The sequence below is a fragment of the Parabacteroides sp. genome (genome assembly GCF_977054455.1).
Genome location: NZ_CDRTCT010000020.1, coordinates 57672 through 105766, shown reverse-complemented (window position 1 = coordinate 105766; position 48095 = coordinate 57672). Strand labels below are relative to the sequence as shown.

The window sequence follows — 48095 nt, the reverse complement described above, 5'->3', positions numbered from 1 at the left end:
CAATAGTGCATTTTTCACGCTTTCGGGTGTAACATAGCTATCCCGCATTAATTGATTGTGGAAGTGGGAACGGATATTTGCTTTGATGTCGTCCAGCATGGAATTAAGCCTTTGTATCTCCATTGATTTACCTATGGCTCTGCCGGATTTCCAGTTAGTTTCTAACACTTCTAACTTGGTATTGAATTGGGTCTGTTTGCCGTTGATTGTGATACGGGCATGAATGGGTACTAAACCATTCTTTTTCATCTTGTCTTTTTTCAGGTAAAACAATACGCTGAAAGTACTTTTTTCATTCTTCATAATCTCACTTTTTTTAGATTGCAAAACTAATTTTAATCACTGTAAATGAGATAAATAGAGTATAGACAAATCACGTCAAAAGTAAGCCATTTTCCGACAATCGTACCCCCTAATCGTTTTTTGGGGAAGGGGGTACGATTTGGATACTCAACCGTGTCTTTTCGTGCCCCTTTTTTGTCTTTCAAGCAAGACTGAAACAATAAAAAAAGTCCTACAATACGTTGATATTGTAGGACTTGTCTCTTTTTTGTCGCCGTTTGGCTTTGTTCTTATGTGATCCGCCTGGGGTTCGAACCCAGGACCCCATCCTTAAAAGGGATGTGCTCTACCTGCTGAGCTAGCGAATCATCCTGTGCGTTACTATTGTAATGCGGGCGCAAAGATATGTGATTAATTTTTATCATGCAAGTATTGAGTGTATTTTTATTTGCGTCCTTTTAAGAAAAAATATTCGCCGAACAAGATCGTAGCTGAAAATCAACATTTTTCAAAAAAACAACTTTTCACAGCAAAGGGTTGTTTTCATCAATTACATAACCAAATTTATTTCACATGAACCAATATAATAATCGTGTAAAGGTGACGAACGCATTTATAGTATTTACGGTAATGCTGATACTCTATTTTATCGTGGGGCTTTTTACCGTAATCAACCAGCAGTTCCAGATACCACTACAGACGGCCATGCTTCCTCATGATGGTAATATTACGAATGCATTAGTAACAATGCTGAATTTCTCCTGGTTTCTTGCTTATCCCCTATCTGAAGGATTTGCGACGCGATGGCTGGAAAAATACGGATATCGGAAAACATCCTTTCTCGCCCTGCTCATACTCGTCACCGGGCTGGCCATCTATGAAGCGGCTGTACTTTTCCATATATATACACCAGTACGGATTTCCATCCTTGAAAACCAGATTTCTCTCGGATTCTTTATTTTCCTGATCGGATCCTTCGTGATCGGAATGGCAGCGACAGTACTGCAAGTCGTACTCAATCTATATCTGGCCGTATGCCAGATCGGGAAAACGACGGCCCTGCAACGGCAAATGATCGGAGGGACAAGTAATTCAATCGGTATGGCAGTTGCACCACTTGTCATCAGCTATCTGATTTTTTACGGAACACCTTTACACGAAATCCGGACAGAACAGTTTGTCGTTCCGCTTGTCATATTGATTTTACTCATGTTAGTTGTCACATTTTTTGTGAGCAGAACGCAAATGCCCTCCATAGATACCATCCGGCAAGCGCCGGGAGAAACACTCGAAAAAAGTGTGTGGTCTTTCAGACATCTTAAATTGGGCGTGTGGGGTATCTTCTTTTACGTCGGTATTGAGGTTGCAGTCGGGGCCAATGTCAATATGTATGCGTCCGAACTGGGCGGAACGTTTGCCTCCAATGCCACGCACATGGCAGCTATATATTGGGGCTTGCTCCTACTGGGACGCTTTTTAGGCTCTTTTATCAAAAAGGTACCTTCTGAAAAACAGTTAGTGATTGCCTCCATAGGAGCAATTGCGCTGCTGGTATTTGCCATGATCGCAGCTAATCCGTGGATATTGACGGGAATCGGTTTCTTCCACTCCATCATGTGGCCAGCTATTTTTACACTGGCAATCGACAAACTTGGTAAATATACGACCAAAGCATCCGGTGTTTTGACAATGGGAGTCGTCGGTGGAGGTATCATCCCTTTCCTGCAGGGTATTTTCGCCGATCTGATGGATGGAAACTGGCGCTGGACATGGTTGTTGGTCATTGCCGGGGAAGTTTATATATTGTATTACGGAATAAATGGATATAAATTAAAAACGAAGGGACAGGAAGGATAAAAATACACGCTATTTTCATCCGACATATACAAACTATGAAGATATTTCCGTAAGTTTGTCCACGAAGAAAAATGATCATATAAATATATATATAATTTGAAACATGGCAGACGACAAGAAAATTATTTTCTCGATGGTAGGCGTAAGTAAAGTCTTTCCGCCTCAAAAACAAGTATTGAAAAATATTTACCTGTCCTTTTTCTATGGAGCGAAGATCGGGATCATCGGTTTGAACGGTTCCGGTAAATCTACATTGCTGAAAATTATTGCCGGTGTCGAAAAAGAATACCAGGGAGAAGTGGTTTTCTCACCCGGATATTCCGTCGGATATCTGGAGCAGGACCCGAAACTGGAACCGGGCAAGACGGTAAAGGAAATCGTGCAGGAAGGTGTTCAGGATATCGTGGACACCCTCAAGGAATATGAAGAAGTAAACGAAAAATTCGGCGATCCCGAAGTGCTCGAAGATCCGGACAAGATGGACGCGCTGATCAACCGGCAGGCCGAATTGCAAGATAAGATAGATGCAACCGACGCATGGAACCTCGACAGCCGTTTGGAAAGGGCGATGGATGCTCTGCGCTGTCCGCCAGAAGACCAGGTGGTCGATACACTGTCGGGAGGCGAACGCCGCCGTGTGGCTCTCTGCCGTTTGTTGTTGCAACAGCCGGACATCCTGTTGCTGGACGAACCGACCAACCACTTGGATGCCGAGTCGATCGACTGGCTGGAGCAACATTTGCAGCAATATGCGGGCACGGTTATCTGCATCACGCACGACCGTTACTTCCTCGACCATGTGGCCGGATGGATTCTGGAGCTGGACCGCGGAGAAGGCATTCCCTGGAAAGGCAACTACTCTTCCTGGCTGGACCAGAAGACCAAACGCATGGCACAGGAGGAAAAGCAGGCGAGCAAACGCCGCAAGACATTGGAACGCGAGCTGGAATGGATCAATATGGCCCCGAAAGCCCGTCAGGCAAAAGGCAAGGCCCGCCTGAATTCGTACGAAGCCCTTTTGAACGAAGACCAGAAAGAACGGGAAGCCAAACTGGAAATCTTTATCCCGAACGGTCCGCGCCTGGGCAACAAGGTGATCGAGGCACAGCATGTGGCAAAGGCGTTCGGCGACAAACTGCTGTTTGACGACCTGAACTTCATGCTGCCACCGAACGGAATCGTCGGCGTGATCGGTCCGAACGGTGCAGGTAAGACCACGCTGTTCAAGATGATCATGGGAATGGAAAGCATCGACAAAGGTTCTTTCGAAGTGGGCGAAACGGTAAAGGTCGGTTATGCAGACCAGACACATAAAGATATCGATCCGAAGAAGACCGTCTATCAGGTCGTTTCGGGCGGACAGGAGTTCATCCGCGTAGGCGGCAAGGAAATCAATTCCCGCGCCTACCTCTCCAAATTCAATTTTGCGGGAGCCGACCAGGAAAAACTTTGCGGCGTGCTCTCCGGTGGCGAACGGAACCGCCTGCATCTGGCCCTCACACTGAAGGCGGAAGCGAATGTGTTGTTGCTCGACGAACCGACCAACGATATCGACGTCAACACGCTCCGGGCGCTCGAAGAAGGATTGGAAAGCTTCGCCGGTTGTGCGGTTGTCGTTTCCCACGACCGTTGGTTCCTCGACCGTATCTGTACGCATATCCTTTCGTTCGAAGGGGATTCCAATGTCGTGTTCTACGAAGGTTCCTACTCGGAGTATGAGGAGTACAAGCGCAAACAGTTGGGCGATGTGGAACCGAAACGCGTCCGTTATCGTAAACTTATTGTTGATTAATCATATAAATAAATTTGTAAGACCATGAAAAAAAGAATGTTATCGATGGCAGTAGTAGCTGCCGCCTTTTTGTGTTTCGGAAGCGACGCAAATGCACAGAAAACAACCAAGCTGTTCAACGGGAAAGACCTTTCCGGCTGGAACTTCGTTGTCGACAAGAATTCCGTCCCCGCCGAACAAGTATATTCCGTCAAAGACGGCGTCATCAACATCGCGGGACAGCCGTTCGGATACATGTACACGAAAGAAAAATACGGAGATTATAAACTGCACGTGGAATACCGCTGGCCGAACGGTAAGGAAAAGGCAAACAGCGGTATCTTCCTACTGATCGAAGACCCGAAAAACCCGTTCCCGAACGGTATCGAATGCAACCTGATGCTTGACAATGCCGGCGATTTCGTCCTGCTTGGCGGTTCGGACCTGGCCGAATACCAGGGTAAATCCGGACAGCCGCGTCCTGCCTTTCCGGTCGTACGCAAAAGCAACCCGGACAGCGAGAAACCTGCCGGTGAATGGAACGAAGCCAACATTTTCGTCAAAGACGGCGTCATCACGGTTTACATCAACGGCGTTTACCAGAACACCGGAACGAACAAGGTTAAGGAAGGTTACATCGGCTTGCAGAGCGAAGGCAAGGAAGTACAGTTCCGCAACGTAACAATCACTCCGTGGTAAACGGGCTCCGCTTTATTTCCTCCGCATGAAACTTTTGTTCCATAGGCATGAAACTTTTGTTCCCTGCCTATGGAATTTTTGTTTCATGCCTATGAAACTGTACCTTCATTCCACAAAACATATCGTTTCTTTGCTATCTTTGCAACATTCTCACGGATATTCCGGTTCTTTTTTAAATTACATCACTATGGACAATCGTTTCTTAGGCCTTATAGAGAGAAGCATGAAGGAGCATTGGGACCTCCCCGCTTTCTCCGATTACAACGGACATACCTTTCATTTCAAAGACGTCGCACGTCGGATAGAGAAGTTCCACATCCTGCTGGAACATGCCGGCATCAGGAAAGGCGACAAAGTGGCCATCGTCGGGCGCAACTCCTCCAACTGGGCAATCTGCTTCTTCGGAATATTGGCTTACGGGGCTGTTGCCGTGCCGATCCTGCACGAATTCAAACCCGACAATATCCACCACATCGTCAACCATTCGGGAGCGAAAGCCGTATTGGCAGGTTCCAGCAACTGGGAGAACCTGAACGAAAAGATGATGCCGGATGTCAAGCTGTTCATGATGCTGGACAACTTCTCCATCATCGACTGCAAGAATAAGGAGGTACGCACCGTGCGCAACCGCATCAACGAATATTTCGGCAAGAAATACCCCCGCTCCTTCACCGCCAACGACGTAAAATATCATATCGAAGACCCGGAAGAACTGGCTGTCCTGAACTATACGTCCGGCACGACCAGCTTCTCGAAAGGAGTCATGATCCCCTACCGCAGTTTGTGGAGCAACACACAGTTCGCCTACGACCGTCTGCCGTTCATCCATCCGGGAGACAACATCGTCTGTATGTTGCCGATGGCACACATGTACGGATTGGCGTTCGAAGTACTGAACTCCGTCAATAAAGGCTGCCACGTTCATTTCCTGACACGCACGCCGAGTCCGAAAATCATTGCGGAGGCATTTGCAACGGTTCGCCCGGCGCTGATCCTTGCCGTGCCGCTCATCATCGAGAAGATCATCAAGAACAAGGTTTTCCCCGAACTGGAAAAGCCGTTGATCAAGCTGCTGCTCAAAGTGCCGTACGTCGACCAGAAGGTACGCGAAAAGATCGCCCAAAAGTTGAATGCCTCTTTTGGAGGAAATTTCGGCGAGATCGTAATCGGCGGTGCGGCCATCAATAAAGAGGTGGAGACGTTCCTCAAATCCATCGACTTCCGCTATACGGTAGGCTACGGGATGACAGAATGCGGCCCGCTGGTTTCCTACGAGCAGTGGGACACGTTCAAGCAAGGTTCGGTAGGCCGTGTCGTCGACCGCATGGAAATCCGGATCGACTCGAACGATCCGGAAAACGAAGTAGGCGAAATCCTGGTTCGCGGCATGAACGTGATGTTAGGCTACTACAAGAATCCGGAAGCGACGAAAGCGGTGATGCTGCCCGACGGCTGGCTGCGGACAGGCGATTTGGGAACGCTCGACAAAGACGGTTTCCTCTACATCCGCGGACGAAGCAAAAGCATGATCCTGAGCTCCAACGGGCAGAACATCTATCCCGAAGAGATCGAAGACCACCTGAACAATATGTTGTACGTGGCAGAGTCGTTGGTCATTTCACAGGGAGGAAAATTGGTCGCCCTGATCTATCCGGACTGGGAACAGGTAGACAAGGCCGGCATCCAGCACTCCGAAATCGAAGGGCTGATGCAGCAAAACATCGACCAGCTGAACACCGAAATGCCTGCCTACAGCAAAGTGTCCTGCTTCAAGCTTTATCAGGAAGAATTCGAAAAGACACCGAAACGGAGCATTAAACGGTATTTATATCAACCCGCAGAGGAAAATTAAGTAAATAAAATCGTACCTTTGTTTTCTGTTAATTAACAAACAGCTCATATGAACAAAGGGAAAATTACTGTTGCCGGCATTGGCCCGGGAAGCCGCGAAGACATAACGCCCGCGGCGTTATCTGCCATCAGGCAGTCGGATGTGATCATCGGATATAATTATTATTTCCAGTTTATACAAGATATAATCCGCCCGGACGCCCAATGCATCGATACAGGGATGAAACGTGAGAAAGCACGTGCCGAAGAAGCCTACAAATACGCTTCGGAAGGTAAAACGGTGACAGTGATCAGCTCTGGCGATGCCGGAATCTACGGGATGGCCCCGTTGATATATGAAATGCGGACGATGAAAGAGGCGCCGCAAGTGGAGATCGAGGTAGTGCCCGGTATCAGTGCGTTCCAGAAAGCGGCTTCGCTCCTGGGAGCACCTATCGGGCATGATCTCTGTATCCTCTCCCTCTCCGACCTGATGACTCCCTGGCTGCGGATCGAGAAACGCATACGGGCTGCTGCCGTCGGCGACTTCGTGACAGCCGTCTACAATCCGAAAAGCGAAGGGCGCTACTGGCAGTTGCATCGCCTTAAGGAACTGTTCCTCGAAGAGCGTGCACCCGAAACGCCTGTCGGCTATGTCCGCCAAGCCGGACGCGAAGAGCAGGTCGTCAACCTGACCACGCTGGCAGAGTTCGACCCGGAGCAGGTCGACATGTTCACCGTCATCCTGATCGGTAACTCGCAGTCGTACGAAGCCGGCGGCAAATTCATCACACCACGCGGCTATTACGGGGAGATCAAGATGAAAACGGATGCCGGGATCGGCCAGGACATCATGATCCGCAGCTTCCGTACCATCGAGAAAGAGCTCAAGAACAAAGAAATACCGCTCGACAAGAAATGGGCTTTGCTCCATGCCATCCACACGACAGCCGATTTCGATATGGAAAACATCCTGCGGATCGACGATCATGCGGTGGCTTCCCTCTACGGGAAATTCAGCCGGGGTGAGGTGCGCACCATCATCACAGACGTCACAATGGCCGCTTCCGGCATCCGCAAAGGAGCCTTGCAGCGCATGGGGATCGAGGTGAAATGCTATTTGCAGGACGAGCGCACCGTACAACTTGCAACAGAAAAAGGGATCACCCGCACACAGGCCGGCATCCGGCTTGCCGTACAGGAACATCCCGGCGCTTTATATGTATTCGGCAATGCGCCGACCGCATTAATGGAACTTTGTGACCTGATAAGGAAAGGGAAAGCCACTCCCGCCGGCATCATTGCCGCTCCTGTCGGTTTCGTACACGTACAGGAATCCAAACACATGGTAAAGCCATTTGTTTGGATTCCCAAACTCATCATCGAAGGACGGAAAGGCGGTAGCAACCTCGCCGCGACTTTGGTAAACGCGATTTTATGCTACGACGATGCAGAACAATTAAAACCAGGTAGAGACGTATGAAGGCTAAAGAAATAGTAGAAAATTACGGCAAAATCCACATCTATATGGTCGGTATGGATGACAATCCACAGCCTAAACATATAGATGTCATTATCAAAAACATCAAACACGACAACATCTTCTCCGGAGGGAAGCGTCATTACGAGATTGTAAAACCGTTCCTGCCCGCCGATGCGGTATGGATCGAGATCAAGGCTCCGATAGATGCCGTCCTCGCGGAATACAGCCGGTTGATCCAGGAAGACAAAGTGATCGTCTCCTTCGTTTCGGGAGACCCGTTCTTTTTCGGTTTCGCTTCCACCATCCGGAAAAACCTTTTAGGAGTAGGCATGAAAGTGTTTCCCTACTTCAACTCATTGCAGATGTTCGCACACCACGAACAAATCGCGTATGAGCACATGCATGCCGTGTCCGTTACCGGACGGCCGTGGCACGAACTCGACCGGGCATTGCTGGAATGCCGGCCGCTGATCGGCGTACTGACCGACCGTGTCCATACGCCCAACGCTATTGCCAAGAGGATGATGGAATATCATCTGGACAAGGATTACACCATGCGGGTAGCTGAACATTTAGGCAATCCGGAGAAGGAGAAAATCTATAAACTCTATTCGATCAAGGAAATCAGCGAGATGAGTTTCACCAATCCGAATTGCGTCCTGCTAATGAAGGCCCCGAACAGCAACCTGCAACGACCGGCCTTAGGCATACCCGACACGAGGTTCGTCTTGCTGAACGACCGGGCAAAGATGATTACCAAAGCACCGATACGGGTGATAGACTTAAGCCTGTTGGAACTGCATAACAGCCGTTCTTTCTGGGATATCGGCGCCTGTACCGGCTCGGTTTCGATCGAAGCGCGACGCCAGTACCCCCACCTGGATATCCGGGCTTTCGAAGTGCGGGAAGAATGCGAGAACATCATCCGGGCAAATGCACGGCTGCACAGCGCCCCCGGCATAGACCTGCATATCGGTAACTTCCTGGATCTGCCAATCGAAAAGAACACGACTGTCGATGCCGTTTTTATAGGCGGTCATGGCGGCAAGCTGAAAGAGATCATCCGCAAGGTCGCTTCCCATCTCGACAGTCTGAAAGGCAAGATCGTCTTCAACTCCGTTTCGGAAGAAAGCAGCAAGCTGTTCCGCGAGGCGGTCGACGAGAACGGCCTGAAACTGCATTCGGAAATGAACATTACGGTCGATTCCAATAATCCTATTACAATTCTTTGCGCAACAAGTAAATATCATGTCTAAAAATATACTGAACATTCTTGTGGTTTCGGCAAGCAGCTTGCCGTTAGCACGCAAAATCCGGAATGAATATCCGGGTAAAACCGTTATCTATTGTAAAGAAGCGGACAACGATGTCGAACCATTCACCTCTTTCGAAGAATTAGCCGGTGACCTTTTCGACAGATCGGAAGCGATGGTATTTATAGGTGCGATGGGCATTTGCGTACGAAGCATCGCACCGTACATCAAGAGCAAGTACACAGACCCGGCTGTCGTCTGCCTCGACAGTACCGGTAAGTATGCCGTGTCGGTGCTGTCCGGCCATATCGGCGGGGCGAACGAGCTGACACACGAATTGGCCCGTATATTAGGCGCCGAGGCGGTTGTCACGACACAGAGCGACAACCAGGGACTCTGGGCACTGGACACTTTGGCGCAGCAATACGGCTGGGAACAGGATGTCTACAACCTGCAAGAGGGCATACGCAGTTTCCTGTACACGGACTTCGAAGAAACGGACGACGAGACTTTCGACGCTTCGAGAAAGAAGGCGATGAACGAATGCATCGCCCGCTTCGTCAACCGCAGGCCGACCGCCCTCCTGCTCTATGTCCGCACGGAAGAGACGGATTATATGGAAAAGACCTGCCCTCCACACGTGGATATCTTCTACAAGTATAAAGATATCGACTTGGAAAAATACGACCTGCTGATCACGGTCAGCCCCTATTACTATCCCAAATCTCCCATTCCCTGCCTGTCATTCTTCCCGAAGGTGCTTCACTTAGGTGTCGGATGCAAAAAGGGGTTGAAGGACATGAGATCCGTCCTCATAGATATGTATATCTGCTCCAACTTCTTCGGGCTCAACCTGAAGAGCATAGCCGACGTCTCCTCCATCGCTTTGAAGAAAGACGAACCGATATTAAAGGAGCTGGCGAACACCTACCTGTGCAGCCCGTTCAAGACCTATGCGGCAGAGGAACTGGACAAGATTCCCGTGCCCAATCCCTCTTCCAAGGTAAAGCAAGTCACCGGATCGGGAAGCGTCTCGGAGGCGGCAGCCATCCTAAGTGCGGAAGGCGGCCCGTTATTGGTCGAGAAGCAAAAGGGGCAGACGAAAGACTTCACCTATGCGATAGCCATCAGCCAATCGGCAATTCAGAACAAAGAAGACGACGAGCAAAAGAGGGAACCGGGACAGGGACACATCGAGATCGTCGGAGCCGGTCCGGGTGATCCGGAACTAATCTCCATCCGAGGCCGTCGGATGCTGGAAAATGCGGATCTGATCCTCTATGCCGGAAGCCTCGTCCCCAAAGAGCTCACCCTGTGCGCCAAGAAAGGGGCGACGGTTCGCAGCTCTGCCGACATGAACCTGGAAGAGCAGTTCGCCCTTATGAAAGAGTTCTATGACAAAGGAAAGTTCGTCGTACGCTTGCACACAGGCGATCCCTGCATCTACGGGGCGATACAGGAACAGATGGCATTCTTCGACCGCTACGGCATGAGCTACCATATCACGCCGGGAATCTCCTCGTTCCAGGCTGCCGCGGCGGCTCTCCGTTCCCAGTTCACCATTCCCGAAAAGGTGCAGACCATCATCCTGACACGTGGTGAAGGACGTACGCCCATGCCGGAGAAAGAGCAGTTGCATAAACTGGCCGCCAGCCAAAGCACGATGTGCATCTTCCTGAGCGCGGGCATTGCCGGGCAGGTACAGAAAGAACTTTTAGAACATTACCCGCCGACGACCCCGGTAGCCGCCTGCTACAAGCTGACCTGGAAAGACGAACGCATCTACCGGGGCGAATTGAAAGACCTGGAACGGATCGTAAAAGAAAACAACCTGACGCTGACGACCTTGTTAGTCGTGGGCGATGCCATAGACAACCGCGCAGGAGCCTCGCGTCTCTACGCCGAGGAGTTCAAACATCTGTACCGCCGTTAGTAAGGGGTCGCCGCCTACCTATGAGGCATGATACCGCGTAGGTAGGAAGTAGGCAAGCACTCATCAGAGAGGGTGACACCCCGCGATATTACCGGTAAAAGACAAGAGAACAACAGAAGCATTATGATATTGATCTTAGGAGGAACAACCGAAGGACGCAAGGCCGTACAAGCCGTCGAGAGTGCAGGCAAGCCCTACTACTACTCGACGGTCGGCAGCGAACAAGCGATAGAAGCCGTCCACGCCATCCGGCTCACCGGAGGCATGGAGGAAGAAGAGATGGCACGGTTTTGCCGCGAGAAAGAAATCTCGTTGCTGGTCGATGCCGCCCACCCTTTTGCCATCCGGTTGCACCGTACGCTTGCAAAGGTTTCCTCCCGGCTCCGGATTCCGGTCGTACGGTTGGAAAGGCAATATCCCGAACGTGACAAGCGGTTGATATGGTGCGCGGATTATGCCGCCGCCATCGACCGCCTGCGTGCGGACGGGATCCACAACCTGCTGGCCCTGACAGGCGTCAAGACCATTGCGAAGCTGCGTCCTTATTGGGAACAGACGCCCTGCTGGTTCCGCATCCTTAACCGGAAAGAGTCGCTTTCGCTGGCCGAGTCCGAAGGATTTCCGAAGGAACGGCTCGTTTTCTTCCATGAAGGAGAAGACGAAAAGGGGCTACTGGTCCGGCTTCACCCGGATGCCGTACTGACAAAGGAAAGCGGGGAAAGCGGATATTTCAGGGAGAAGGTCGAAGCGGCTACGGCCTGCGGCATCCCCGTTTATGTCATACAGCGCCCTCTCCTGCCCGACAGTTTCACCTTCGTGCAAGGCGTGGAAGGGCTCCGCAAAGCTATCGAACGCCTGGTTCCCGGTTTCTTCCCGCTCCGGAGCGGTTTCACGACCGGTGCATGTGCTACGGCTGCCGCCAAAGCCGCCTTGGTCGCCCTCCTGAGCCGAAGGGAACAAACCGCAAGTTGCATCACGCTCCCTTCCGGGGAAAAGATCACGCTCCCTGTCGCCGCTACCGAATGGGCGGACAACGCCGCCTTGTGCACGGTTGTAAAGGATTCCGGCGACGATCCGGACGTGACAAACGGCTGTTCCGTCATCGCCCGCATCGAGGTGCAGGCAGGACAATCCCCCACTCCCGGCATCCTGTTCCGGGGCGGCGAAGGAGTCGGCACAGTGACGCTTCCCGGCCTCGGCCTCGAAATAGGCGGACCTGCCATCAACACTACTCCCCGCCGCCTGATTTGCGGGGAGCTGACAGCGGTACTGGAAGAAAACGGCCTGTCCGGCAAGATAAAGGAGGTGGTCGTCACGATCTCCGTTCCGGGAGGGAAAGAGTTGGCCGCCCAGACATTCAACCCGAAGTTGGGGATCGTCGGCGGGATCTCGATCATCGGGACATCCGGGATCGTACGCCCTTTCTCGCACGACGCCTTTATCGCCTCGATCCGAAAAGAAGCCGAAGTCGCGAAAGCAATAGGATGCTCCCGCCTCGTCATCAACTCAGGAGCGAAAAGCGAACGTTTCCTGAAAGGCTACCTGTCGGAACGGATCTCGGAAGAACTTCCCCCGCAGATGTTCGTGCACTACGGGAACTTTATCGGGGAGACGCTAAAAATAGCCGCCGACCTTCAATTCGACGAAGTCCTCATGGGAATCATGATCGGCAAAGCCGTCAAACTGGCGGAAGGAGCACTGGACACGCACAGCAAGAAAACCGTCATGAACAAAGCCTTCCTGAAAGAATTGGCCGGAAAGGCCGGCTGCAAACCGGAGTCGGTACTAAAAATAGAAACCCTGACGCTGGCCAGGGAACTATGGGAGCTGTTCAGCGCAACCGAACAGCAACGTTTCTTCCCGCTCCTATTGCAGAAATGCCGGGAACATTGTGCGCCTCTGTTCCCCGACGGGAAACTGTCCGTCCTGCTGATTTCGGAAAGCGGGGAAATAGCCTTTCAATCTTGATTATTCAAACGTAACCTCTTTGTTCTGCACATAGGAGACATCGATCTTTCCTCCCGCATCGCCGTTGCTCTCCTGCAAAGGGAGTTTCTTGACGCGGCTCAGGAACAAAGTTCCTTTGGCGGCAGAGGCCGGGTTCGTAAAGTTCAGCGTGATGGAGGTCGCGCCTTCCTGCGTATTGTTGATATCATAGACGCCGCCGTTGTAGGTCAGGTGCGCCTGGACATACTCGTCCTTCCCGATCGGTTTTCCTACCCAAGTGATAACGGTTGCGCCATTGCCTTTGACGGATGTCAGGGATTCGGGAAGCGCGATCGGATCGACATCGTCGATAGAGGCCTTGTTCGTATAGACCTGGTCCTTCCAGCGGGTAAAGGTGAACGTGACCGGATCCAGCCCGGATTCCGACAGCATATACATATAAGTTCCCATCCCTAAAAAGTCCGGTACTTTGCCGTTAAAGAGAATGCCTTTGGCCGGCAGGCGCAGATTGGCCCCTTCGCTGTTATACTTATTGAAATTCGCGCCTATATGGGTATGGTTCTGCGTAACATTATATTCGACACCCAAATTCTGGTAGAAAGGGATCGACGGGTCGATCCCGTCCGAATCATCGTTATCGCAAGCGGTAAACACGCCAGCGAACAACAGGCAAGCATAAAGGAAATACTTTCTCATATCATTTAATTTTATCCGAGGACTCTATTTATTCTTCTTTGATAGAAATAACAAATGAAGCGGGAAAAGTTTTTCCTTTTAGGCTTTTTTGTCAGACAGAAAGCTGCTGCAAGAGGGATTCTATGGTATCGGCCACCTGCGTATGCCCGTCGGGATAGTGGATCAGGAATGCGGAACCGGCAGACAGATCGCCCGCCTCGATCCACAGTGGCGATTCCACATGCCGGCCGGCACGTATGCCGTTCCGCTGGAGCGCCTTGCGGACCATCGCATATTTCTGCCCGTGCCCGGTCAGGCGTATTTCTTTCGAATACCGGTTATCGATGCGGAACAGGCCGGTCTCCGTGTCGAACACGATTCCCTTGCGGGCGAAGAAACCGCTCAAGTGGCCGCTCAGGGCGAGATCTTCGGGCGTACCGGTCGTAATCCCGTTCGACGGGTCCATCAGCCAAATCTTGTCGGCGATCTGGAGCGCCAGTTCGAGATCGTGCGTGGAGAGGAAAATCGTCTTGTTCGTGCTTCGTGTCAGATGATGGAGCAGTTGCATGATCTCCACCTTGCTCGGAAAATCGAGGAAAGCGGTCGGTTCGTCCAGGAAGATCACAGGCGTTTCCTGGGCCAGCGCCTTGGCGATCATGACCTTCTGCCGTTCCCCGTCCGACAGGGTGTGCACCATGCGGGAGGCCAGGTTCCCGATTCGTACCAAGGCGATCGATTCTTCCACGACCTGCTTGTCCTCTTTGCCCAACCGTCCCCAGAAACCGGTGTAGGGACTGCGTCCCATCTCGACCAATTCCCGCACGGACATATTCCGGATGTCACACTTCTCCGTCAGGACAACACCGATCGTCGTGCTCAGTTCCTTGTCCGAATAGCTGTCCACATCACGTCCCAGAACGGCGATCTCGCCTCCCAGCTTCGGCTGGAAAGCCGACAGCGTGCGCAGGAGCGTCGACTTCCCGACTCCGTTCGCCCCTAAGAGACAGGTTAATTCTCCGCTATAAATCCGGGCCTGTATATGGCTCGCCACCAACTTGGTATCGTTTTTTGTCCGATAGCCGATAGAGAGATCGTTTATATGAATCGTATCTTGTTTCATCATTCGTTCAGTTCGTTCTTACGTTTGCGGAATAGCACGGAGGCCACTACCGGAGCACCGACCAAGGCAGTCACCGAGTTGACCGGCAAAGCCCCTTCGAAGCCGGGCATCCGGGCAATCAGGTTACAGGCGAGCGCCAGCGCGGCACCGGCAAACAAGACGGCAGGCATCAGGACCCGGTGGTCGGACGTTTGGAAAATGGCCCGGCACAGATGCGGGACAGCCAAGCCAAGAAAGATGACCGGTCCGCAATAGGCCGTCACGATCGCCGTCAGCACTCCCGCCGAGGTGATAACCAAAAGACGCGCCCGCTTGATGTTCAGTCCCAGGTTACGGGCATAACCGTCGCCGAGCAGCATTAGGTTCAACGTCTTGATCAGCAGGAACGACAAAGGGATCAGAATCGCCATGATCGCGACAAACAGCATCATCTGGTTGCCGGAAACACGGGAGAAACTGCCCAATCCCCAGATCACGTAGGCGCGAATGTCCTCCTCCACGCTGAAAAACTTCAGCACGCCGATCACCGCATTCGCCACGTAGCCGATCATCACGCCGATGATCAGCAGCGTCACGTTCCCCTTCACCTTCTGCGACACATATACGATCAACGCCATCACCGAGAGCGAACCGATCACGGCCGCAATCGAAAGCGCGATTTCTCCCATAAACCCCAATTTGCTAAGCGCAACCCCTCCGAGGCTACCGCTCAACAGCACCACGAAGGCCACGCCCATGCTCGCACCGGAGCTGATCCCCAGCACGGAAGGTCCCGCCAGCGGATTCCGGAAAACAGTCTGCATCTGCAAGCCGCTTATCGCCAGGCCCGCTCCCGCCACCAAAGCTGTCAACGCCTGCGGGAGACGTGATTTCCAGACGATATTCTGCCACGTCACCGGCTCGTCTCCCAGTCCGCAAACAATGTTCCAGACAGACTTCAACGGGATAGACACCGATCCTAACACCAGGTTCAGGAACATCAGGACCAGGATAGACGCTACGATGAGCGACATCAGAAAAGTAGTGGAATGTCTCATTCGTGCAACTTATTTAAGTCGTGCATAATAAACAGGCGTATGATCGGGCAACAGGTCCGGGTGGAATATATGCAGCAGGTCGGCCAGCACGACTTCCGGCTCGGTCGGCATGCTTTCGTAGAAGGGCGTATCTTTCATGTTGCAATAGATGATCCCTTTCTCCTTGAAGGCACGGAAATCGGCATAACGCGGGTCCTGCTCCTTCAACGCCCCATAGCTGAACGTGCCCAGATAGCTGTTCACGATGCGCCAGTAATCGGCTTCGTCACCCTGGTTATAGACCGTTTCGAAGTCGAGCGTCACACCTCCCGAACGTTTGTCGTCTTTCAGGAAATAGTCGGCCCCGGCATCCTTGAAAAGTTGGGCGAGGAAGCTTTCCCCTCCCACGGCATACCAGTTTCCGCCCCGCATCTCGCCGCTCAGCACGACCGGGCGTCTCTTCACTTTTCCTTCCGCCGTCAGTTCCTTCAACTCATTGTAGCGTGCCGCGATGGCGTCGAATGTCTCGTTCGCCTTTTGCTCCTGTCCCAACAGCAGGCCGACGAACTTCACCCATTCCGCCTGTCCCAACGGCGTCATCTCCTTATAGCCTAAATGCGGGATCAACGGGATCCCGACATCCTTCAAGGTCTCGTATCCGCCCCGTTTGAAAGGCGAGACAAGGATCAGGTCGGGGTTCATGCTCATGATCACCTCGTTGTCGAAATTCCCTTCTATACCGATCTTGGCAGTCTTCCCGCTCTTCAGGCGTTCGTTCATCTCCCGGTTGAACAGATGCCGGGTGCTGGTTACTCCCACGACCTTGTCCAGTTCGCCCATCTTGATAAAGTTGGACAACTGCAAGGATGTCATACAGATAACACTTCTGATGGGTGTCTCGATCACGGTGTACGATCCGGGGATGCCGGCAGGTTTCGTTCCTCTCCTGACAAGCGCATAATGGAAAGTCGTACTTTCCTCATTCTGCGGGTCCTGGATATCCAGCAAGACATATCCGTCCCGATAGGACAATTCGAAACCACGGGCATACTCCGGCACGATACGGACACCGGAAAACGCGCTTTCTTCCGTCGTCTCCACCTTGTCGGTCTGTTGATTGTTTTTGGTCGTACACGAGGATACGACACACAACGACATAAGCAGGCAACACCCTGCCAGGTATTTTTTCATATTCAATATTATTTTATTTCACCGGACAAGCCTTGTCCACCCCACGAGGACGAAACTCTTCCAAACCGAAACGGCAGGTCTTCTGACTTACTTCCATCCCGGACACCTTCCCGATCCCCCGATCAGTGGCATAGAGTATTGCCGGCATGTTTCCGAAGTTTCACAGCAGCGTGGTCTGTCCGGGATTTCCACCCGGTTCCCTTTTCATCCCTGTCCTGTAAGGAGGACAGGAAAACCTGTTTCAAGGGACAAATATAATAATATTACTTTTCATTCAAGAGAAAAATGACAGACAAATCCTTTTTTCTTACGAGCTGCCATTTGGAAAGTTGCGCGATTTTCCTCACTTTTGCGCACTAAATAAATCAAACGCACATGTCGTACCCTATCTGCTTCGTATCACTCGGTCCGGGAGACCCCGAACTGATCACCCTGAAAGGCTTGAAAAAACTTCGACAGGCCGATATCATCTATTGTCCCGCCACCATGAGCAAGAGCGGGCAACCCCTCTCCCGTGCGGCCCGTATCATCGAAGAACTGGAAATCGGGAAATCCGCGATCCGGCTCTTCACGCTCCCGATGAGCAAAGACCGTACCGAAGCCTGGAAAGTCTACGATGCCCTGTATGAGAAGGCCGTATCCGCCTGCGACGAAGGGAAAAAGGTGGTCATTGTGGCGGAAGGCGATGCCGGGTTCTATTCTTCCATACAATATATATACGACAAATTCAAGGAGAACCGCATCGAAGTGGAACGAACCGCCGGAATCCCCGCTTTCATTGCGGCAGGCGCCTTGGCCGGTTTGCATATCGTCAAACAGGAAGAACAGATCATCGTCATACCCGGAATGCTGACGGCGGAAGAATTGTCGGAAAAGATCAAGGCCGGCTACGTGATCGTCATCATGAAGTTGTCCCAATGCGTGGAGGCCGTCCATACCTGCATCCGGTTACATCCGGAAGCGAACTTCCACTATTTCGAGAATGTCGGGACCGGGAAAGAGTTCTATACCTCCGACCCGAAACAAATTCAGGGAAAAATATTCCCATACTTTTCCCTGATGATCATCCAATAACAGCTAAACCACCCGACCTTTTATTTTGTTATTATATAAAAATATATTTACTTTTGTTTTCCACTTAAACTTACATAAGACATGAAATCGGACATAGAAATTGCAAGAGAGGTCTCTCTGCGCAAGATAAAAGAAATCGCGACCGGATTAGGCATCCCGCGCGAAGAAGTTCAGAATTACGGCAGATACATCGCCAAAATACCTCTCCATCTGATCGACGAAGAGAAGATCAAACAACACAATCTGATCCTGGTTACGGCTATCACTCCTACGAAAGCGGGCATCGGCAAGACGACCGTTTCGATCGGACTGGCTTTGGGATTGAACAAGATCGGTAAAAAGGCGGTCGTCGCCTTGCGCGAACCATCACTGGGCCCGTGCTTCGGCATGAAGGGCGGAGCGGCCGGAGGCGGATACTCGCAGGTGTTGCCGATGGAGAACATCAACCTGCATTTTACAGGAGACTTCCATGCGGTTACTTCCGCCCACAATATGATCACGGCGTTGCTGGACAACTACATCTACCAGACGCGTAACACCTGCGAGGGCCTGAAAGAGATCAAATGGAAACGCGTGCTGGACGTGAACGACCGCAGCCTGCGCAACATCGTTTCCGGTCTGGGCGGATCGGCCAACGGCGTACCGACGGAGACAGGCTTCGACATCACGCCCGCATCGGAAATCATGGCGATCCTTTGCCTGGCTACGGATATCGAGGATTTGAAACGACGTGTCGGCAACATCCTGTTGGGATACACGAACGATGACAAGCCTTTCACCGTAAACGACCTGGGAGTGGCCGGAGCGATCACGGTATTGCTGAAAGACGCCCTCCTGCCCAACCTGGTGCAGACAACCGAGAACACGGCTGCCTTCGTGCACGGAGGCCCGTTCGCCAACATCGCACACGGCTGCAACTCCGTCCTGGCGACCAAGATGGCGCTGACGTATGGCGATTATGTCATTACGGAGGCCGGATTCGGCGCCGACTTAGGAGCTGAAAAGTTTTTCGACATCAAATGCCGCAAAGCCGGACTGGCACCGAAACTGACGGTTATCGTGGCGACGGCCCAGAGCTTGAAGCTGCATGGAGGCGTACCGGAAAACAGGATTAAGGAGTCTGACATCGAAGGTCTTAAAAACGGTTTCGAGAACCTGGACAAGCATGTCGAGAACATGAAACGTTTCGGCCAGGAAGTGATCGTGACCTTCAACAGGTATGCATCCGATACGGACGAAGAAATCGCCCTGGTGGCAGAACATTGCCGCGAGATAGGCGTAGGCTTCTGCATGAACAACGTATTCGCCGCCGGTGGCGAAGGAGGCGCCGAGCTGGCGAAACTGGTGGTCGACACGATCGAAAAGAAACCTTCCGCCCCGCTTACATACATCTACGAGGACGGCGAACCGATCCGCAGCAAGATCAAAAAGGTGTCCGAACAGATCTACGGGGCGGCCTCCGTTGTCTATACGACATTGGCGGACAAGAAAATCAAACAGATCGAAAGCCTCGGCATCTCCCACTACCCGATCTGCATCGCCAAGACGCAGTATTCGTTCTCTTCCGATCCGAAAGCTTACGGGGTGGCCAAGAATTTCGAGTTGAAAGTGCGCGACATCATCATCAACAACGGTGCGGAGATGATCGTTGTCATCATGGGTGAGATCATGCGTATGCCGGGACTGCCGAAAGACCCTCAGGCAAAACGCATCGACATCGAGAACGGCGTGATCGAAGGACTGAGCTAATCCATCGCAAGGACGCAGATGATTTTAGGGACGCGCGGATTACGCGTGTCCCCGTCTATCGAAGAACTTCTTAAAGAACATGATCTGGTAGTCGATCGAGTTCTTCCAATACTCCCCGTTATGCGATCCGGGACGGACCAGGAAATCATGGTCGATCTTATATTTCAGCAACTTCTTATGGAAGTCGTTATTCACTTCGAAAAAGAAATCGCTGTAACCGCAATCGAAGATGATAGCCAGTTCGCCGTTCCTGATGCGGTCGATCTGCATGATTGCCGTATGGCGGTTCCAGACCTCCTGGTTGTCGCTCTCGCTTCCGAGCTGCTTGCTCATCTCCCAGTTGTTGGGGAACGGCCGGATATCGACTCCGCCACTCGTACTGCCGGCTGCACCGAACACATCCTTATGACGGAAAGACAGCCACATGGCTCCGTGTCCGCCCATGCTCAACCCTGTGATGGCACGACCGGAACGGTCTTTCACCGTCGGATATTCGGAATCGATATATTTGACCAATTCGGAGGAGACGAATGTCTCATAACGGCAGGACGGATCCTTCGGGCTGTCCCAATACCAGCTGTTCTTGCCGTCGGGACAGACAAAGATCAGATCCTCGCGGTCGGCAATATCTTTCAACTCCGGCTTCATGGAAATCCAGGTTTTTGCATTCCCTCCATATCCGTGCAACAGGTAGACAACCGGTTTCGGCGCACGATTATTATCCGGAGAAACGACAACGACCCGGACCTTCTTCTTCATCGCCTCGCTATAAACATCCAACGTATCGACAACAGCTCCTCTCGCCGAAATGGCGATCCAAAGAAAAACCGCCGCAAACATCATCCATCTTATTTTCATATTTCTTTCACTTTTTATTAAATGACAGCAAATATATACAAAAAAACAATATGGATCAATCCTTTTGATATCCGTCGGTCAAGGTATGCATGAAAGCGACAATAGCCGCTTCTTCCTCCGGTGTGAGTCCGAGATTCCCCAATTCGTCGCGGTTGACGGTCTCCGCATATTCGGGGGCCGGATATTCTTCCACATCGCGCACATTATAGAAATGGACTATCTCCTCAAGTGTCTTGAAATAGCCGTTATGACCGTAAGGGGCCGTCAGGGCGATATTGCGCAACGTGGGTACCCGGAACTTGCCGAACTCGGTGCTGTCATGCAGGAAAGCCCCTAACCCCAGGTCCATCGTATCCCGTCCGACCGTGTTGTAGGGAGCGGGAACGCGGAAGAACGGGTTGTCCGGATTGGAAGGGATTCCGAGATTGTCGTAGGTATGGTCGGTAAACAGCACACGGCCGGCTCGTTCGTCGTTTTCCAGAATATGGCATTCGGCACAAAGGCCTTTCTCCTTAAACACTTCCAGTCCTTCCATCTCCTGTCCGGTAAGCCGGCATTTTCCTTCCAGGTAGGCATCGTATTTGGACGTGAAGGGGTTCACCTCGGCAGAGCGTTCATAAGTCGCCAATGCATCCAGTATATGGGCATAAAGGGAATCATCGGAGGCTGTCTCTCCATAAATACGCACAAAATCGGGATAATAGGCCGCACGCCTGACTTTCTGCGTAACCGCCCGGCTGTCCTTGTTTCCCATTTCCAACGGATTGACGAAGGGTTGTCCGGCTTGTTCTTCCAACGAGTTCACCCGGCCGTCCCAGAACAAGCCGCCGACATAGGTTTCTTCTTTTTCGTCATAATGCAAAGCCGGGACATACGCCACATACGAACAGCTCATGGAATTCCGGTTGCTGAACAAACCTTTCACGGCTCCTTCCGAAGTGATCCGTCCATATTTATCGGCAAAACCTTTCGCCGGTTCATGGCAGGTTCCACATGACTGTCCTGCCGGTTCCGATAGCGATTCGTCAAAAAAGAGTTGTTTCCCTACCAGTTCCTTATCGCTTAATTCCGTACAGGGACCCGGTTCGCATGCGGAGAGCAACCCTAATGTCCCTACCAATCCGGCAACTATTACTTTTATATACCCACAACTATTCATAACCATATTGCAATTTGTGGGACCAATGTACAAATAAATCTTACATTATACAAAAATCTTCTTTGCCGTGCAGGACAGGCCATATCCGCCAGAGGGTGGATATGCCTTTTTAATATGTCAAATCATACAATAACTCCCCTAAAAAGGGGAATATCCGTATTCTCCTATTATCCAAAACTTTATATTTTTACGAGTTTCTTAAAAAATATTACCCGCAAGTAAAATTTGAAATATATGGGGTATAAAACCAAATTTCATGCACTACTATTTCGATTCGGACCAACGGGTATTTTAGAAAACTATACAATAAGTCAGGAACTATCGGATACATAAAAAGCGACTGTCTGACAAGTCGCTTTCATCAATTACCAGAACTTATTATTCTCCTGGCTATACTCAAACCCTACGTTCTTCAGTTTCTGGACAAGCGTCTCTTTCTTGATATGCATATCGTCGCATAATTCGTCAAGAGAAGAATAATCGTCTCGCAGTTTCATATTGATAACGCTAAAGAGCATCATCGGATCTTCCGGAAGTGTCATAATTCATCATTTTTTAAAACCGGATGCAAAGGTAATGACTTATTCCATAATCTTCCCTTTCCGGTTCATAAAAACAAGCATCTCCGTCCGGTCATGCCTACCGTCAGTTCATCACTCGCGAAAACGTAAACAAGGATATCCTTTCCAAGTTTGAGAATGTCGTGAACGGCTATTTTCAAACCGACAAACCGCAAACGATCGGTCTGCCATCCGTACGTTACTGTACCGACCAGCTACATCTTTCCGCCAACTATTTAGGTGATCTGATAAAAAAGGAAACAGGCAAGTCCGCACAGGAGCATATCCAACTCCGGTTGATCGATATTGCCAAAGAAAAGATACTGGACACAAGCAAGACCGTCAGCGAAATCGCTTACGAACTGGGGTTCAAATATCCCCAGCATTTCACCCGCGTATTTAAGAAAAACGTAGGCTACACGCCTAATGAATACAGAGGAGTAAATTAAAACAAAAACCGGACGCGGAAAGGAGGTATGTCAAAACACCTCCTTTCTCTGCGTCCGGCTTATTTTAGCACTTAATGCTTAACTGACGTAATACGTCACGAATCTTTTCGAATGTGGTGATACGCGTCGGAACCAAAGGCAGGCGTAATTTGTTTTCGATGAAACCCATTGCGTTCAACATGCTCTTCGCTCCTGCCGGATTGCCATCGACAAAGAGCAAACTGAACAACTCGGTAAAGCTATGGTGGATCGTGCGGGCGCTGTCGTAGTCGCCTGCCAATGCCAGACGTACCATACGGCTGAACTCACGCGGGAAAGCATTGCCGATAACAGAAATCACACCGACGGCTCCCAATGTAATCAGCGGGAAAGTAATCCCGTCGTCGCCGGAGATGACACTGAAGTTGGCAGGTTTGTTCTTGATGATATCATCCATCTGGGTGATATTGCCGGATGCCTCTTTGACAGCAATGACATTCTTGAACTCACGGGCGATGCGAAGCGTCGTCTCGGCCGTCATGTTCACACCGGTACGTCCCGGTACGTTATATAAGACGATCGGCAACGCCGTCGCTTCGGCAATTGCTTTATAATGCTGGTAGATTCCTTCCTGGGAGGGTTTATTATAGTAAGGCACAACGGAGAGGATGGCATCTATACCATCGAAGTTATCGTTTTTCAACTTCTCGACAACCGAACGGGTACAATTTCCGCCTACTCCCAACACAATAGGGATACGTCCGTTTACCTTCGTTACTACTAAATCGATTATATTCTTCTTTTCTTCTTCTGTGAGTGTAGGAGTTTCAGCAGTGGTACCCAACACAACCAAATAATCGGTCCCGTTCTGCAACTGATAGTCTACAAGCCGGCCTAACGCCTCATAGTCTACACTTTCGTCTTCTTTAAAGGGAGTGATCAGCGCCACACCCATTCCTTTTAAGTTTATGTCTGCCATGGGAAAAATATTCCTTTTTTGTTATTTAGCACTGCAAAAATAAGGAATTTATATCATTTTGAGCGTATCGCCTGCAAATAAAATAATATATGTCCAAACAAATGCTTGATATCTTCACGCTCTGTTACAGAAATGGACAAATCATACAAATCGATATCGGGATGCTTCACTCCCACCTTGAATCCGCAAGGATGTTGTAGCATAAGGTATTGCACCGGGTAGCAGTCGGGCCGCGTAAGGTCGATCAGGATATCCGCCTCGATCGTCCTGAAACGGTTCAGGACGGCATCGGAAGGAACCAGCCAAGTGTTCACATCCTTCTTGGCATGAACCGGGATGTACGGGGCATCCGTTTCCGGCAGCGGATCGCCGGTTACATAGACACAAGCCTGCACCTTCTTGTTCTTCTTACGCAGGAGGTCCAGGCAAGGTTCAACAAGCTCGCGGTCGTTTGCCTGATAAAGGACCAGGATATGGCTTGCGTCTTCCAGCGCACAGAACTCATGCTTGCGGCCGGCAGCTCCGGAAGCCAAAGACTGCACTTTCTTTTTAATAAAATAATTCGTCAGTCTCATTCCGCTATCATATTTAAGAATTCGTCTTCGTTTATAATCTTCACCCCCAACTTGGCCGCCTTTTCGAGTTTGGCCGGTCCCATATTATCTCCCGCCAGGATATAATCGGTCTTGCCGGACACCGAGCCGCTGTTCTTTCCGCCGTGCTGCTCGATCATCGCTTTATATTCGTCACGGGAATGTTTGGCGAACGTCCCGCTGATGACAATGCTCAGCCCTTTCAGCTTCTCGGAACGGTTTGCCAGGACCTCTTCGGCAACGGACATCTGAAGGCCATATTCTTTCAGGCGGTTCACCAACGTCCGGTTGCGTTCGTCGGCAAAGTAATCGATTACGCTCCGGGCGATACGATCCCCGATTTCATCCACGGCGGTCAAATCTTCGAGAGTGGCCTGCTCCAACTGATCCATAGAATGAAAAGCGGAAACCAGGCGTTTTGCCACCGTTTCACCCACGAAGCGGATCCCCAACCCATACAGGACCCGTTCGAAAGGAACCTGTTTGGATTCTTCAAGGCTCGCCATCAGGTTGCGTGCGCTCTTCTCCGCCCAACGTTCCAAACGTAGCAGATCGGAGATTTCCAAGGCATAAAGATCAGCCGTGTCCTTGACATAACCGGCTTCATACAAATCTTCAACTGTTTCCGGTCCCATATTGATGTTCATGGCCCGGCGCGTAACGAAATGCTCGATCTTCCCCTTGATCTGGGGAGGACAGCCGGCTTCGTTCGGGCAGTAGTGGGCCGCTTCTCCTTCGGGACGTACCAGCGGTGTGCCGCATTCGGGACAGGAACGGATAAAACGCACTTTATCGCCTACCAGCAAACCGCGGGCTTCGACATCGACTCCGACAATCTTCGGAATGATCTCGCCGCCTTTCTCTACAAACACCCTATCGCCCAAGTGCAGATCGAGGCCTTCGATAATATCCGCATTATGCAAGGAGGCACGCTTCACGGTCGTCCCTGCCAGCAATACCGGTTCCAGATTGGCTACCGGAGTGACGGTGCCTGTCCGTCCGACCTGGAAAGAGACGGAATTCAGACGTGTCACCGCCCTTTCGGCCTGAAACTTATAGGCAATCGCCCAACGCGGGCTCTTGGCCGTGAATCCCAAATTCCGTTGTTGGCGCAATGAATTTACCTTCAACACGATCCCGTCCGTTGCGACCGGCAAGTTCTTCCGTTCGACATCCCAATAGGCGATATAGTCGTATATGTCTTGTAAGCTGTTGCACACACGGATCACATCCGGTATCTTGAAACCCCACGAACGGGCTGCCCCGAGGTTATCGAAATGCGTTTCAGCCGGCAACTCCGCTCCCAACAGATAATAGAAGTAAGCATCTAATTTACGCGCCGCCACGATAGCAGGATTCAGTTGCTTCAACGTACCGGAAGCGGCATTACGCGGGTTGGCGAAAAGAGGTTCCTCCTGTTCTTCACGCTCTTTGTTCAGACGGTCGAACTCCGCCCAGGGAAGCAGGATCTCCCCTCGTATTTCGAATTCCGCCGGATACCCTTCTCCCATCAACTTCAAAGGGACAGAGCGGATGGTCTTCACATTGGCCGTCACATCGTCGCCACGCGTCCCGTCGCCACGTGTCACGGCACGGACCAATCGCCCGTTCTCGTAAGTCAGGGAGATAGACGTCCCGTCATACTTCAACTCGGCAACAATCTCGAAAGGTTCGTTCAGGTCACGGGCGATCCGCTCGTAGAAATCCTTCACTTCATCCTCCGAATAGGTATTGCCCAACGAAAGCATCGGATATTTATGCACCACTTGTTCAAACTCTTTGGAAAGGTCGCTTCCCACCCGCTGGGTCGGCGAATGGGGATCGGCATATTCGGGATGCGCCTCTTCAAGAGTCTGCAACTCTTTCATCATCTCATCAAACTCACGGTCCGATATCGTCGGGGCCGAAAGCACATAATAGTTGTAATTATGTTGCTCCAACGCCTCACGAAGTGCTTTTATTTTATCTTTTGCCATCATTTCAGTTGAAACTTAAAAATTGAAAGCTGAAAAGAAAGATTCATAACTCCCGCCTTTCAACATTCAACTAATATATTAGTTCTACATTATCGATCCACATTGTATTGCCCGGCGAACCAATATAAGCACCGCCGTGGCTGGAAGTGAATTGCAAGATCAGATGGGTCGGCAATTCGCCTTTATCGGCCCAACCTACTTCCTGGATAGGGACACTTTTGCCCTGGCTGTTCAAGGCATAGCGTTCTTCCACCTGAATCCGCATATAGGGCTTATACTCCGGATGCTTCGATATATCGCCATACAGGATCGGATAGGTCGCATCGTTCACCCAGCTGTTGCTGGATTCCGTGTACCGTTGCACCATTGTCCCGACACGCTTGGCATATATGTTTCCGTCTTCATCCTCCCAACGTTTCTGAAGGAAAAGGATAGCAGCGATCGAATCTTGTCCGGCAACCGTCGATTTGCGGCTGAAGCCGGTACTCCGGATACGGTTCTTTTCGGGAGCCAGCTTCACCTTATAGTCATAGCGCAACGCTTTCGGCTTCTTGGTAAACGCCACTCCGCTGTTCAACATGGCCTGCGGGTTCTTGGTTCCTTTGATCGGTTCGTGCACCGTCCCGAGAAAAACGGAACCGGCGGCTACCACCTCGATATCCACCAGGCCGAAAACCTTCACGCTTTCCATCCGCGTCTCCAGGCGCGCACACCAACCGTCGTCACGCCTCTCCGGAAAGACAGATGTATTGGTCTTCACTACGCCTGCCACCTTTGCCATCACATTGGAATTCGCCCACGGCGAACCGCCCCGGTTCTTATAGGCCGTATTGCCGACGATCGTATCTGTCGGACCCAGTTCATAGAGGAGCTTCGTATTTCCTCCGATGATGCCGGATTCATGTATCTCGCGAACCACCCACTGGTCCATATCGCCAAAACTGAACGGCACCACGTGCTCTTGGGAATTGACAATTGACAATTGATAATTGACAATTCCCAAGAGCAGGAATATTTTTGCTTTTCGTTTCATTTCAAATACTATTTTTTTCAATTACCGCTTCCGGAGCCGCAGGAAGCCAGCGGCACAAGAAACGCATGCAGCCCGAACCGCCGGCTCCCGGCAATCCCGGAAGCGCATGAATCCGTCTCTGCCGGCTCACGGCAATCCCGGATTCACATGCAGCTGGCTTCGCTGGCTTCCGGCAGCCTTAGCTTCACGTGAATCTTCCTTTGCCGGGAGCCAGCGAAGCCAGCTGCAACGATTCCGCCTATAAAGAATATCCCCAGGCGTCGAGAGCCATTCCCCAATTATCTTCCACAAGCTGTACGGTGCGGTCGTCATACTTGTATTGGTTCTTTTTGTAGCCCTTCTTCTTTCCGAGATATTTCTCGATTTCTGCTTTAGACTCTTCAAAGCCGGGGAGGTTTAATTTCCGATATATATCCTCCGTCATGTCGAAAGCATTCTGCTCGAAATCCTCAAACTTCACTTCAATCAGGTTCCCTTCGGGTATCAGGTGCTTTTGCTCTTCATATTTAAAGAACAAACGACGATACACTTCGATAAAATTACTTTCGATCTGCTCGTTGGAGATGTCCTGCAAGCGGAGCGGTTGAATCGTATTGGTGAAGAAGCTTCGCGTACTCTCGAACACGGTGTAGGGATTCCGTTTCAGATAGATAAATTTAGCATTCGGAAACATTTCTACCAATGTCTTCACACGTCCCGTATGAGGCGGGTTCTTGCTCAGGAACTGGGTCCCTTTCGTATTCCAGAGGGAAATCTTAATGAGTTTGAGGAATGTTTCCTTAAACACTTCCCGCTCATGTTCGCTGATATTGTCGAAAAGCAGATAGCGGTCGCAATATTCGAGCATATGCTTCGGGAAGAACCAGAAATTATAATAGGTATAAGGCATCATATTTGCCAGGGCAAATTCCTCTTCCTGGGGAAGATCCACCTTCAATTCCATATTATCGGTCGGACGCTTGTCGGGCATCAGGAACGCCATGTTCTTCTTGAAGAAAGGCTGTCCCCAGAGCATCAGGTTCGGGAATACGGTCTGATAGGTCGTATTGTAGCCGAAATGCTTGTCGCACGAGAAGACATTGTGCATGAAAGTCGTCCCGCTCCGCCAATGTCCGAGGATGAACACCGGGTCCATCTCCAACGGCTTGTCCGCAATCTTGCGGTAACGCGCATCTTCGAACGGTTGCAACAGGCTGAGCAGGCGGCAAACGGATTTCGTCAGGAAATATTTATTACGAAACCCTTTGTCGATCGTTTTATTGGCCGTTACCGCCTTGAACGTTTTCCAGTCGGCACCCACTAATGTATTGATCGGTAGTTTGTCAAATTCCAGTAATCCCATACCTTATTTATTATCTGTTATACATTTCACGGGAACACCTTGCCGTTCGAGTTCTTTACAAACGGCACGGATGGCCTCATAGTGCTCGGCTCCGATGCCCAATTCCGGCAGGTTCAGCACGGCCAATGCATCTTCCGTCACCATATCGCGGGCATCCACCCGGTCGATAATCATGCCGACCGCCGATGTGTTGTTCGTGATCGGGTCGATCAGGATAAAGGCGCCTGTCTGTTTGTTTTTCTGATACGGATCGAAAAACAGTTCCTTTCCGGTCGTGAAGACCACGCGGGCGATCTCGTTCAGCTTCATCGGCAACGTTTCCTTTGTCAGTTGTCCATTGTCAATGGATAGCTGTTCCATCGTATTGACATTGACCTTGTAGCGGATGCTATCCACGCGGGCACGTGTCAGATTGGTGGTATGCTTGATGTAGAACTGCTTGTTTACGTCCATCGGCTCTTCGTCCATCCAGACCAACATGGCTTCGAAGTTACGATCCGCCACCGGCAGGTTATCCGGATGCACCAGCATTTCACCCCGTGAGACGTCGATCTCGTCCTCAAGCGTGATCGTGATGCACTGGGGAGGGAAAGCGCATTCCAGCTCTCCGTCGTAGGTCACGATGCTCTTTACTTTGGAAGTCTTTCCGGAAGGCAAAGCCATTACCGTATCGCCCTTGCGGACAATACCGCTGGCCACTTTTCCGCAAAAGCCACGGAAATCCAGGTTCGGACGCAAGACATATTGTACCGGATAGCGAAAGTCCTCGAAGTTACGGTCCTGGTCGATGGGCACCGTTTCGAGGAAGTCCAGCAACGACAGGCCTTCATACCAGGGGGTACGGTCGCTCTTTTCCACCACATTGTCGCCATCCAGGGCGGAAAGCGGGATATAGGTGATGTCCGGGACATTCAGCGGAGCGACAAACTTCTTATAATCGGAAACGATCTTATCGAAAACAGTCTTGTCGAAATCAACCAGGTCCATCTTGTTAACCGCCAGCACCACATGCTTGATCCCTAACAACGAAACCAGATACGTATGGCGGCGAGTCTGCGTAATCACTCCCGTACGGGCATCCACCAGGATGATCGCGAGGTTGGCGGTCGAACCGCCGGTGATCATATTACGCGTATACTGTTCGTGTCCCGGAGTGTCGGCTATGATAAACTTACGGTTATTCGTACTGAAGTAGCGGTAGGCCACATCGATCGTGATCCCTTGTTCGCGTTCGGCTTTCAGGCCGTCCAGCAACAAGGCGTAGTCGATATGGTCACCGGCATTCCCCATACGCTTGCTATCGCGTTCGAGGGCATCCAGTTGGTCTTCGTAAATCTTCTTACTATCAAACAACAAACGGCCGATCAGCGTCGATTTACCATCATCCACCGACCCGGCAGTCAGAAAGCGGAGTAAGTCTTTCTGCTCGTCTTTATCTAAGAACTCCTTTATATTTAATGTTGCCATAATGTTAATTGAAAATTGAAAGTTGAAAATTGAAAATTATGCTTGCACCCGATAATTTTCAATTTTCAATTCTCAATTATGAATTTAAAAGTATCCCTCTCTCTTTTTCTGTTCCATACTTGCATCCTGGTCGAAGTCGATCACACGGGTCGTACGTTCGCTCTTGGTTGTCGTCATCATCTCTTCGACGATCTTTTCAATCGTGTCGGCATTGCTTTCCACCGCACCTGTGAGCGGCCAACAACCTAACGTACGGAAACGTACCATACGCATCTTGACCTGGTCGCGATATTGATCCGGCAAACGGTCGTCGTCCGCCATGATCAGGTTTCCGTCGATCTCGACACACGGGCGTTCTTTGGCGAAATACAGAGGTACGATCGGAATGTTTTCCAAGCGGATATATTGCCAGATATCCAGTTCCGTCCAGTTGGAGAGCGGGAACACACGGATGCTCTCTCCTTTATGCACGCGCGCATTGTAGATATCCCACAATTCCGGACGTTGGTTCTTCGGGTCCCACTGGTGGAACTTGTCGCGGAAAGAATAGATACGTTCTTTCGCGCGACTCTTCTCTTCATCACGGCGGGCTCCCCCGAAGGCGGCATCGAACTTATATTTGTCGAGCGAACGCAACAACGCCTGTGTCTTCATCAGGTCCGTATGCACCTTGCTACCATGCGTGAAAGGGCCTACGCCCGCATGAAAAGCTTCCATATTGGACTCCACGATCAGGTTCCATCCGAATTTCTTCGCATAGTCATCACGGAACTGAATCATTTCCTTAAACTTCCACTTCGAATCGATGTGCATCAAAGGGAAAGGGACTTTCCCCGGAGAAAAAGCCTTCTCAGCCAGGCGAACCATGACGGACGAGTCTTTTCCGATGGAATAAAGCATAACAGGATTCTCAAACTCGGCAGCCACCTCCCGGATGATATGGATAGACTCTGCTTCCAACTCCTGCAAATGGCTTAATTTATAATCTGACATTGTATATAATTTAATGTTATTATTCTTATCTTTCGATTACATTTCCGTTCCATGAGCATGAAACTATGTTTTCCCGCTCATGAAACTATGTTTTCCCTCCCTTGAAACTATAGTTCCTTGCCGCCGGAAACCCTCGGCAATATAAGTCCAAGCAAACGGCTTACGGATTCCTCCGGGCTCAACACGGAAGTGTCCAACGTCAAGTCCGGATGTACAGGAGCCTCAAACGGGGCGGAGACACCCGTGAAATCCTTGATCTCTCCCCGGCGTGCTTTCGCATACAGTCCTTTGACGTCGCGCCGCTCGCACTCTTCGATCGGTGTGCTGACATATATTTCCAGGAAATTCTCTTTCCCGATAATGGAAGCCGCCATTTCCCTCAAATCGTTATTCGGGCTGATAAAAGCCGCTATAGTGATAACCCCTGTATCGATAAAGAGTTTACTTACTTCGGCAATGCGGCGGATATTCTCCACCCGGTCTTCGGCCGAAAAGCCCAGGTTGTTGTTGATCCCGCTACGGATATTATCGCCGTCCAGGATGCGGCACAACAGACCGCGTTTGTGCAACTCGCGCTCAAGCGCTATCGCCACCGTGCTCTTCCCGGACCCGCTCAGGCCGGTAAACCACACCATCACACTGCGTTGTCTCAACAAACGCTCTTTATCCTCCCTCGTCATCATCCTATCGAAAATAGGATAGATATGAGTATTTTGCTTTTCTTCCATTTTCAACTATTTAGAATTTCCAGATCATCGGTATCACGAATACCGAGATCAAAAAAGTGATCAAGTTAAGAGGTAAACCGATTTTCACGAAGTCCGTGAACTTATAACTGCCGATACCTTGCACGATCAGATTGGTCTGATAGCCGATCGGCGTACTGAAGCTGGCAGATGCCGCCATACAGATCACCACAAAGAATGGAGTCGGATCCACACCCAACTGGGTAGCGACCGACAAGGCGATCGGGAAACTGAGCGCCGCAGCCGCATTGTTCGTGATCAGCTCCGTGAAGATATTGGTGATGATAAAAAGGATTGCCAAGAGGGCATACGGGCCGATATTATGCGCCATACCGATGATATGGCGGGCTATCAAAGCCGCAAAGCCTGAATTTTCCATCGCCTTGCTGATCGCGAAGGCACAGGCGATCGTGATCAGAATATCCCAGGATATATATTTGGTATATTTCTTCGGAGGGAAAATCTTGGTCCACGCCATAATGATAGTCGTGATACAGACAAAGAAGAACATGTCCAGACGTATCTCCGGGAAAGCCTCTTTCACGGCAGGCAATTCCCCTACCGTGGCGCCTACGATCATAAAGATCAGCAAGCCCAACGCCAGCCAGCGTTTCTTGCGCGAAACCGGTTCCGTTCCGTCCGTACCGTTGGCAAGCAAAAGGAAGACACTGGATTCGCCCCATGTCGGCACGAACGTATCGTCCGCCCAAAGGACCAGCGTGTCCCCTTCGTGCAACGTCACCTTATCGAGATCGCGGGTAAACCGTTGTCCTCCGCTTTTTACTTCTTTCACGATCGCACCGTAATGGCGGGTAAAGTTGAACTCGCCCAGCGTCTTGTTGATACCCGGAAAACGGGAGCCCAGCACCGCTTCCACCCGGTGCAGGTTGCCGGGATTGCCTTCCTCCTCTTCTTCCTCATAACGATCCGCACGCGAATCGGGTAGCAGTTTGTTGGAGAAGGCGAACAGGTAAATGATACCGGCCAGCGCGATAAAGATGCCGACCTTTCCGAGTTCGAACATCGTGAAACCTTCATATCCGGCTTCCAGGATCATCCCGTGCACAACCAGGTTGGTCGACGTGCCGATCAGGGTACAGATACCGCCCAGGATCGTCACATATGAAAGAGGGATCAGGAATTTCGTTGCCGGCAGCTTGACCGATTCCGCCCAACGCTTGATGATAGGGGCGAAAATAACGACAACAGGCGTGTTGTTCAGAAAAGCGGAGATAAAAGCGATAGGCGGCAGCATTCGGAACTGCGCCTTGAAAACGGTTGTTTTTCCTTCCGGCAACAGCTTCTTTATAAGTTGCCCCAATGCTCCGCTCTGGCGAATGCCCTCGCTTACCAGAAAGAGCATTCCGACGGTTATCATCCCTTTATTGCTAAAGCCTTCGAGCATTTCCTTCGGCGTCAGTATTCCTACACAGAGGAATAGCACTACAACCGTGAGCAATACCATTCCGGGCCTCAGCCCATCCCATATCAACGCCCCTATCATGCCGACCAACGCCAGCAATACAAATATTATTTCAAAGTTCATGCCTACTTAGTCTGTAAGTATAAGTTTTTCAGATAAGGTGCAAATGTAATAAGAATATTAAATCTAATCTCATTACGATAACCTATTTTAGGGATTATCTTGCTTACAGACCAAAAGTTTCAGCAAACGGAACAAACATACGTCAGAGCGGTCTGACAATGAACCACGGATTATGAAGGTCTTCCTTATTATACTTTAAAGGTGTTTTCCCGTCGATATGATAAACATCGCATCCGGCGGCCCGCGCTATCGCATGCCCGGCGGCGGTATCCCACTCCATCGTCGGAGCAAAACGGGGATAGACATCGGCCGTTCCTTCCGCTACCAGACAGATCTTCAAGCTGCTGCCGCTACTGATCAGGGTAACCGGCTGTCCCTGCTTACGAAGATTCTCGATAAAAGCTGTCGTCTCTTCCGTCTGGTGCGAACGCGAAGCGACCACGACAATGCCCTGGTGTCCCATCGACATAGGCAGGCGGGCTGCTTTCTCCCGTATCTCGTCCATCGAAGGCTGATATCCGCTGTCTATCCCGGCCAGCTTGAAAGCTCCCACAGAGTCAGCCGCGAAATACAACTCTTTCCGTACCGGGACATAGATCACGCCTAACACCGGAACTCCTTCTTTCACCAGGGCGATATTAACCGTAAATTCGCCGTTCTTCTTGATAAATTCTTTCGTCCCGTCCAGCGGGTCCACGATCCAGAGCATATCCCAGGCAGAGCGTTCGGCAAAAGGAATTTCCTTCCCTTCCTCGCTCAGCACGGGAAACGGTGTCACGGATAGCGCCATCGAAATAATCTGATGGGCTTTCTTGTCTGCTTTCGTCAAAGGGGAATGATCGGCTTTCCGTTCGATACCGAAATCTGAGTCCGGATCGGTATAAATATCCATGATAGCTTTGCCTGCATCGAGGGCGGCGCGTGTAGCTATATACAGGTAATTTGCATAATTGTTCATCATCACTTGCATCTTTTAGTGTGTTAATATACAAATGTAAATATTTTCCTTCAATAATCCGATGAATTTTCCGAATATATCACCGTTTTACCCAATTTTGCAAGTCTATATTATCCAAACGAGAAAGATGTTTGATATTTTCTGTAACAAGCGTATAGCCCATTGCTACTGCCGATGCACCGATATAAAGATCGGTATCTTCTATCAATGCCCCTAATTTGCGTAACCGGTATTTCTGACGACAAAATTCGTCAATGCAAATACTAAAAGGAAGGATATCGATATCATCCAAAAAAGATGTTACTACCCTCCTATTCTTTTGCGGGTTGCTACTACATTCCGCTCCATAATATAATTCAACAACTGTCAACTCCGTAATATGACAATTACGCCAACCAACTTCAGCTATTGCACGAACCACTTCTTCACGATTATGCAACAAATGTATGCAAATATTACTATCAAGAATATATTGTGAAGCCATATATCAGAATTTCAAAGGTTCACGAATCGAGGTGTTTTCCCGGATTTTACTCATCAGATCATCCACCGATTCATCATCGCTCCATGTTCCAGCGTGTTTTTTCAACATTTGTTCCGTATATTTCTTTTCATCAATCACATCCATTTCAGATTTCAACAAACTATCAGTCAACAATTTGATCACATGCAATTTCATTTTATCACTCATTGACAACAATAAACGCACGAAATCACCTGAAAGGTTAGAAGAAAATTTGATTGTTGTATCCATATATTTATTTTTTGAGCTTTTCACAAAGATACAGAGAATTATCCAGATCGACAAATATAGGACAACATATGTTGCGAATATGGCGAACCATTAAAGCATAGATGTTTTGAAATCGAACCGATGTTTTTCGATTATGGATTGCCCTGCGGCATAGCCTTCGTCATAGAGGGCGGACAGCTTTTTCCGGTTGTTGGTGGTCCGGCCGACTTCCATTTTCTTTTGCGGACGGATGACGATCGCGTCTCCTTTCGCTTCCAGTTCGTCGATATAGTCCAGCACTTCATTATACTTGCGGTAGCGCAGTTTCAGTTGTTCCCGGATAGCGGGATATCGGCGGTAGATGAAACCGGGCAGCCAGAAATCCTTCTCTTCCTTCCGGTAGCCTTTGTTGCGGGTCAGGACAATCACGTTCTTGCGGAAACCGTCGTCGATGGCGTGCCGGATCGGGATGGCATCGCAGACACCGCCGTCGACCATCGGGACGCCGTCGACATACGCCACCGGACAAAGCACCGGAAGCGTACAGGAAGCACAACAGATATCGACCAGACGGTCCGCGTCCTTCTTCTCCTCGAAATACTCGGCTTTACCCGTCAGGCAATTGCTGGTAACCATGACGAAGCGGTTCGGAGATTTGAAATAAGTCTCGTAATCGAGCGGATAATATTTCTCCGGATAAATATAAAAAAGATATTTCATGTCGATATAGCCCCGTCCCCGCAGGAAATGTCTGAAACCGATATAATCATATTTCTCCAGCAGGTCGATATTGCTGAACCGGGAACGCCCGCGCTGCCGGGAGGCATACGATATGCCGTTGCTCGCCCCTGCTGACACACCGATCGTATAAGGGAACCAAATCTCATGATCCATAAAGCAGTCCAGCACTCCGACGGTGAAGATGGCACGCATCCCTCCTCCTTCAAGCACCAGACCTGTACGACTGTCTATTTCCATATTTGTTTACTATAAAAAATAAAAGCCATTGCCTGGCTCACACCGGACAATGGCCACAAAAATATAATAAATCAGCGATATAAACATAGTCTTTTTACAGAATAACTTCGTTCACCAAAGGACGGTGATGACGGAAATCATCGATATTCTGAAGGGTTGTCTCTGCAATGTTATGCAGGGCTTCCTTCGTGAAAAAAGCCTGGTGTGAAGTAACGATCACATTATTAAAAGAAAGCAGACGGGCCAATACATCATCGTCGATAATTTTATCGGACTTGTCTTCATAGAAATACTCGCCCTCCTCCTCGTACACATCCAGACCGGCGGCTGCAATTTTCTTCTCCTTCAGACCTTCGATCAGGTCGTTGGTGTTGATCAGTTGGCCCCGGCCTGTATTAATGATCATTACGCCTTTCTTCATCTTGCCGATGGAGTCTTTGTCGATCATATATCTTGTCTGATCGGTCAGCGGACAATGCAGGGAGATGATGTCCGACTCGCGATACAGCTCGTCTAACGAAACATAAGAAATACCTTCCTCCTCGGCAAACTTCATGTCGGGATAAAGGTCATAAGCCAGAATGCGCATTCCGAACCCTTTCAGCAAACGGATCAGGATCTTGGCGATCTTTCCCGTGCCGATAATACCGATCGTCTTGCCGTGCATATCGAACCCCATCAGGCCGTTCAGCGAGAAATTTCCATCCCGCGTACGCCAGTAGGCACGGTGTATCTTCCGGTTCAGCGACAGCATCAGGGCAAGCGAATATTCTGCCACGGCGTAAGGCGAATAGGCCGGGACGCGGACGACCGGCAACTTCCCTTTGGCCGCTTTCAGGTCCACATTATTAAAACCGGCACAACGAAGGGCCAACAGTTTGACGCCATTCTTCACCATTGCATCGATAACAGTGGCATCGGCAATGTCGTTGACAAAAATACAGACGACATCCGTATCTTGCGTCAATACTACATTGTTCGGATTCAAATGTCCTTTGTAGTAACGAATGTCGTAATTGTACTTTTCATTTACTTTGTCGAATGAAGCTATATCATACGGTTTAGCTCCAAAGAATGCAATTCTGTATGCCATATTATTTGTTTTTATATCTAACAATCAAAACAGCCTAAATGTTGAAAGGAATAGGTTGGCAGCAGAAAAAAGGTCCGGCTAAGAGGTTGCTTAACCGGACCTGCCCATATGTTTCTCTAAAAATCTTTTTAGTCCTCTTTTGAAGTCTGTCCTTTTTTACCTTTGGTTGCTTTACGCTTATTATCTTGATGAACGAAATAGAGCGGTATCAAATATTGCCGCTATCGATATTGCACAAAAAGGTATAATAAAAGCCATCGTTCAGCAGCCTAAAACTTACGGGAATTCGATTTCCACCGTCGTTCCCTTCCCGACCTCGGACGTAATCGTGATTTCGGCTCCATAGGTTCTCAGGATACGCATGGAAAGGCTGAGTCCGATACCATGCCCGGCGAACTCCCGCGTATTGGAGGCACGATAGAAAGGCTGGTACACACGGGCGATCTCCTCCTCCGGAATACCGATCCCCGTGTCCGTAATGGTCAGGACAGAACCTTTCAGCTGCATCTCGACAGGCGCCTCTCCCGAATATTTACAGGCATTATTCAAGATGTTACCGATAGCAATCTTCAACAGATGCGGATTCGCCTCGATAGCAAAAGCGAAATGGTCGGTTGTAAAGCGAACGCGGTTGCCCACGAACTGCATCAGGAAATCGGCCAACAAAACCGTCTCACGTGCATTCTTCAAAATCTCCTTATCCCCATGAGAGAGAAAGAGAAGGTTCTTCATCAATTGGATGATGCGTTTCGTTTCGGAGGCGATACGCCCCAATGCAGCCTGGTATTCGGCCGGCGTACGTTCCTTCAACAAGCTGATCTCGCATTCCCCCTGGATAGCTGTGAGCGGATTATTCAGTTCATGGGACGCATTACTGATAAAAGACTTCTCACTCTGGTAAGCCGCATCGATACGGTCGACCATGCGGGTCGCATACAAACGTCCGACGAAATAGACCAGTACGGCACTGATCACCAGCATCCCCAACAACAGCCAGCCGATCCGGTACTGGATGTCCCCGCCGTACCGATACAGGAGTTCGGCCGTCGGAGTGGCTTTCTCCGTCAGATAAGAATAGTAGAGGCGACTGATATAGTCGGTCGCCAGAAAATAAAAAACGGCTGTCACCACCGAAATAATGCCGATCGTGATAGCCGTATAAAAAAGCGCTATCTTGTTTCCTGTCTTCATGCTTCCATCATATAGCCCACTCCCACTACGGTGCGGATCAGTTTATGGTCAAAATCCTTGTCTATCTTGCTGCGCAGGTAATTGACATAGACATCCACCACATTCGTATTCGTATCGAAGTTCTTGTCCCAGACATTTTTCAGCAAGGTCAGCCGGCTCTGTGCCGTCCCCTGGTTCCGGATCAGATATTCGAGCAGGCGGTATTCCCTTACGGTCAGATCAATTACCACCTTGCCACGGATCGCCCGGTGGCTGGACGGATCGAGCGTCAGGTCGCCACAACCCAGAAGCGGTACGGCAAGTTCCGCCCCCGTGCGCCGCAAAAGAGCTTTGATGCGGGCTTCCAGTTCCTGAAAACTGAAAGGTTTCACCAGGTAGTCGTCGGCTCCGGCATCCAGGCCGTTCACGATATCGTCCGTCGTCCCTAAAGCGGTCAGCATGATAACGGGCGACTGGTAGCCACACGCCTGGCGATACTGCTTACAGAGTTGCAGACCATTCATTTTCGGCATGATGATGTCGAGTATCAACAGTTGGAAATCTTCCTGCTGAACCAACTCCCAGCCGGCTTGTCCGTCATTGACCACGCGGACTTCATGACCGAACTCCTGCAAGCCCCGTTCGATGAAGGAGGCGATGTTTATTTCATCTTCTACTAATAAAATCTTAGCCATTGCATATTTTTGTGTATCGGGCTACAAATATAAGAAATTACTCTCAGGTGAAAAGTAGAAAATCATCCGATCATCAACGTGCCTCCACCCTGTAAGGCGGCTTCACCCGAAGATGATCCACCTCTAAAAAAGGAATCTTGGGATAGAGAAGATCGAGAAGACTAAGATCTATTTTACCCGGAACGACTTCGACACGGACACGGGCAAGACCTTTTTTCTTAAATCCTAAGAGTTCGGCCGCACCGACAGAGACATCGATGATACGGCCTTTGCGGAAAGGCCCGCGATCGGTGACACAGACGATCACCCGCTTCATATTGGACAGGTTGGTGACACGCAGGAAAGTGCCGAAAGGATACGTCCTGTGGGCCGCTACCATTTCGTCCGTATCATGGACCCGGCCACTGGCAGCCTTACGCCCGTGGAAACGGTTGTGGTAATAAGAAGCAAGCCCTTCCTCCTGGCTCCACACTTCCCCCGTGCCCGCAAAAGCGACCAGCAGGAGGATGATATGTACCAGGCGGAAGGGCATACACGTTATCGTTTTACTTTACAATAACGTAAAGCTCTTGATTTTATTGTAGCAGCTCGCCCTTATATTCTCCGGTGAGCGTGTTCAGGAACGCCACAAGGCTCTTGGTATCAGCGTCCGAGATGTTCTTACCGATCTGGAACTGGTGCATGATACGGATGGCATCTTCGACCGTCGCGATCGAACCGTCGTGCATATACGGCGGGGTCAGCATCACGTTACGCAGGGTCGGTGTCTTGAAACGATGGCGATCCTGTTCATTCTTCGTAACGGAATAACGTCCGTTGTCACCATCCGTCAGCCCCGTGCCACGGTAATCGAAATAATTATCCTTGATACCCATGTACTCGAAGGACTGACCGCCCAAGTTCACACCCGTATGGCAGGTTGCGCATTTATTCTCCTTAAACAATTCGTAGCCGGCGATCTCCTCAGCAGTCAAAGCGGTCTTATCGCCCATCAGATACTTGTCGAAGCGGCTCGGCGTGAGCAACGTTTTTTCAAACTCGGCGATCGCGTCGGTAATCGTAGACTGATTGAAACCTTCCGGATAAACTTCGAGGAATCGTTTGCTCAATTCCTTGTCTTCCGCCAGTTTGACCGAGATATCATCGAAGGAGTGACTGCCCATTTCGACCGGGTTCAAAGGAGGCCCGGCAGCCTGCTCTTTCAGGTCGGCAGCACGTCCGTCCCAGAACTGGAGGATATTCAAAGCCGAGTTATACACGGTCGGGGCGTTCACACCGCCGAACTGTCCGTCTATACCCTCGGAATATTGTTTACGGTCCACACCGGCAGTAGCCAATCCGTGGCAGGTAGCACACGAAATCGTGTTATCGCCGGAAAGACGGGTGTCATGATAGAGATCGAAACCCAATGCCACCTTGGCCGGATCGGTCGGGATGGAAGCCATCAACGGTTGTACAGGTTCGTTGGCAAATTCTTCGGCAACGGTAGGTGTCGAATAGTTCTTCTTACGGACATCCTTCGCCCAAGAAAGCAAAATAGCCTTTTCGTCGCTATCGAGGTTCGTACCCCAGTGCATCGGCATATGCGAATACTTGGCGGGAGGCATGGAACCGGATAGAGCAGCATCTTCCAACTTGGCCAGGTCGGCTTCGGAAACGAGTTTGCCATTGTCGAGCGCCTCCAGCATCGCCGTCAGGTCCAGATAACGCGTACCTTCCTGCATATCCGCCTTGACAGTCGGGCCGATCAGAGGAAGATTACCGTAGAAAGGAGTCGCCGCCGTAGCCGAGTGACATTGCATACATCCGTTCTCACGAAGGATGGAAGCAACCTGTTTTGCCTGGTTATCCGCATACTTCTTGTATTCGGAAGAACCACACGATGGCAGAACCAGAGCCAATGAAAGCAGCCCAAAAGGTAATGCCGTCCTTTTACAAAGAATAGTGTTAAGCATAATTATTGGTTTATTTAGATTTGTTAAATGCAAAGGTAGGCATAATTATCAGGAGGTATGTAGAAAGTCTATCAGTTTTATCTATGGAGTAATAAATAAAAACTATAGCCTCTTATTATTTTCCAGCACCCTTTTGAGCCTGTCGATCATTTTGCCCGAAAGTTTCAGGCGGGTGAGGTTTCTTTCGTAGTCGTCAGGATGATGCAGGTCGGAGCCGGCGTAGTCGTAGAAGCCTTCCTTCATCAGGTATGCGGCATATTTGGCAGGACGGGAGCCGTACACGCCGGCAAGGGAGAACAGGTTCAGCTGGAACTTGTAGCCTTTGTCCTTCAGCCGGAAATAATCCACCTTCGTCATATACATATACCGCTCCGGATGGGCCAAGACAGGCGTGTAGCCCTCCAGCCTCAACTCGTAAAGCAAATTCAGATAGTCGGGAGGAGGCGAGAGATAAGAAGTCTCGACCAGGACCTGCCTGTCCGCATACGTCAACAATCCGTCCGCCATCTGCAAACGGAAACCGGCATCCAGCATATACTCCGCCACCAGCCTCAACTCGATCCCTTCCGGGGCAAACATTTTCACGCAGGCAAAACGACCCAGCAGATAACCGCGCCGGTTGTCGGGCAGGTCCGCCATCACATGAGGGGTCAGGAATACACGTTCCACACCTGCCTCCCGCATCGATTTCAGAGCCGCACGCATATCGTCGACGCTCTGCACGCCGTCGTCCACACCGGGCAGCAGATGTGAATGCACATCTGCCGTCCCCCTAAATAAATCGGTGCGAACCGCGTTCTTCTTCGGAAAAAGTAGGGAAAACATCTTCTCTATTTGTTTTTACGTTGTTCATAACCATATCCGTAGCCATAACCGTATCCATACCCATAATGGTAGCCATACGCCCCATGCTTGTAGACCGTTCCGTTCAGGATCAGGCTCATGTTACGCAACTTGCCTTCCCGATAGAGCTTCTCCACTTCGGGAAGGGCACGACGATCCATTTTGCCCGCACGGACGACATAGATCGTCAGGTCGGCCACCCGGTTGACGATCACCGCATCTGCAACCACTCCGGCCGGAACGTTGTCCAGGATAATATAATCATACCGTTTGCGTAGCTCGGCGATCAAAGCCTCCAACCGGTCGCTCAACAAGAGTTCGGCAGGGTTGGGCGGAACGGGACCGGCATGGATGATATCCAGCTTGTCGTACAGTTCCCCTTTCCGGATGATTTCGTCGACGTTATCGATGCGGCCGGAAAGGTAATTGGTCACTCCCATGTCCGATACCTGGACATGGGAGCTAAGGGTACCCTTACGAATATCGAGATCGACCAAAACGACCTTCTTGTGCGTGAGGGCCAAACTCATCGCCAGGTTGATGGAGACGAATGTCTTGCCGGCTCCCGGATTGAACGAGGTGAACATCACCACCTGCATGTTCTTCTCCTTCACCCGCATGAAATCCATGTTGGTACGCACGATACGGAACGCCTCCGAAACCGAATCGCGGCCGTTTTCATGCACCACCACTTCGCCCTTGTCCTTTTTGTCGCGCATCGGGATCTCACCCAGGAACGGCACGGAGAGTACCCCCTCCACATCCTTCCGCGAACGTACTTTCGTGTCGCTAACCATCAACAACCACAGGACACCTGCCGGTATCGCACCTCCCAACACGAGGGAAGCCAGCAGGATCATCATCGACTTAGGAGCGACCGGAGCATTGCTTCCCGCCGCCGGATCGATGATACGGGCATTGCTTTCCGTCATCCGCTGCGTCAGCTCGTTCTCCTCGCGCTTGTTCAGCAGGTAGAGATACAGCTCTTCCTTGATCTTCTGGCGGCGTTCCACCGAAAGGACCTCCTTCTGCTGGGTCGGCACGGCCGATATGCGGCGACTCGTCTGTTCCTCCTGCGCCCGGATATTCTTGATCTTGATGTTCAGACCGACGATCAGGTTGTCCACCGAACGGATGATGGTCTGCTTCATCGCGATCAACGAATTGTTCAGATCCTGCACTACCGGGTTCTTGCCGCTGCTGTTGCTGATCAGTTTGTCGCGTTTCAGCAACATCTCGTTGAACTCCCCGATCTGCGACTCGATGTTCACATCCGATATACCCGTATTCGCAGGGATCAGGTCCGAGTTCTTGCCGGGATCCGTCAGGTAGTTCTTGATGTATTTCGCCAGGCTCAACTGGTTCTCCAGGCTCAATCCCTCCTGACGGTACTGGCTGGACGTCTGCAGGTACATACCCGTCTCGGACGAGATATCCGTCAGCTGATGTTCCCGCTTGTACGATTCGATATCCGAATCCACATCCCCCAGTTCCTTCTCGATCACGATCAGACGGTCGTTGATGAAATTGGAGGTATTCATCACGATCTGGTTCTTGTCGTTGATTGCGTCCGTATTGTAAACAGAGATCAACGTGTTGATCACATCCTCCGCACGCGGGATGGAGACATCCTGGAGCGTCAGGTTGATGATCGTAGCCGTCTTGCTCGCCAAAGTGGCCTGCAAGACGTCCTGGAAACGGAGCGCCACACTCTGCAACGGCGATTTCGTCACCTGCACAGTCGTATTGAAATACTTGTCGCCATAGTAAAGCGACGGAACCACCACCACTCTGCCGACAGGCGTCGTGACCGTATCGTTCAGCGCCACCTTCATCGGCTTACCGTCCGAAACCTCCTCATCTCCGAAGGTGAAGCCGGACAACATCACCTCCTTTCCGGAAACAGGGGCCGCCTGCAACGAAAAGGCCTGCGCCTCTTCCGCATCCGGAAAAGAGAGCTGTACGGGCGACTGGGTGTATAGCTCCACCGTTCGCAGCCCGTCCTTTACCGTGTAGCTCACATCCAGATGCAAGTTGCGTGCCACTTCGGTCATCAATCGCCTGGACTTGAATACCAGCACTTCATTATCCACATTCCGCTTCGTACCGAAAAGTCCTAAATCCTCGAAAGCGGCCGACTCGCTCATCGCCCCGCCCTTCGCATCGTCCTTGATCAGTACCGAAGCCGTCCGGGTATATACCTTGGGCGCCCACTTCAAATAGAGGAACGCCACTCCGGCACATACCACGACAGACAGAACAAACCAATACCAGTTAGCCAACACCGTTTGCAGGATGTCCCCCAGGTTCAATTCGTTCTCATCCACGCGGGTGTTCGTTTCTTGTTCTGTGTTCATAGGTTCTCTTTTTTTACTTTGTTAATGTCACAATCAGAGACGCGATGGAAACCAAGATCGAAGCAGCGGACAACCACACTCCCACCGACTTGTTCTGGTTGATCTCGCTCTGTCCCGCTTTCGCCTTGTTCGGTTCGACATACACGATATCGTTCTGTTGCAGATAATAGCAAGGAGAATTGAAGATATCGGATGAACGGAGATCGTGCATCAGGATCGTCCGTTTCCCATCTTTCTCGCGGATCACGGCTACCCGGTCCCGTCGCCCGTAGATCGTCAGGTCACCCGCCATACTCAAGGCTTCCAGCAGGGTAATACGGTCGCCGGAGATATTGAACGAACCCGGACGGTTCACTTCACCCATCACCGCCACCTTGTAGTTCAGGAATTGAACCGTCACGATCGGATCCTTGATCAGGTCTTCCTCTATCAGGCGTTGCTTGATCAGGTCCGTCAGCTGCAAACGGGTCAGTCCCGCCACATGCAACTTGCCGAGGATCGGAAAATCGATGTCTCCGTTGGTATCCACCAGATAGCCCAGCACACGCTGCTGTCCGCTGCTTTCGCTTCCCAACTGGTAAGTCACCAACGGCATATTGAACGGCAATGCCAGTTCCGGGTTCTTGCTGTTTACCATAATCGCCAGCAGATCGTCGTTATGGATATACACTTCATATTTCTGTTCGATCACCTGCTGCTTCAGCGGGACGACATCCTGCAGGTAAACCACTTTCTTGGAAGATGCGCAGGAGGTACAAAGTACCACCACGCACATCAACATATAATTCCAGATTTTCACTCTTCTTTATTTATTAAATAAACAAATGCGACTTATTGGACAACGCCGCCACCGTGTGCAGGATGGCTTGCACCGCCTTCTTTAGTGATCGTCGTGCTTACACCTGCGTATGTTGCGATTTCCACGCTGAACGGAACGACACGACCCTGGTAGTTGAAATTGACAGAAAAGGAAGAAAGGTTTTTCTTAGCCTTCATGTCGATCGTCACCTTCTGGTCTCCGTCCACTTTGGCCGTACCGAGTGAGAAAGGAATCTCTTCCACACCGGCAGCCGAACCTTTGGTAGACGTGATGGCCGCGTTCAGCTGTCTCGCCAGGCTTTCGAGATCGGAGGCGCTCAAAGCGGAGAACGTGCCGCTCAACAACTGTTTCAGGTCGCCCCGGATTTCCCAGCCGATTTTCTGCTTACCTGCAACTTCCTGTTCGGCGGCATCCATCTTGCCTAAGTTGTCGATTGTGACGGTAGACAGGTTTTCTGTCGAGCTACCGGCATCGGATACCGAATAAACCGGACCGAAAGAGTGGTTCGAGAAACCATCCAAAGAACAGGCATAAACATTACGGTCCGCATCGAAATCGGCCGTGCCCATTTCTTTCCAAGCATTGCCATCTTCCACAAAATGTTTTACATCGGCAAAGCTGATCGCGTTGCTGGTCGCATTCTTCACCGCCACTTCCACGCTCTTTTCAAATTTCAGTCCGTCAGGCGTACAGTTGATTGTCGAAAGACTGGCATGATCCGCTTCGGCTTTCGCCCCTTTCAGATATTCGGTCATCGTAATCTCGGTATCTTCCTTCACGGCTCCTGCCGGAACAGCCAGTTCGGCCACATGCGTACGTCCGTCATACACAACCGTGTCCTGGTCGGCCGATACGGTCACCGGAGTAGCCAAAGAGGTCATTGCCTGGGACACAGAGATACTCCCCTGTTTCGGTGTGCCCGAAGGAACCACCGCATCCGCCGAAACACCGACATATCCGTCTTTAGCAAATGCCACGACATAAGTCCCAACCTTATCTACCGCCAACTGGTATGTTCCGTCGGCAGCAGTCTTGGCCGATTTTCCGGAAACACCGACTTCGACACCTTCCAGCGCCTTGTTGTCTTCCGTCACCTTACCTACAATATAGTAGACCTCCTTATCCAACGGATTCTCTACGATTTCAGGAGTCGGTTCGTTATCCTTACTACATCCTGCCGACCCCACACTCAATGTCACAGCCAAGCTCATGGCCAGCACTGCGCTCCACAAATTTTTCTTTTTCATACTCATTTAAAATAAAATTATTATGTTATTAAAAGATATTTCCAATGTCCGTCGACTTCAGCCGACAGCAACAGATCATAGATCATAATTTCTTCTGTCATAAGGAAGGACGTTGCTCTCGTCCGGACGGGTCTCGTAGTCCTGTCCGAGTTTCCGGCGGAAGTATTCGAGGCCGCTCTGTCCCGAATATTCCATCTGGTAATATTCCGGCAGACGCACCCGTACCTTGCGTGACTTGCCCCACTGCGGCAACGGGACGGCAAAATGAAAACCGCCGTTCGCCTCACCTCCCGTGTACATGGCGTACAGGCCGGCTGTTGTCCGTCCGAAATGCCGGATGCAGTCCACCCGCACCCCGTAGTCGCCATAGATATAGCGGTGCACGCCCAAATTGAAATCCATATTGAAACGCCTTTCGCGGAAACGGACCTCCGCCGCCCCGCTTACCCGCTTCCAGGCAGACAACTGCCATTTGCCCTCGTAAAAGGTGGACGATCCGGTCACACCGCCTTCCAGGCCGAACATCCAACGGTTGTCCGGCGTGACATAGCGCAGCTTCAGGTCCGTCCCCATCCGGTTGTTCGTGAAGTTGCCGACCGACACCCGTCCGAAAGCCCCTCCCGGCAATCCGAACTCCTGGCTCAAGGTCAGCACTCCGGCCCGGATATAGTCCATCTGCCCGACCATGTTGTTCCATACCGGCAGAATCACCTGCCCCGTGAAAGCCGCCCCTTTCCAGAGCCGCGCCTCCACTGCCGGAGCGATGTTGATCACCGCTCCGTATATCTTGTCCAGCCACGAATTGTTCAACGTGATCTGCGGATAAAGCACCAGCTCCACCCGTCCGTCCCAAGGTGTACGGACCTCATCGGACCGGAACGCGCGAGACCGGGGCGTCAGCTCATACCGGATCCCGCCCGCCACCGTCTTGAAATCGTAGCAATAGGCATACAAGGAAAAATGGTCGAACAGCCGGGCCGACAGCCCCACGTTCACCACCTTCGAGTCATATTCCGCCATCACCTCAAGCGGCTTCAGGAACGCCGGACGGTAGCTCACCCCGCCGAATACCCCCTTGTTCTCGCTTCTGCTGCGGAACGGCACATGCCCTCCTGCCGTCACACCGATATCATGGCCGTAGAAACCGAAATGCTTCGTCCCGACCGCATAGACGGAAGAGAAATAACGGTTCCCGCCCGATTCGTGAAATGGATTCAATTCTCCGGTCGTCAGCAAGTCATTCGAACCGACCACGACCGACGGCCACCATTTCCCCTCCTTCAACGGGCGCAGACGAAGGGAAACCGAACGGTCCTGGTTCCATTTGCCGGTACTTTCGACCTTCAGCAACGTGCACCGATATGCCACCTCCATAAAAGGCAGGAACGTCAGGTTCACGAAATAGTTCCCCGAATTATATCCCCACTCCCGGGGCAGCATCTCCTCAGGCAGGTAGTTGCCTCCCGCCATGAACGTACCGTCCTCCTGCATGTCCGCCGAAGGAATGTTCAGCAGACCGGTTACGCCCAACGAGCGTTGGGCAATTGACAATTGAGAATTGATAATCGACAATGAGATGCTGATTGTCAATAAGGTTTTCTTTATTTTTTTGTTTTTCATATTCTGTTTTACTACTTTTGGCTTGATCCAAAAGTAACCGAAAGGTCAAGGCTGAACCGTCCAGGC

The 48095-nt window shown here is 50.8% G+C and carries 41 protein-coding genes, 1 tRNA gene, 1 pseudogene and 1 riboswitch; of the genes and pseudogenes, 11 read left to right on the top strand and 32 right to left on the bottom strand.

Annotation, left to right across the window (positions count from 1 at the left end; all coding sequences use genetic code 11):
* Together ACW6QF_RS11675 and ACW6QF_RS11670 are read right to left on the bottom strand one after the other, a co-directional pair.
* Nucleotides 1-303: Arm DNA-binding domain-containing protein (locus ACW6QF_RS11675; RefSeq protein ID WP_456087953.1), on the bottom strand; the 303-nt coding region annotated here is incomplete at its 3' end.
* A gap of 274 nt (nt 304-577) precedes the next feature.
* Nucleotides 578-650 (bottom strand) — tRNA-Lys (locus tag ACW6QF_RS11670).
* 205 nt (nt 651-855) lie between these two features.
* Here ACW6QF_RS11670 and ACW6QF_RS11665 point away from each other — a divergent pair.
* The 8 genes from ACW6QF_RS11665 (at nt 856) to cbiD (ending at nt 13076) form a co-directional block, all read left to right on the top strand.
* Complete coding sequence (locus ACW6QF_RS11665) at nt 856-2139, top strand: MFS transporter (protein WP_456087952.1); 1284 nt, start codon at nt 856-858, stop codon at nt 2137-2139.
* A gap of 103 nt (nt 2140-2242) precedes the next feature.
* Nucleotides 2243-3931: an energy-dependent translational throttle protein EttA gene (gene ettA / locus ACW6QF_RS11660; RefSeq protein ID WP_298554355.1), complete on the top strand. Its 1689-nt coding sequence runs from the start codon at nt 2243-2245 to the stop codon at nt 3929-3931.
* A gap of 24 nt (nt 3932-3955) precedes the next feature.
* A complete protein-coding gene (locus ACW6QF_RS11655; protein WP_456087951.1) occupies nt 3956-4609 on the top strand; it encodes a 3-keto-disaccharide hydrolase in 654 nt (217 codons plus the stop codon).
* Nucleotides 4610-4796: 187 nt separating this feature from the next.
* Nucleotides 4797-6461 carry an AMP-binding protein gene (locus ACW6QF_RS11650; protein WP_456087950.1) on the top strand — a complete coding sequence of 555 codons (1665 nt, stop codon included), beginning with the start codon at nt 4797-4799 and terminating at the stop codon, nt 6459-6461.
* 48 nt (nt 6462-6509) lie between these two features.
* A complete protein-coding gene (cobJ, locus tag ACW6QF_RS11645; protein ID WP_456087949.1) occupies nt 6510-7922 on the top strand; it encodes a precorrin-3B C(17)-methyltransferase in 1413 nt (470 codons plus the stop codon).
* Nucleotides 7919-9178, top strand: coding sequence for a precorrin-6y C5,15-methyltransferase (decarboxylating) subunit CbiE (cbiE, locus tag ACW6QF_RS11640; RefSeq protein ID WP_456087948.1), 1260 nt, complete (start codon nt 7919-7921; stop codon nt 9176-9178). The genes cobJ and cbiE overlap by 4 nt, the downstream gene beginning before the upstream one ends.
* The gene (gene cobM / locus ACW6QF_RS11635; RefSeq protein WP_456087947.1) at nt 9171-11108 is read left to right on the top strand and encodes a precorrin-4 C(11)-methyltransferase; all 1938 of its coding nucleotides are present in this window, start codon (nt 9171-9173) and stop codon (nt 11106-11108) included. The genes cbiE and cobM overlap by 8 nt, the downstream gene beginning before the upstream one ends.
* 123 nt (nt 11109-11231) lie before the next feature.
* Complete coding sequence (gene cbiD / locus ACW6QF_RS11630; protein ID WP_456087946.1) at nt 11232-13076, top strand: cobalt-precorrin-5B (C(1))-methyltransferase CbiD; 1845 nt, start codon at nt 11232-11234, stop codon at nt 13074-13076.
* Here cbiD and ACW6QF_RS11625 read toward each other — a convergent pair whose 3' ends face one another.
* From ACW6QF_RS11625 to ACW6QF_RS11610, 4 genes are all read right to left on the bottom strand, one after another.
* Nucleotides 13077-13751 (bottom strand): hypothetical protein, encoded by a 675-nt coding sequence (locus ACW6QF_RS11625; RefSeq protein ID WP_456087945.1) that lies wholly within the window; start codon nt 13749-13751, stop codon nt 13077-13079.
* A gap of 91 nt (nt 13752-13842) precedes the next feature.
* Entirely contained in the window at nt 13843-14850 is a 1008-nt protein-coding gene (locus ACW6QF_RS11620; RefSeq protein ID WP_456087956.1) for an ABC transporter ATP-binding protein, read from the bottom strand.
* Nucleotides 14850-15887: a FecCD family ABC transporter permease gene (locus ACW6QF_RS11615; protein WP_298554376.1), complete on the bottom strand. Its 1038-nt coding sequence runs from the start codon at nt 15885-15887 to the stop codon at nt 14850-14852. Before ACW6QF_RS11615 ends, ACW6QF_RS11620 begins: the two co-directional genes overlap by 1 nt.
* Nucleotides 15888-15896: 9 nt before the next feature.
* Nucleotides 15897-17057 carry an ABC transporter substrate-binding protein gene (locus ACW6QF_RS11610; RefSeq protein ID WP_456087944.1) on the bottom strand — a complete coding sequence of 387 codons (1161 nt, stop codon included), beginning with the start codon at nt 17055-17057 and terminating at the stop codon, nt 15897-15899.
* A 55-nt stretch (nt 17058-17112) separates the two neighbouring features.
* Nucleotides 17113-17313: riboswitch (cobalamin riboswitch) on the bottom strand.
* Between the two features lie 119 nt (nt 17314-17432).
* Between ACW6QF_RS11610 and ACW6QF_RS11605 the strand changes: the two genes are divergently transcribed.
* The gene (locus tag ACW6QF_RS11605) at nt 17433-18131 is read left to right on the top strand and encodes a precorrin-2 C(20)-methyltransferase (RefSeq protein ID WP_298554382.1); all 699 of its coding nucleotides are present in this window, start codon (nt 17433-17435) and stop codon (nt 18129-18131) included.
* Nucleotides 18132-18212: 81 nt separating this feature from the next.
* Nucleotides 18213-19880: a formate--tetrahydrofolate ligase gene (locus tag ACW6QF_RS11600; RefSeq protein ID WP_456087943.1), complete on the top strand. Its 1668-nt coding sequence runs from the start codon at nt 18213-18215 to the stop codon at nt 19878-19880.
* Between the two features lie 39 nt (nt 19881-19919).
* Here ACW6QF_RS11600 and ACW6QF_RS11595 read toward each other — a convergent pair whose 3' ends face one another.
* The 3 genes from ACW6QF_RS11595 to ACW6QF_RS11585 form a co-directional block, all read right to left on the bottom strand.
* Nucleotides 19920-20738 carry an alpha/beta hydrolase gene (locus ACW6QF_RS11595; RefSeq protein WP_456087942.1) on the bottom strand — a complete coding sequence of 273 codons (819 nt, stop codon included), beginning with the start codon at nt 20736-20738 and terminating at the stop codon, nt 19920-19922.
* A 55-nt stretch (nt 20739-20793) separates the two neighbouring features.
* Nucleotides 20794-21897, bottom strand: coding sequence for a cytochrome-c peroxidase (locus ACW6QF_RS11590; RefSeq protein WP_298554391.1), 1104 nt, complete (start codon nt 21895-21897; stop codon nt 20794-20796).
* 365 nt (nt 21898-22262) lie between these two features.
* Nucleotides 22263-22439: a DUF4250 domain-containing protein gene (locus ACW6QF_RS11585; protein ID WP_298554394.1), complete on the bottom strand. Its 177-nt coding sequence runs from the start codon at nt 22437-22439 to the stop codon at nt 22263-22265.
* Nucleotides 22440-22540: 101 nt separating this feature from the next.
* On the opposite strand from ACW6QF_RS11585, the pseudogene ACW6QF_RS11580 reads away from it, so the two are divergent.
* Nucleotides 22541-22906: pseudogene (locus tag ACW6QF_RS11580) on the top strand (helix-turn-helix domain-containing protein); the annotation flags it as partial.
* Between the two features lie 64 nt (nt 22907-22970).
* Here ACW6QF_RS11580 and dapA read toward each other — a convergent pair.
* From dapA to ACW6QF_RS11465, 23 genes are all read right to left on the bottom strand, one after another.
* Entirely contained in the window at nt 22971-23864 is an 894-nt protein-coding gene (gene dapA, locus ACW6QF_RS11575; RefSeq protein ID WP_298554400.1) for a 4-hydroxy-tetrahydrodipicolinate synthase, read from the bottom strand.
* 53 nt (nt 23865-23917) lie between these two features.
* Complete coding sequence (locus ACW6QF_RS11570; RefSeq protein WP_456087941.1) at nt 23918-24439, bottom strand: DUF6913 domain-containing protein; 522 nt, start codon at nt 24437-24439, stop codon at nt 23918-23920.
* The gene (gene ligA / locus ACW6QF_RS11565) at nt 24436-26433 is read right to left on the bottom strand and encodes an NAD-dependent DNA ligase LigA (protein WP_456087955.1); all 1998 of its coding nucleotides are present in this window, start codon (nt 26431-26433) and stop codon (nt 24436-24438) included. Before ligA ends, ACW6QF_RS11570 begins: the two co-directional genes overlap by 4 nt.
* Before the next feature lie 70 nt (nt 26434-26503).
* Nucleotides 26504-27466: a PCMD domain-containing protein gene (locus ACW6QF_RS11560; RefSeq protein WP_456087940.1), complete on the bottom strand. Its 963-nt coding sequence runs from the start codon at nt 27464-27466 to the stop codon at nt 26504-26506.
* 238 nt (nt 27467-27704) lie between these two features.
* Nucleotides 27705-28808 (bottom strand): sulfotransferase family protein, encoded by a 1104-nt coding sequence (locus ACW6QF_RS11555; protein WP_298554412.1) that lies wholly within the window; start codon nt 28806-28808, stop codon nt 27705-27707.
* 3 nt (nt 28809-28811) lie between these two features.
* Complete coding sequence (gene cysN, locus ACW6QF_RS11550) at nt 28812-30275, bottom strand: sulfate adenylyltransferase subunit CysN (protein ID WP_456087939.1); 1464 nt, start codon at nt 30273-30275, stop codon at nt 28812-28814.
* Nucleotides 30276-30359: 84 nt separating this feature from the next.
* A complete protein-coding gene (gene cysD / locus ACW6QF_RS11545) occupies nt 30360-31268 on the bottom strand; it encodes a sulfate adenylyltransferase subunit CysD (protein ID WP_456087938.1) in 909 nt (302 codons plus the stop codon).
* Between the two features lie 107 nt (nt 31269-31375).
* Nucleotides 31376-31996, bottom strand: coding sequence for an adenylyl-sulfate kinase (gene cysC, locus ACW6QF_RS11540; protein ID WP_456087937.1), 621 nt, complete (start codon nt 31994-31996; stop codon nt 31376-31378).
* 10 nt (nt 31997-32006) lie between these two features.
* Nucleotides 32007-33560 (bottom strand): SLC13 family permease, encoded by a 1554-nt coding sequence (locus tag ACW6QF_RS11535; protein ID WP_456087936.1) that lies wholly within the window; start codon nt 33558-33560, stop codon nt 32007-32009.
* A gap of 142 nt (nt 33561-33702) precedes the next feature.
* Nucleotides 33703-34518 (bottom strand): 3'(2'),5'-bisphosphate nucleotidase CysQ, encoded by an 816-nt coding sequence (gene cysQ, locus ACW6QF_RS11530; RefSeq protein ID WP_298554626.1) that lies wholly within the window; start codon nt 34516-34518, stop codon nt 33703-33705.
* A gap of 79 nt (nt 34519-34597) precedes the next feature.
* On the bottom strand, nt 34598-35002 hold the full coding sequence (locus ACW6QF_RS11525) for a PIN domain-containing protein (RefSeq protein WP_456087935.1): 405 nt from the start codon (nt 35000-35002) through the stop codon (nt 34598-34600).
* 3 nt (nt 35003-35005) lie between these two features.
* Nucleotides 35006-35272, bottom strand: coding sequence for a hypothetical protein (locus tag ACW6QF_RS11520; protein WP_456087934.1), 267 nt, complete (start codon nt 35270-35272; stop codon nt 35006-35008).
* A 90-nt stretch (nt 35273-35362) separates the two neighbouring features.
* A complete protein-coding gene (locus ACW6QF_RS11515) occupies nt 35363-36229 on the bottom strand; it encodes a patatin-like phospholipase family protein (protein WP_456087933.1) in 867 nt (288 codons plus the stop codon).
* Nucleotides 36230-36323: 94 nt separating this feature from the next.
* Nucleotides 36324-37322, bottom strand: a complete 999-nt coding sequence (locus ACW6QF_RS11510; protein ID WP_456087932.1) for a 2-hydroxyacid dehydrogenase — start codon at nt 37320-37322, stop codon at nt 36324-36326.
* Nucleotides 37323-37598: 276 nt separating this feature from the next.
* On the bottom strand, nt 37599-38513 hold the full coding sequence (locus tag ACW6QF_RS11505) for a sensor histidine kinase (RefSeq protein ID WP_456087931.1): 915 nt from the start codon (nt 38511-38513) through the stop codon (nt 37599-37601).
* The gene (locus ACW6QF_RS11500; protein WP_456087930.1) at nt 38510-39187 is read right to left on the bottom strand and encodes a response regulator transcription factor; all 678 of its coding nucleotides are present in this window, start codon (nt 39185-39187) and stop codon (nt 38510-38512) included. Before ACW6QF_RS11500 ends, ACW6QF_RS11505 begins: the two co-directional genes overlap by 4 nt.
* 73 nt (nt 39188-39260) lie before the next feature.
* Nucleotides 39261-39719: a septal ring lytic transglycosylase RlpA family protein gene (locus ACW6QF_RS11495; RefSeq protein ID WP_456087929.1), complete on the bottom strand. Its 459-nt coding sequence runs from the start codon at nt 39717-39719 to the stop codon at nt 39261-39263.
* Nucleotides 39720-39762: 43 nt separating this feature from the next.
* A complete protein-coding gene (locus ACW6QF_RS11490) occupies nt 39763-41142 on the bottom strand; it encodes a cytochrome c peroxidase (protein WP_298554444.1) in 1380 nt (459 codons plus the stop codon).
* Nucleotides 41143-41244: 102 nt separating this feature from the next.
* Nucleotides 41245-41967 (bottom strand): tyrosine-protein phosphatase, encoded by a 723-nt coding sequence (locus tag ACW6QF_RS11485; protein ID WP_456087928.1) that lies wholly within the window; start codon nt 41965-41967, stop codon nt 41245-41247.
* 5 nt (nt 41968-41972) lie between these two features.
* Entirely contained in the window at nt 41973-44342 is a 2370-nt protein-coding gene (locus tag ACW6QF_RS11480; RefSeq protein ID WP_456087927.1) for a GumC family protein, read from the bottom strand.
* Between the two features lie 13 nt (nt 44343-44355).
* Nucleotides 44356-45123 (bottom strand): polysaccharide biosynthesis/export family protein, encoded by a 768-nt coding sequence (locus ACW6QF_RS11475; RefSeq protein ID WP_298554628.1) that lies wholly within the window; start codon nt 45121-45123, stop codon nt 44356-44358.
* A gap of 50 nt (nt 45124-45173) precedes the next feature.
* On the bottom strand, nt 45174-46409 hold the full coding sequence (locus tag ACW6QF_RS11470; RefSeq protein ID WP_456087926.1) for a carboxypeptidase-like regulatory domain-containing protein: 1236 nt from the start codon (nt 46407-46409) through the stop codon (nt 45174-45176).
* A gap of 75 nt (nt 46410-46484) precedes the next feature.
* Nucleotides 46485-48029, bottom strand: a complete 1545-nt coding sequence (locus tag ACW6QF_RS11465) for a YjbH domain-containing protein (protein ID WP_456087925.1) — start codon at nt 48027-48029, stop codon at nt 46485-46487.
* Between the last annotated feature and the right edge of the window lie 66 nt (nt 48030-48095).

Bases quoted from the DNA above. Each gene is read 5' to 3' on its own strand.
- ACW6QF_RS11665 (WP_456087952.1), top strand. From the start codon at position 856: ATGAACCAATATAATAATCGTGTAAAGGTGACGAACGCATTTATAGTA.
- ettA (WP_298554355.1), top strand. From the start codon at position 2,243: ATGGCAGACGACAAGAAAATTATTTTCTCGATGGTAGGCGTAAGTAAA.
- ACW6QF_RS11655 (WP_456087951.1), top strand. From the start codon at position 3,956: ATGAAAAAAAGAATGTTATCGATGGCAGTAGTAGCTGCCGCCTTTTTG.
- ACW6QF_RS11650 (WP_456087950.1), top strand. From the start codon at position 4,797: ATGGACAATCGTTTCTTAGGCCTTATAGAGAGAAGCATGAAGGAGCAT.
- cobJ (WP_456087949.1), top strand. From the start codon at position 6,510: ATGAACAAAGGGAAAATTACTGTTGCCGGCATTGGCCCGGGAAGCCGC.
- cbiE (WP_456087948.1), top strand. From the start codon at position 7,919: ATGAAGGCTAAAGAAATAGTAGAAAATTACGGCAAAATCCACATCTAT.
- cobM (WP_456087947.1), top strand. From the start codon at position 9,171: ATGTCTAAAAATATACTGAACATTCTTGTGGTTTCGGCAAGCAGCTTG.
- cbiD (WP_456087946.1), top strand. From the start codon at position 11,232: ATGATATTGATCTTAGGAGGAACAACCGAAGGACGCAAGGCCGTACAA.
- ACW6QF_RS11625 (WP_456087945.1), bottom strand. From the start codon at position 13,751: ATGAGAAAGTATTTCCTTTATGCTTGCCTGTTGTTCGCTGGCGTGTTT.
- ACW6QF_RS11620 (WP_456087956.1), bottom strand. From the start codon at position 14,850: ATGAAACAAGATACGATTCATATAAACGATCTCTCTATCGGCTATCGG.
- ACW6QF_RS11615 (WP_298554376.1), bottom strand. From the start codon at position 15,887: ATGAGACATTCCACTACTTTTCTGATGTCGCTCATCGTAGCGTCTATC.
- ACW6QF_RS11610 (WP_456087944.1), bottom strand. From the start codon at position 17,057: ATGAAAAAATACCTGGCAGGGTGTTGCCTGCTTATGTCGTTGTGTGTC.
- ACW6QF_RS11605 (WP_298554382.1), top strand. From the start codon at position 17,433: ATGTCGTACCCTATCTGCTTCGTATCACTCGGTCCGGGAGACCCCGAA.
- ACW6QF_RS11600 (WP_456087943.1), top strand. From the start codon at position 18,213: ATGAAATCGGACATAGAAATTGCAAGAGAGGTCTCTCTGCGCAAGATA.
- ACW6QF_RS11595 (WP_456087942.1), bottom strand. From the start codon at position 20,738: ATGAAAATAAGATGGATGATGTTTGCGGCGGTTTTTCTTTGGATCGCC.
- ACW6QF_RS11590 (WP_298554391.1), bottom strand. From the start codon at position 21,897: ATGAATAGTTGTGGGTATATAAAAGTAATAGTTGCCGGATTGGTAGGG.
- ACW6QF_RS11585 (WP_298554394.1), bottom strand. From the start codon at position 22,439: ATGACACTTCCGGAAGATCCGATGATGCTCTTTAGCGTTATCAATATG.
- dapA (WP_298554400.1), bottom strand. From the start codon at position 23,864: ATGGCAGACATAAACTTAAAAGGAATGGGTGTGGCGCTGATCACTCCC.
- ACW6QF_RS11570 (WP_456087941.1), bottom strand. From the start codon at position 24,439: ATGAGACTGACGAATTATTTTATTAAAAAGAAAGTGCAGTCTTTGGCT.
- ligA (WP_456087955.1), bottom strand. From the start codon at position 26,433: ATGGCAAAAGATAAAATAAAAGCACTTCGTGAGGCGTTGGAGCAACAT.
- ACW6QF_RS11560 (WP_456087940.1), bottom strand. From the start codon at position 27,466: ATGAAACGAAAAGCAAAAATATTCCTGCTCTTGGGAATTGTCAATTAT.
- ACW6QF_RS11555 (WP_298554412.1), bottom strand. From the start codon at position 28,808: ATGGGATTACTGGAATTTGACAAACTACCGATCAATACATTAGTGGGT.
- cysN (WP_456087939.1), bottom strand. From the start codon at position 30,275: ATGGCAACATTAAATATAAAGGAGTTCTTAGATAAAGACGAGCAGAAA.
- cysD (WP_456087938.1), bottom strand. From the start codon at position 31,268: ATGTCAGATTATAAATTAAGCCATTTGCAGGAGTTGGAAGCAGAGTCT.
- cysC (WP_456087937.1), bottom strand. From the start codon at position 31,996: ATGGAAGAAAAGCAAAATACTCATATCTATCCTATTTTCGATAGGATG.
- ACW6QF_RS11535 (WP_456087936.1), bottom strand. From the start codon at position 33,560: ATGAACTTTGAAATAATATTTGTATTGCTGGCGTTGGTCGGCATGATA.
- cysQ (WP_298554626.1), bottom strand. From the start codon at position 34,518: ATGAACAATTATGCAAATTACCTGTATATAGCTACACGCGCCGCCCTC.
- ACW6QF_RS11525 (WP_456087935.1), bottom strand. From the start codon at position 35,002: ATGGCTTCACAATATATTCTTGATAGTAATATTTGCATACATTTGTTG.
- ACW6QF_RS11520 (WP_456087934.1), bottom strand. From the start codon at position 35,272: ATGGATACAACAATCAAATTTTCTTCTAACCTTTCAGGTGATTTCGTG.
- ACW6QF_RS11515 (WP_456087933.1), bottom strand. From the start codon at position 36,229: ATGGAAATAGACAGTCGTACAGGTCTGGTGCTTGAAGGAGGAGGGATG.
- ACW6QF_RS11510 (WP_456087932.1), bottom strand. From the start codon at position 37,322: ATGGCATACAGAATTGCATTCTTTGGAGCTAAACCGTATGATATAGCT.
- ACW6QF_RS11505 (WP_456087931.1), bottom strand. From the start codon at position 38,513: ATGAAGACAGGAAACAAGATAGCGCTTTTTTATACGGCTATCACGATC.
- ACW6QF_RS11500 (WP_456087930.1), bottom strand. From the start codon at position 39,187: ATGGCTAAGATTTTATTAGTAGAAGATGAAATAAACATCGCCTCCTTC.
- ACW6QF_RS11495 (WP_456087929.1), bottom strand. From the start codon at position 39,719: ATGCCCTTCCGCCTGGTACATATCATCCTCCTGCTGGTCGCTTTTGCG.
- ACW6QF_RS11490 (WP_298554444.1), bottom strand. From the start codon at position 41,142: ATGCTTAACACTATTCTTTGTAAAAGGACGGCATTACCTTTTGGGCTG.
- ACW6QF_RS11485 (WP_456087928.1), bottom strand. From the start codon at position 41,967: ATGTTTTCCCTACTTTTTCCGAAGAAGAACGCGGTTCGCACCGATTTA.
- ACW6QF_RS11480 (WP_456087927.1), bottom strand. From the start codon at position 44,342: ATGAACACAGAACAAGAAACGAACACCCGCGTGGATGAGAACGAATTG.
- ACW6QF_RS11475 (WP_298554628.1), bottom strand. From the start codon at position 45,123: ATGTTGATGTGCGTGGTGGTACTTTGTACCTCCTGCGCATCTTCCAAG.
- ACW6QF_RS11470 (WP_456087926.1), bottom strand. From the start codon at position 46,409: ATGAAAAAGAAAAATTTGTGGAGCGCAGTGCTGGCCATGAGCTTGGCT.
- ACW6QF_RS11465 (WP_456087925.1), bottom strand. From the start codon at position 48,029: ATGAAAAACAAAAAAATAAAGAAAACCTTATTGACAATCAGCATCTCA.